This window comes from Flavobacterium rhamnosiphilum, from assembly GCF_004349195.1.
GTDB classification, from domain to species: Bacteria; Bacteroidota; Bacteroidia; order Flavobacteriales; family Flavobacteriaceae; genus Flavobacterium; species Flavobacterium rhamnosiphilum.
Genome location: NZ_SMLG01000016.1, coordinates 1 through 56,620, shown reverse-complemented (window position 1 = coordinate 56,620; position 56,620 = coordinate 1). Strand labels below are relative to the sequence as shown.

The 56,620-nt window shown below is 34.0% G+C and carries 59 protein-coding genes, 3 tRNA genes and 1 riboswitch (1 of these 63 cut by a window edge); of the genes, 28 read left to right on the top strand and 34 right to left on the bottom strand.

Annotation, left to right across the window (positions count from 1 at the left end; genetic code table 11):
- The 3 genes from E0I26_RS15765 to E0I26_RS15755 form a co-directional block, all read right to left on the bottom strand.
- Positions 1-552: the 5' portion of an alpha/beta hydrolase gene (locus E0I26_RS15765; RefSeq protein WP_131917402.1), read on the bottom strand. It extends 141 nt beyond the left edge of the window; 552 of the gene's 693 nt are visible here — the first part of the coding sequence; the start codon lies at positions 550-552; its stop codon lies beyond the left edge, outside the window.
- A 66-nt stretch (positions 553-618) separates the two neighbouring features.
- On the bottom strand, positions 619-1,194 hold the full coding sequence (locus tag E0I26_RS15760; RefSeq protein WP_131917401.1) for a Crp/Fnr family transcriptional regulator: 576 nt from the start codon (positions 1,192-1,194) through the stop codon (positions 619-621).
- A gap of 155 nt (positions 1,195-1,349) precedes the next feature.
- On the bottom strand, positions 1,350-2,243 hold the full coding sequence (locus tag E0I26_RS15755; RefSeq protein ID WP_131917400.1) for a dienelactone hydrolase family protein: 894 nt from the start codon (positions 2,241-2,243) through the stop codon (positions 1,350-1,352).
- A gap of 340 nt (positions 2,244-2,583) precedes the next feature.
- Here E0I26_RS15755 and E0I26_RS15750 point away from each other — a divergent pair, with 340 nt between their 5' ends.
- Complete coding sequence (locus E0I26_RS15750; protein ID WP_131917399.1) at positions 2,584-3,726, top strand: FIST signal transduction protein; 1,143 nt, start codon at positions 2,584-2,586, stop codon at positions 3,724-3,726.
- Between the two features lie 2 nt (positions 3,727-3,728).
- Positions 3,729-6,785 carry a PAS domain-containing hybrid sensor histidine kinase/response regulator gene (locus tag E0I26_RS15745; protein WP_131917398.1) on the top strand — a complete coding sequence of 1,019 codons (3,057 nt, stop codon included), beginning with the start codon at positions 3,729-3,731 and terminating at the stop codon, positions 6,783-6,785.
- 150 nt (positions 6,786-6,935) lie between these two features.
- Here E0I26_RS15745 and E0I26_RS15740 read toward each other — a convergent pair whose 3' ends face one another.
- Genes E0I26_RS15740 through E0I26_RS15730 form a run of 3 tightly spaced genes read right to left on the bottom strand, consistent with a single transcriptional unit; the run spans position 6,936 to position 8,732 of the window.
- Positions 6,936-7,373 (bottom strand): VOC family protein, encoded by a 438-nt coding sequence (locus tag E0I26_RS15740; RefSeq protein WP_131917397.1) that lies wholly within the window; start codon positions 7,371-7,373, stop codon positions 6,936-6,938.
- 19 nt (positions 7,374-7,392) lie between these two features.
- Positions 7,393-8,055: a dienelactone hydrolase family protein gene (locus E0I26_RS15735; RefSeq protein ID WP_131917396.1), complete on the bottom strand. Its 663-nt coding sequence runs from the start codon at positions 8,053-8,055 to the stop codon at positions 7,393-7,395.
- A gap of 41 nt (positions 8,056-8,096) precedes the next feature.
- Complete coding sequence (locus tag E0I26_RS15730; protein ID WP_131917395.1) at positions 8,097-8,732, bottom strand: phosphoribosyltransferase; 636 nt, start codon at positions 8,730-8,732, stop codon at positions 8,097-8,099.
- A gap of 293 nt (positions 8,733-9,025) precedes the next feature.
- On the opposite strand from E0I26_RS15730, the gene E0I26_RS15725 reads away from it, so the two are divergent.
- From E0I26_RS15725 to E0I26_RS15690, 8 genes are all read left to right on the top strand, one after another.
- Positions 9,026-9,979, top strand: a complete 954-nt coding sequence (locus tag E0I26_RS15725) for an ion channel (RefSeq protein WP_235831791.1) — start codon at positions 9,026-9,028, stop codon at positions 9,977-9,979.
- Positions 9,980-10,051: 72 nt separating this feature from the next.
- The gene (locus E0I26_RS15720) at positions 10,052-10,951 is read left to right on the top strand and encodes a MerR family transcriptional regulator (RefSeq protein WP_131917394.1); all 900 of its coding nucleotides are present in this window, start codon (positions 10,052-10,054) and stop codon (positions 10,949-10,951) included.
- 37 nt (positions 10,952-10,988) lie between these two features.
- Positions 10,989-12,458 (top strand): phytoene desaturase family protein, encoded by a 1,470-nt coding sequence (locus E0I26_RS15715; RefSeq protein ID WP_131917393.1) that lies wholly within the window; start codon positions 10,989-10,991, stop codon positions 12,456-12,458.
- A gap of 2 nt (positions 12,459-12,460) precedes the next feature.
- Positions 12,461-13,300: a phytoene/squalene synthase family protein gene (locus E0I26_RS15710; RefSeq protein ID WP_131917392.1), complete on the top strand. Its 840-nt coding sequence runs from the start codon at positions 12,461-12,463 to the stop codon at positions 13,298-13,300.
- A gap of 47 nt (positions 13,301-13,347) precedes the next feature.
- The gene (locus E0I26_RS15705; protein WP_131917391.1) at positions 13,348-13,788 is read left to right on the top strand and encodes a sterol desaturase family protein; all 441 of its coding nucleotides are present in this window, start codon (positions 13,348-13,350) and stop codon (positions 13,786-13,788) included.
- Positions 13,789-13,972: 184 nt separating this feature from the next.
- Complete coding sequence (locus E0I26_RS15700; protein ID WP_131917390.1) at positions 13,973-14,434, top strand: SRPBCC family protein; 462 nt, start codon at positions 13,973-13,975, stop codon at positions 14,432-14,434.
- Positions 14,434-15,729: a cryptochrome/photolyase family protein gene (locus tag E0I26_RS15695; protein ID WP_131917389.1), complete on the top strand. Its 1,296-nt coding sequence runs from the start codon at positions 14,434-14,436 to the stop codon at positions 15,727-15,729. Before E0I26_RS15700 ends, E0I26_RS15695 begins: the two co-directional genes overlap by 1 nt.
- A gap of 370 nt (positions 15,730-16,099) precedes the next feature.
- Positions 16,100-17,017, top strand: a complete 918-nt coding sequence (locus E0I26_RS15690; RefSeq protein ID WP_235831790.1) for a TIGR01777 family oxidoreductase — start codon at positions 16,100-16,102, stop codon at positions 17,015-17,017.
- A 2-nt stretch (positions 17,018-17,019) separates the two neighbouring features.
- Here E0I26_RS15690 and E0I26_RS15685 read toward each other — a convergent pair whose 3' ends face one another.
- From E0I26_RS15685 to rmuC, 4 genes are all read right to left on the bottom strand, one after another.
- Positions 17,020-17,559: a YceI family protein gene (locus E0I26_RS15685; RefSeq protein WP_131917388.1), complete on the bottom strand. Its 540-nt coding sequence runs from the start codon at positions 17,557-17,559 to the stop codon at positions 17,020-17,022.
- Positions 17,560-17,748: 189 nt separating this feature from the next.
- Positions 17,749-18,294 (bottom strand): acyl-CoA thioesterase, encoded by a 546-nt coding sequence (locus tag E0I26_RS15680; protein WP_131917387.1) that lies wholly within the window; start codon positions 18,292-18,294, stop codon positions 17,749-17,751.
- Positions 18,295-18,660 carry a 6-phosphogluconate dehydrogenase gene (locus tag E0I26_RS15675; protein ID WP_131917386.1) on the bottom strand — a complete coding sequence of 122 codons (366 nt, stop codon included), beginning with the start codon at positions 18,658-18,660 and terminating at the stop codon, positions 18,295-18,297.
- 7 nt (positions 18,661-18,667) lie between these two features.
- On the bottom strand, positions 18,668-20,038 hold the full coding sequence (gene rmuC / locus E0I26_RS15670) for a DNA recombination protein RmuC (protein ID WP_131917385.1): 1,371 nt from the start codon (positions 20,036-20,038) through the stop codon (positions 18,668-18,670).
- 136 nt (positions 20,039-20,174) lie between these two features.
- On the opposite strand from rmuC, the gene E0I26_RS15665 reads away from it, so the two are divergent.
- A complete protein-coding gene (locus tag E0I26_RS15665; protein WP_131917384.1) occupies positions 20,175-20,837 on the top strand; it encodes a Pr6Pr family membrane protein in 663 nt (220 codons plus the stop codon).
- A gap of 93 nt (positions 20,838-20,930) precedes the next feature.
- Here the strand turns inward: E0I26_RS15665 and E0I26_RS15660 are convergent, their stop codons facing one another.
- Positions 20,931-21,296 carry a hypothetical protein gene (locus tag E0I26_RS15660; protein WP_131917383.1) on the bottom strand — a complete coding sequence of 122 codons (366 nt, stop codon included), beginning with the start codon at positions 21,294-21,296 and terminating at the stop codon, positions 20,931-20,933.
- 170 nt (positions 21,297-21,466) lie between these two features.
- Between E0I26_RS15660 and E0I26_RS15655 the strand changes: the two genes are divergently transcribed.
- The 3 genes from E0I26_RS15655 (at position 21,467) to E0I26_RS15645 (ending at position 24,253) form a co-directional block, all read left to right on the top strand.
- Positions 21,467-22,051, top strand: a complete 585-nt coding sequence (locus E0I26_RS15655) for a pseudouridine synthase (protein WP_131917382.1) — start codon at positions 21,467-21,469, stop codon at positions 22,049-22,051.
- 24 nt (positions 22,052-22,075) lie between these two features.
- A complete protein-coding gene (locus E0I26_RS15650) occupies positions 22,076-22,531 on the top strand; it encodes a tRNA (cytidine(34)-2'-O)-methyltransferase (RefSeq protein ID WP_131917381.1) in 456 nt (151 codons plus the stop codon).
- Between the two features lie 114 nt (positions 22,532-22,645).
- The gene (locus E0I26_RS15645) at positions 22,646-24,253 is read left to right on the top strand and encodes a class I SAM-dependent methyltransferase (protein ID WP_131917380.1); all 1,608 of its coding nucleotides are present in this window, start codon (positions 22,646-22,648) and stop codon (positions 24,251-24,253) included.
- 78 nt (positions 24,254-24,331) lie between these two features.
- Here the strand turns inward: E0I26_RS15645 and E0I26_RS15640 are convergent, their stop codons facing one another.
- The 5 genes from E0I26_RS15640 to E0I26_RS15620 all read right to left on the bottom strand — a co-directional run bounded on the left by E0I26_RS15640 (position 24,332) and on the right by E0I26_RS15620 (position 29,064).
- Complete coding sequence (locus E0I26_RS15640; protein WP_131917379.1) at positions 24,332-25,198, bottom strand: DUF5602 domain-containing protein; 867 nt, start codon at positions 25,196-25,198, stop codon at positions 24,332-24,334.
- A gap of 332 nt (positions 25,199-25,530) precedes the next feature.
- Positions 25,531-26,307, bottom strand: coding sequence for an ABC transporter ATP-binding protein (locus E0I26_RS15635; RefSeq protein ID WP_165929463.1), 777 nt, complete (start codon positions 26,305-26,307; stop codon positions 25,531-25,533).
- A gap of 38 nt (positions 26,308-26,345) precedes the next feature.
- On the bottom strand, positions 26,346-26,690 hold the full coding sequence (locus E0I26_RS15630; protein WP_131917377.1) for a 5-carboxymethyl-2-hydroxymuconate Delta-isomerase: 345 nt from the start codon (positions 26,688-26,690) through the stop codon (positions 26,346-26,348).
- A gap of 75 nt (positions 26,691-26,765) precedes the next feature.
- Positions 26,766-27,797 carry an iron ABC transporter permease gene (locus E0I26_RS15625; protein WP_131917376.1) on the bottom strand — a complete coding sequence of 344 codons (1,032 nt, stop codon included), beginning with the start codon at positions 27,795-27,797 and terminating at the stop codon, positions 26,766-26,768.
- 124 nt (positions 27,798-27,921) lie between these two features.
- The gene (locus tag E0I26_RS15620; protein WP_131917375.1) at positions 27,922-29,064 is read right to left on the bottom strand and encodes an ABC transporter substrate-binding protein; all 1,143 of its coding nucleotides are present in this window, start codon (positions 29,062-29,064) and stop codon (positions 27,922-27,924) included.
- A gap of 97 nt (positions 29,065-29,161) precedes the next feature.
- Between E0I26_RS15620 and E0I26_RS15615 the strand changes: the two genes are divergently transcribed.
- From E0I26_RS15615 to E0I26_RS15580, 8 genes are all read left to right on the top strand, one after another.
- Positions 29,162-29,527 carry a DUF5522 domain-containing protein gene (locus tag E0I26_RS15615; RefSeq protein ID WP_131917374.1) on the top strand — a complete coding sequence of 122 codons (366 nt, stop codon included), beginning with the start codon at positions 29,162-29,164 and terminating at the stop codon, positions 29,525-29,527.
- A gap of 32 nt (positions 29,528-29,559) precedes the next feature.
- A complete protein-coding gene (locus E0I26_RS15610; RefSeq protein WP_131917373.1) occupies positions 29,560-29,925 on the top strand; it encodes a four helix bundle protein in 366 nt (121 codons plus the stop codon).
- Between the two features lie 59 nt (positions 29,926-29,984).
- A complete protein-coding gene (cobU, locus tag E0I26_RS15605; protein ID WP_131917372.1) occupies positions 29,985-30,500 on the top strand; it encodes a bifunctional adenosylcobinamide kinase/adenosylcobinamide-phosphate guanylyltransferase in 516 nt (171 codons plus the stop codon).
- On the top strand, positions 30,497-31,141 hold the full coding sequence (locus tag E0I26_RS15600; protein WP_131917371.1) for a Dph6-related ATP pyrophosphatase: 645 nt from the start codon (positions 30,497-30,499) through the stop codon (positions 31,139-31,141). The genes cobU and E0I26_RS15600 overlap by 4 nt, the downstream gene beginning before the upstream one ends.
- Before the next feature lie 183 nt (positions 31,142-31,324).
- On the top strand, positions 31,325-33,004 hold the full coding sequence (gene cobT, locus E0I26_RS15595) for a nicotinate-nucleotide--dimethylbenzimidazole phosphoribosyltransferase (protein WP_131917370.1): 1,680 nt from the start codon (positions 31,325-31,327) through the stop codon (positions 33,002-33,004).
- A gap of 39 nt (positions 33,005-33,043) precedes the next feature.
- Positions 33,044-33,847 (top strand): adenosylcobinamide-GDP ribazoletransferase, encoded by an 804-nt coding sequence (locus E0I26_RS15590; RefSeq protein ID WP_131917369.1) that lies wholly within the window; start codon positions 33,044-33,046, stop codon positions 33,845-33,847.
- Positions 33,832-34,368 (top strand): alpha-ribazole phosphatase, encoded by a 537-nt coding sequence (gene cobC / locus E0I26_RS15585; protein WP_131917368.1) that lies wholly within the window; start codon positions 33,832-33,834, stop codon positions 34,366-34,368. The genes E0I26_RS15590 and cobC overlap by 16 nt, the downstream gene beginning before the upstream one ends.
- Before the next feature lie 46 nt (positions 34,369-34,414).
- Positions 34,415-34,693: riboswitch (cobalamin riboswitch) on the top strand.
- A gap of 77 nt (positions 34,694-34,770) precedes the next feature.
- Entirely contained in the window at positions 34,771-36,678 is a 1,908-nt protein-coding gene (locus E0I26_RS15580) for a TonB-dependent receptor plug domain-containing protein (RefSeq protein ID WP_131917367.1), read from the top strand.
- Between the two features lie 91 nt (positions 36,679-36,769).
- On the opposite strand, the gene E0I26_RS15575 is transcribed toward E0I26_RS15580, so the two are convergent.
- Positions 36,770-38,260 carry a S41 family peptidase gene (locus E0I26_RS15575; RefSeq protein WP_131917366.1) on the bottom strand — a complete coding sequence of 497 codons (1,491 nt, stop codon included), beginning with the start codon at positions 38,258-38,260 and terminating at the stop codon, positions 36,770-36,772.
- A gap of 119 nt (positions 38,261-38,379) precedes the next feature.
- Here E0I26_RS15575 and E0I26_RS15570 point away from each other — a divergent pair, with 119 nt between their 5' ends.
- The 4 genes from E0I26_RS15570 (at position 38,380) to E0I26_RS15555 (ending at position 40,521) form a co-directional block, all read left to right on the top strand.
- Positions 38,380-38,889 carry an RNA polymerase sigma factor gene (locus E0I26_RS15570; RefSeq protein WP_131917365.1) on the top strand — a complete coding sequence of 170 codons (510 nt, stop codon included), beginning with the start codon at positions 38,380-38,382 and terminating at the stop codon, positions 38,887-38,889.
- Positions 38,876-39,349 carry a hypothetical protein gene (locus E0I26_RS15565; protein WP_131917364.1) on the top strand — a complete coding sequence of 158 codons (474 nt, stop codon included), beginning with the start codon at positions 38,876-38,878 and terminating at the stop codon, positions 39,347-39,349. Before E0I26_RS15570 ends, E0I26_RS15565 begins: the two co-directional genes overlap by 14 nt.
- A 61-nt stretch (positions 39,350-39,410) precedes the next feature.
- Positions 39,411-39,986: a DUF4252 domain-containing protein gene (locus E0I26_RS15560; protein WP_235831789.1), complete on the top strand. Its 576-nt coding sequence runs from the start codon at positions 39,411-39,413 to the stop codon at positions 39,984-39,986.
- A 1-nt stretch (position 39,987) separates the two neighbouring features.
- On the top strand, positions 39,988-40,521 hold the full coding sequence (locus E0I26_RS15555) for a DUF4252 domain-containing protein (protein ID WP_131917363.1): 534 nt from the start codon (positions 39,988-39,990) through the stop codon (positions 40,519-40,521).
- 741 nt (positions 40,522-41,262) lie between these two features.
- Here E0I26_RS15555 and E0I26_RS15550 read toward each other — a convergent pair.
- The 3 genes from E0I26_RS15550 to E0I26_RS15540 all read right to left on the bottom strand — a co-directional run bounded on the left by E0I26_RS15550 (position 41,263) and on the right by E0I26_RS15540 (position 41,571).
- A tRNA-Leu gene (locus E0I26_RS15550) sits at positions 41,263-41,345 on the bottom strand.
- A gap of 42 nt (positions 41,346-41,387) precedes the next feature.
- Positions 41,388-41,460, bottom strand: a tRNA-Lys gene (locus E0I26_RS15545).
- A gap of 38 nt (positions 41,461-41,498) precedes the next feature.
- A tRNA-Lys gene (locus E0I26_RS15540) sits at positions 41,499-41,571 on the bottom strand.
- A 127-nt stretch (positions 41,572-41,698) separates the two neighbouring features.
- Here E0I26_RS15540 and E0I26_RS15535 point away from each other — a divergent pair.
- A complete protein-coding gene (locus E0I26_RS15535; protein ID WP_131917362.1) occupies positions 41,699-42,217 on the top strand; it encodes a shikimate kinase in 519 nt (172 codons plus the stop codon).
- Here the strand turns inward: E0I26_RS15535 and E0I26_RS15530 are convergent.
- Both E0I26_RS15530 and E0I26_RS15525 read right to left on the bottom strand, forming a co-directional pair.
- Complete coding sequence (locus tag E0I26_RS15530; protein ID WP_131917361.1) at positions 42,209-42,709, bottom strand: phosphoribosyltransferase family protein; 501 nt, start codon at positions 42,707-42,709, stop codon at positions 42,209-42,211. The two genes, E0I26_RS15535 and E0I26_RS15530, sit on opposite strands and share 9 nt — an antisense overlap.
- Positions 42,710-43,047: 338 nt before the next feature.
- Positions 43,048-43,443, bottom strand: a complete 396-nt coding sequence (locus E0I26_RS15525; RefSeq protein WP_131917360.1) for an RNA-binding S4 domain-containing protein — start codon at positions 43,441-43,443, stop codon at positions 43,048-43,050.
- A 79-nt stretch (positions 43,444-43,522) separates the two neighbouring features.
- Between E0I26_RS15525 and E0I26_RS15520 the strand changes: the two genes are divergently transcribed.
- On the top strand, positions 43,523-44,548 hold the full coding sequence (locus tag E0I26_RS15520; protein WP_131917359.1) for an FKBP-type peptidyl-prolyl cis-trans isomerase: 1,026 nt from the start codon (positions 43,523-43,525) through the stop codon (positions 44,546-44,548).
- 68 nt (positions 44,549-44,616) lie between these two features.
- Here E0I26_RS15520 and E0I26_RS15515 read toward each other — a convergent pair whose 3' ends face one another.
- From E0I26_RS15515 to E0I26_RS15460, 12 genes are all read right to left on the bottom strand, one after another.
- Positions 44,617-45,570, bottom strand: a complete 954-nt coding sequence (locus E0I26_RS15515) for a transketolase family protein (protein WP_131917358.1) — start codon at positions 45,568-45,570, stop codon at positions 44,617-44,619.
- A gap of 83 nt (positions 45,571-45,653) precedes the next feature.
- Positions 45,654-46,508, bottom strand: coding sequence for a transketolase (locus tag E0I26_RS15510; protein WP_131917357.1), 855 nt, complete (start codon positions 46,506-46,508; stop codon positions 45,654-45,656).
- A gap of 216 nt (positions 46,509-46,724) precedes the next feature.
- Positions 46,725-47,288: a YciE/YciF ferroxidase family protein gene (locus E0I26_RS15505; RefSeq protein WP_131917356.1), complete on the bottom strand. Its 564-nt coding sequence runs from the start codon at positions 47,286-47,288 to the stop codon at positions 46,725-46,727.
- Between the two features lie 211 nt (positions 47,289-47,499).
- Positions 47,500-47,784, bottom strand: a complete 285-nt coding sequence (locus E0I26_RS15500; protein WP_131917355.1) for a rhodanese-like domain-containing protein — start codon at positions 47,782-47,784, stop codon at positions 47,500-47,502.
- 327 nt (positions 47,785-48,111) lie between these two features.
- Entirely contained in the window at positions 48,112-48,618 is a 507-nt protein-coding gene (locus tag E0I26_RS15495; RefSeq protein ID WP_131917354.1) for a MepB family protein, read from the bottom strand.
- 34 nt (positions 48,619-48,652) lie between these two features.
- On the bottom strand, positions 48,653-49,360 hold the full coding sequence (locus tag E0I26_RS15490) for a DUF4328 domain-containing protein (RefSeq protein ID WP_131917353.1): 708 nt from the start codon (positions 49,358-49,360) through the stop codon (positions 48,653-48,655).
- 387 nt (positions 49,361-49,747) lie between these two features.
- Positions 49,748-50,335: a hypothetical protein gene (locus E0I26_RS15485; RefSeq protein ID WP_131917352.1), complete on the bottom strand. Its 588-nt coding sequence runs from the start codon at positions 50,333-50,335 to the stop codon at positions 49,748-49,750.
- 421 nt (positions 50,336-50,756) lie between these two features.
- A complete protein-coding gene (locus E0I26_RS15480; RefSeq protein WP_131917351.1) occupies positions 50,757-51,134 on the bottom strand; it encodes a ribosomal maturation YjgA family protein in 378 nt (125 codons plus the stop codon).
- A 234-nt stretch (positions 51,135-51,368) separates the two neighbouring features.
- Entirely contained in the window at positions 51,369-52,889 is a 1,521-nt protein-coding gene (locus E0I26_RS15475) for an amidohydrolase family protein (protein WP_131917350.1), read from the bottom strand.
- 105 nt (positions 52,890-52,994) lie between these two features.
- Positions 52,995-53,735 (bottom strand): LytTR family DNA-binding domain-containing protein, encoded by a 741-nt coding sequence (locus tag E0I26_RS15470; RefSeq protein ID WP_131917349.1) that lies wholly within the window; start codon positions 53,733-53,735, stop codon positions 52,995-52,997.
- 218 nt (positions 53,736-53,953) lie between these two features.
- Positions 53,954-55,597, bottom strand: a complete 1,644-nt coding sequence (locus tag E0I26_RS15465; RefSeq protein ID WP_131917348.1) for a serine hydrolase domain-containing protein — start codon at positions 55,595-55,597, stop codon at positions 53,954-53,956.
- Between the two features lie 81 nt (positions 55,598-55,678).
- On the bottom strand, positions 55,679-56,488 hold the full coding sequence (locus tag E0I26_RS15460) for a helix-turn-helix domain-containing protein (RefSeq protein WP_131917347.1): 810 nt from the start codon (positions 56,486-56,488) through the stop codon (positions 55,679-55,681).
- Between the last annotated feature and the right edge of the window lie 132 nt (positions 56,489-56,620).

The window sequence follows — 56,620 nt, the reverse complement described above, 5'->3', positions numbered from 1 at the left end:
TATCATATTATCATTATCAGAAATTTGATACCAACTCGGTTTATTTTTCCAAGCAGGTTCACCTGCTTCATCTCCAAAACATTGACCATGGATCGGTCTTTGCGCTAAAGACATTACCAAGGTATCTTCCTCATTTAAGTCTTGGCAAAAACTTTTGTGGTATTCATCATACTTAATCCATAAAAAACCTTTGGAGTCTGGGTAAATACTGGCTCCACCTGAACCTGCCCTGCGTCCTAAAAGCGCACCTAAACTATCTCCTGCGTCTGGAGCAAATGCAGCAATGAATACCAAGCCGACAACTTTTTCGTGGTTTCCAGCTCCTGAAATTACAGCGCCACCATATGAATGTCCCACCAAAAGAACATTGCCTTCTTGTGCATCAATTAAATCGTTTGTTTTATTGATGTCGTCTTGCAAAGAAGTTAAAGGGTTTTGAACGCTACGCACTTTGTAGCCTTCTTTTACCAATGCAGGAATTACGTGTTGCCAATGGGAGCCATCGCCCCAAGCACCGTGGACCAAAATAATGGTCAAATCTTTTGTTGCCATAATTTTTTTTTTTAATTGTTGAAACACAAAGCTACCCACTTAAATTTCAATAGTTGTTAACTTAAGTTAATTAGTAGCAATTCGTTTTCTTATTCTGCTAAGAGATTGTGGTGTAATACCTAAATAGCTTGCAATGTGTTTTTGATGGATTTGTTGGAAAACCAATGGATTTTCTTTTAATAGATTCTTATATCGTTTTTCAGGGGTATAGTATAGTAAGTCTTCTATTCTTTTCTTCGCATCAAGATATAATTTTTCCGTCATTTTTCGACCGAACTCTTGCCAATAAGCTTCTTTGTTATATAATTTTTGTAAATCATCCTTATGTAATAGCAAAAGTTCTGATTTGTGAATTGCTTGTATGTTTAAATTTGATTTTTTGTCACACAATATGCTTTCATAATCGGTAAAGAACTGATTATTGAAATGGAAAATAAAACTTACGTCATTACCATTTTCATTGATATAGAAACTTCTCATCGAACCATTTTTCACAAAACCAATATACTGACATTTCTCTTCCTGTTGCAAAAAGAACTCTGATTTTTCAAGCGTAATACTTTTTAATAGAGAAAAAAACGTATCAAAATGTTCTTCATCTACTTGAAACAGGCTGCCATATTTTTGAAAGTTATCCGACATTTTTTATCGCTATTAAATGGAAATTAAAAATAGAACAATTTAGGGATAACTAAGTTATTGCTTTGTAGTTACCAAATATTTTCTTTAAAATATTAGGTAACTAAACATAAAAAAAATCCCCAATCACGGGATTTTTAAATAGTAACATTCTGTAATTATTTCTTCTTCAATTTCTCCTTGAAAAAATCAATGGTTCGTGTCCACGATAAAGTGGCGGCTTTTTCATCGTATCTGGGAGTCGTATTGTTATGAAAACCATGATTCACACCTTCATAGAAATAAGCGATATGTTCTACTTTATTCTTTTTTAGTATGGCTTCAAAAGCAGGCCAGCCCTCATTTACACGGGTGTCTAAACTGGCATACTGCGCCATGATGGGTGTTTTTATTTTTTCGGCTTCTTCAGCAGTGGGTTGTCCGCCGTAATACGGAACTGCTGCGCACAAATCTGGGATTTTGACCGCCATCATATTGGCAATCCAACCGCCAAAACAAAATCCTACCACACCAATATGTCCATTACAATCTTTGTGTGATTTCAGGTATTCGTAGGCTGCAATGAAGTCTTCGAGCATTTCTTCGCGGGTGCGTTTTTTTTGTAATTCCCTTCCCGCATCATCATTTCCGGGATAACCGCCTAGTGGCGATAAAGCATCCGGCGCCAAAGTGATGAATCCTTCCACAGCGGCTCTTCTTCCTACATCTTCAATATACGGATTCAGTCCGCGGTTTTCATGTACAACAATGATTCCCGGTAATTTCTTTTTGGTTGCCGTGGGTTGGGATAAAAGTCCCTTAATTTTTCCTCCGCCTTTGGGAGAATCGTAGGTGATATATTCTGATTTCAACCTTGGATCTCCGGGTTTTATCAAGACAGAATCGATATAATTGGGTGTCATAAAGCTAAGAAGTGACGGAAGCGTAAGCGTTCCTACCGCAAACAAGGATAGTTTCTCAACGAATTGTCTTCTTTCAATTTTGTTATAGGCGTAGTCATCGTATAAGTCAAATACTTCCTGACTGATATCTTCTTTGGTTAGTTTTTTCATAGCATTTATTTTGATTCAACTAATTTAGGAAAAAAAGCGATTGTTTTATCAAACTCCAAAAATCCCGATTTAAGGAATTTGCAATTATAAATTCACTTTTAAGTTTTTTCTTCCTTTTTTTTAAAAAATAATGATATTGATTTCTTTTTTTTACTATTTTAGTAAAGGATTAAGCTTGGGATTAAAACACAATAAATGTTCTTTAGATTCGCATTTTTTAAGGCTATTTTAAAAAAAAAATCTTTAAAATCGCATTAATAAATAATTGGCATATTGGAAAATATAGAGGTGTTATTCTTTTAAATGGTATTAACTCAGTCTTTCTAACATAATAATAGGTATGAAAATAGCGTCATTATTGTACAAAAACAATATTTTTTTCAAAGAAAGAAATAATGAGAATATGAATTTCAATGAAGCCCAATTAATAATTGGTTTCGGATCAAGGGAGTTACTGTTTCAAGACAATTCCTTTAATGAAATTAGAAATAAATTTCCAAATGCCCAAATTGCATTATGTTCCTCTGCCGGAGAAATTTTTGAAAATGAAGTTTTAGACAACACAATCTCATTGGTTGCTCTTCAATTCAAATCAACTTCTTTAGAAACTACACAAGTTCGTATCGATGATTATTCTTCCAGCTTTGAAGCGGGTAAAGCACTTATTCAAAATTTTACACAAGAAAATTTAAAACTCATTTTTGTGCTTTCTGATGGCGGAAAAGTAAACGGGAGCGAACTGGTAAAAGGAATGAATTTTTCTAAAAATAATGGGGTTTTGATAACAGGCGGCTTAGCCGGCGATGGAACAAAATTTGAAAAAACAGTTGTTGGGTTAAATCAAAGACCCGAATCAGGAAATATTATTGCGATAGGTTTTTATGGGGATAAATTGGTTTTGTCTCATGGTTCATCAGGGGGTTGGGAAACTTTTGGTATAGAAAGGACAATTACCAAAGCGAAGGCAAATGTTTTATTTGAAATAGATAATAAAAGTGCACTTGGCATATATAAAAACTATTTAGGCGAATATGCGGATGAGCTGCCAGAGTCAGCGCAGCATTTTCCGTTATCAATTAAATTAGAAGAAGATCAGGACCCTGTTGTTAGAGCTATTCTCTCCATTGATACCGAAAATCAAACGATGACTTTTGCTGGTGACATTCCGGAAGGAAGTAAAGTCCGGTTTGCGAAAGCAAATTTTGACCAATTAGTTGATGCCTCAACAGAGGCTGCAATTTCTTGTTTAGAAATGTCCAACGACAAGCCTAAATTAGCGATACTAATTAGTTGTATTGGCAGAAAAACAATTCTTGGAAATAGAATTGAAGAAGAAGTCGAGGCAGTGGCAGCCATTTTTGGAGACCATACCACACTTACCGGCTTTTATTCTTATGGAGAAATTTCGCCATTAAAACCATTGGAAAATTGTGAACTTCATAACCAGACCATGACCATCACTTGTATAAACGAAATAGACTAATTATGGGTTTTCATAAACTTTTGCAGAAACAAATAAAGAAACATTTGACTCTTGAATTTGCCGAAAATAATGAGTTTGAATCTTTTTTTAAGGCGATTAATGACTCTTATCTGACTTTTGAAAGAGATAGAAATCTGATGAACCACGCTTTTCAAGAAAGCGAAAAAGAATACCGCGAAGTTAATGAAGATTTAAAAAGCGAGGATAAATTAAAGGCACATACCATTAAAAATCTATATGAAAGCCTTCAGGAAGATGAAGAAAATTATGATACTTTTAATGAAGAAGAAAAGAACAATTCACTTTTTATTTCTAAATATATAAATGAACAAATTAGAAAAAGAAAAGAAACTGAAAATCGCCTTTCACGAACGGTTGAATTATTAACAACATTATTGGCCAATCTTCCGGCAGGGATTTTAATGGAAGATGAAAACCGAAAACTATTGTTCACCAATCAATCGTTTTGCGATGTATTTTCAATTCCAATGCTGCCCGAAACCATGATTGGAGTGGATTGCACCAACTCAGAAGAACAATACAGAAATTTGTTTAAGGAACCTGAGGCTTTTAGTTCCAGAATCAATACCATTTTAGCTAAAAGAAAGATTGTAACCCATGAACTTCTGGAGACGATTGACGGCCGTTTTTTAGAAAGAGACTATATCCCAATTTCTATAGGTAATGAATCTGAAGGTCATCTTTGGAGGTATGTAGATGTTACCCAAAGCATACAAAACAGGAATCTTTTGGAACAAAGTGAGAAACGGAGCCGACTGATTATGGATGCTTCGCTAAATGCGATTATAACGATAGACAGCAATGGAATTATTACTTTTTGGAACAGCCCTGCCGAAACTATTTTTGGTTGGGAGAAAGAGGAAGTATTAGGGAAAGATTTATCAGAAATAATCATTCCGGATCGTTATGTTGAAGCACATAACAGGGGAATGAAACATTATATGAAAACGGGTGACGGGCCTGTTTTAAACAGACATTTTGAAATTACGGCCATAAACAGAAACGGAAATGAATTTCCCGTAGAAATTTCTATAATTCCTATAAAACAGAATGGTGAAACATTTTTCTGTTCCTTTATTCAGGATATCTCGGAAAGGAAAAAAGCAGAAGAAAATCTAAAATATCAAGAAGAAAAATACCGAAATATTATTGCCAATATGAATCTTGGCTTAGTAGAAGTCGACAATAATGATATTATTCAATTTGCTAATCAGAGTTTTTCTGATATTTCCGGTTTTGAAATGGAAGAACTTCTGGGGAAAAGCACAACAGAACTTTTTGTTTCTCAAGAGAATTTGGATATGATGGAATCCAAAAGAGAATTGAGAGAAAGAGGCGTTTCGGATATTTATCAAATACAGGTCAAAAATAAAAGCGGAGAATTAAGATGGTGGGCAATAGGAGGAGCGCCAGAGTTTGACAGTGAGGGAAAACTAATTGGTTCTATTGGGGTTCATCTAGATATAACCGAACAAAAACAGTTGGAAATCGACCTTGAAAAGGAGAAAATAAAAGCTCAGGAAGCTTCGAAAGCTAAAGAAGCTTTTTTGGCTAATATGAGCCATGAAATAAGAACGCCGCTTAATGCAATCATTGGGTTTTTAAGAGAATTGGGAAAACAGGAACTTACGGAACTTCAAAAGAAATATATTGAAAACGGTTCCATTGCTTCGAAGCATTTATTGGCCATTATTAATAATATTTTAGATATTTCAAAAATTGAAGCAGGCGAGATGTCGCTTGATTATGAAGATTTTGTTTTTGAAAATGCTATAACTAACGTAATCAGCGTGCTTCAGTCTAAAGCAGAACAAAAAGGATTACATCTTACTGCGAATATTTCAAAAGTCATTCACCAAGTGTTAAATGGAGATGCCTTACGATTGGAACAAATATTGTTTAATCTTGTAGGTAACGCCTTAAAGTTTACACAAAAAGGAGAAATAGCTGTTAATTGTGAACTCATAAACGATACCGATACTTCCCAAGAAGTAAGTATTTCTATTTCGGATACAGGAATAGGAATGGATAAAAAATTTGTTGATACTATCTTTAATAAGTTTTCTCAAGAAGACAAAGCAATAACCAGAAGATATGGTGGTACGGGTTTAGGTATGGCTATAACTAAAGAGTTTGTTCAATTAATGAAAGGAAGAATTGATGTTGAAAGTGAAAAAAATAAAGGAACAACAATTCGAATTAATCTTAGTTTTAATAAAGGCAATGAAAAAATTATAAATAAGATACATGTTGATAAAGAGTCAATTCGAATAGACAATATATCAATACTTTTGGTAGAGGATAATGATCTAAATAGGATGGTAGCCCAAAATTCTTTACAATATTTCAATTGTAAAGTAACCGAAGCAGGAAACGGACTTGAAGCGCTCGAAATTTTGAGAAGACAAGATTTTGATGTTATTCTCATGGATATCCAGATGCCGGAAATGGATGGTATTGAAGCTACAAAAATTATAAGAAATGAATTTAAACTTACTACACCAATTATTGCCCTTACCGCAAATGTTTTTAAAGCTGAAATTGAAAAATGCAATGAAGCAGGGATGGATGACTATATAGCTAAGCCTTTTGATGAGAAAGTAATGATTGAAACTATTGCTAAGCATGTCAGGAATAATACGGCTTCATTGGCAGCGAATGCAAAAGAGATTGCTATTACCAATAAACTATACAATCTAAATTCAGTATATGATTTAAGTAGAGGTGATTTGAATTTTATAGATTCGATGATACGAGTTTTTGTAAAACAAACTACAATTATACTCGAGAAAGTAGCACTAAAAATTGCTAATAATGATTTTATGGAAGTGGGACAATTGATTCATGAAATAAAACCCAGTATAGAAATTTTCGGAATAATTTCCATTGTTGATGATGTAAAAGCTCTTGAAAAAATGATTAGGGAAACGCAAGACAAAGAGCAAATGGTAGCCCTTTTTGAATCAATAAATATAGTGCTGAAACAAGCTGTTGCTCAGATACAGGAAAATGAACTTTGTAATAAAGTATCAAGATAAGAGTATTAAGTATTAAGAAAAAAGCTTCTGGAAATCCTAGATTACAGACACAAATATTAGGCTTGATATTTAAACAAAAATTTCACAAATTTATACGAATTAATTCGGGTAAATTTGTGAAATTCGTGTTTGACTTTTTTCATGTGTGTTTCATTTCGCTTGGCTTTTATCAAAGTTTATCATCCAGTTCACGCCAAATTTATCGGTAAAAGTCCCAAAATAGCCGCCCCAAAATGCATCTTCCATCGGCATTCCCACTTTTCCGCCAGCGGAAAGCGCATTGAATAATTTATCGGCTTCTTCTTTGCTCTCTGCATTAATGGAAAGCGAAAAATTATTCCCGTAAACGGTTTTAGTTCCAAAGGATTCAAAGCTGTCACTTCCTGAAATAGCCGTTTCTTTACTAATAGGTAAGGATACATGCATTATTTTTTCTGCTTCTCCGGGAGGACAGGTTTTGCCGTCCATCGGAGGCATGTCCTTAAATTTCCCAAAATAAGAAAATTCACCACCAAATACTGATTTGTAAAAATTGAATGCTTCTTCGCATTTCCCATTATAGGTAATGTACGTGTTTACTGTTGCCATGATTGATTGTATTTAATTGTTAAACTTTTGTGTGTTGTTTTTCTTCGTTGTTTACCAAATGCCTTTTGTACCAAACAATTGCTAAATCAGCTACTTCAAGTAATTTTCCGGGTTCTTCAAAAAGGTGTGTTGCTCCGGAGATTATTTTTATTTCTTTTACGGATTCTAATTGATTGTATGCCATTTTATTCATGCCGATAACTGCAACATCAAGACCGCCTACAATCAGAAGAGTGGGAGCGGTTACTTGTGGCAATTCGGTAATGGCTAAGTCTGGACGTCCACCACGGGAAACCACCGCTTTTATTTTTTTCTTAAAATAAGCCGCCGCTCGCAATGCCGATGCAGCTCCTGTACTTGCACCAAAATAGCCTATGGGTAAATCTTTTGTGTTCTTATAGTCCATCAGCCATTGCGTCGTTTCTATCAATCGGTCACTCAGCAAATCAATATTGAATCGATTCTCATAAATTTCATCTTCTTCCTCGGTGAGCAAGTCAAAAAGGAATGTGCCGATGTTTTGTTTTTGGATCAACTCGGCTACCATTCTGTTTCGGGAACTGAATCTACTGCTGCCACTTCCGTGAGAAAAAATGATAATTCCTCTTGCATTTTCAGGAATTATCAAATCTCCTTTTAATGTTACAGATGATAAAGGGATATCTATATCTAATTTTTCCATCATTTCAAATTTTAAAAATAAAACCGCATCTTAAAATCATATTATTCAGTGCCAATGGGAAGACGTAACAATTGCATCACTTCCTCATCTTCCACTTGATTGAATTCTTCATAAAATCCGCCTACACCTCTAAAATATTTGGAAGCTATCAAATAGATAAACTCATCGGTATTTTTTTCAAATACAGGCACGGTGTCATAAGGTATTACAGGCGTGGCGACGATTATTTTTGCTGGATTTTTTTTTCGTAACATTGCGATACTGGCAAGCAAAGTATTTCCAGTTGCGATGCCATCATCTACCAAAATTATATTTTTTCCTTCTATATCCAGCGGTTTTCTGTTGCCCGCGTAGAGCTCATATTTCTCCTTCATTAATTTTCGCAGTCGGATAATTTCATCATCAATGTACTTTTGGGGAACATTAGGATGCTCATCAAGAATCATGGAGTCTGAGGAGACAGCACCAATCGCAAATTCTTTATTATTAGGATGTCCTATTTTTTTTGAGAGCACAATATCTAAAGGAAGATGTAAGCTTTTAGCAATTACATATCCCACAGGCACGCCGCCTCTGGGAACGGCAAGTATTATGGTGTTGCTATTCTGGTATTTTTTTAGTTTCTCCGAAAGCAATAAGCCGGCCTCAATTCTATCTTTTAAGATCTCGTTATACATAATAGGAAGTTTTATGTAAAAGAATAAAATTATGTATAAAGATATTGATTTTCAAATGATTGTGTTTCTTGTTTAGAGATATTTTAGCATTAAACTTCTAAATTAGAACAAAAAATAGTTCTTGAAAAAGAGTAATATTGACCAATTAAAAAAAATGTTTTTACACGTGAAAGAGTAGTGTTGTAAAAAAGGGTTGGACTAAGAAATGACTTATTTGAAAGATTAAATGACTTCTTTTTTATAAAGGGTTTTTTGCTATTTTTACTTCACAACAAATGGATAGAATAACTGGAATGAAAAATATAAATTCAAAAGCAAAGACAGACACGAATACAGGTTTTGGAACAAACGCCAATAATTATGGAGGGCGTTTTGTGAATAAAAATGGAACTGCTAATGTAGAGAAGCGAGGCATGCATCTTTTGCATCGCATTAGTTGGTATCACACCATGATTGATATGCCAAGATGGAAATTTATGTTTATTCTTTTAGGCTTTTACGTGGGTATGAATTTTGTCTTTGCCATTATATATTATGGGATTGGAATCGAACATTTGAACGGGATTGATACTACAGGTTCAAATTGGGTTCAATTTGGTCAGGCCTATTTTTTTAGTGCACAAACATTTACAACGGTAGGTTATGGGCACATCAGTCCTTCTGGATTTTTGACGAGTTCAGTTGCCGCGGCCGAAGCATTAATTGGATTGTTGAGTTTTGCAATTGCTACCGGTTTATTCTTTGGGCGTTTCAGTAAGCCCACCGCTTTTTTGAAGTTTTCACACAATGCCCTGATTGCTCCTTATGGTGAAACGAAGGGTTTAATGATTAGAATTACACCTTTTAAAAATACTAATTTTACTGATGCTGAAGCCAAAATGACTCTCGGAATGAGTGTGGAAGAGAATGGTGCAAAGACGAATAAATTTTATTCTTTAGCATTAGAATTGGAAAGAATAAATGCATTAACCTTAAGCTGGACCTTGGTACATCCCATAACGGAAAACAGCCCGCTGTATAATTTAACCAAAGAAGATTTTGATAGTATTCATGGCGAAATCCTTGTTTTTATAAAAACCTTTGATGATATGTTTAGTAATACTGTTGCCATTCGTACTTCGTATACTTTTGAAGAAGTTATTTATGGAGCAAAATTTGAACCTATGTACACTCGAAGCAATGATAATTCTAAAACAATCCTTGATTTAGACAAATTAAATGCTTTTACCAATGTCACTTTAGAATAATACAATAGTTTTCCAATTATTTCAAATTTTCAATAAAAATTTATTTTACATTTGTTTATTAAATTCAGGAAAATGGTAAACAATATAAAAAGTGTATTTAGTATAAAAGATCTTGAAAATCTTTCAGGAATCAAAGCGCACACTATACGAATCTGGGAGAAAAGATACAATATTCTTCAGCCGATGCGTACCGATACTAATATACGATTGTATGATTTGGCTAGTTTGCAAAAACTATTAAACATTACTTTACTTCATGATTACGGCTATAAAATTTCAAAAATAGCTACCTATCCGCAAGATAAAATCCCATCCCTTGTACGAGAAATAATTTCGAATAAAACGGCTAAAAGTCATGCTATTAGCGAGTTTAAGATGGCGATGATGAATTTTGACCAAGAATTGTTTTTTAATACATACAATTGGCTTATTGCAGAAAAATCATTTAAGGAAATATTTCTTCAAGTCTTTATTCCTTTGATGAACGAGCTGGGATTATTATGGCAATCGGATACGATAACACCGGCCCACGAGCATTTTATCAGCTATTTAATCAAACAAAAATTATTAATAAATACCGAAAAACTCCAAGTTTTAAAACAAACTAAAAAGGATAAAGTTTTTGTGCTTTCACTTCCTATGAATGAAATTCATGAACTGGGTTTGATGTATCTGAATTATGAAATTCTATTGCTGGGCTACAAAACCATCTACTTGGGTGAAAGTATGCCTATCAGTAATTTGAAAGATATAAAAAGGCATTTCAATTCTATTATTTTTGTTTCGTATCTCACGGTGCAGCCTGAAAGAGATATGTTAGATGGATATATTCAAAAAATGGCAGAGGAGTTATTGGATGAAAATACGGAGTTATGGTATACTGGACGTTTGGTGGAGTTTATAAATAAAGAAGGACTTTCAGACAAAATTTCTATTTTCAATTCCATTTCTGAATTAGTGGATGGGATTTAATTGTTTTGTTTAAACTTTTTGTATATTTGCTAAACAAATGAAAAAAACAATTACAATTATAGGTTCTGGATTTGCAGCTATGGCTGCTTCATGCTATTTGGCTAAAAGTGGTCATGAGGTTACTGTTTACGAGAAAAATGATAGTATTGGAGGCAGAGCCAGACAGTTAAAAAGAGATGGTTTTACTTTTGATATGGGACCAAGCTGGTATTGGATGCCGGATGTATTTGATCGTTTTTTTGCTGATTTTGGTAAAACAACAGCCGATTATTATGAGCTTGTAAAACTTTCTCCCGCGTATAGCGTTTATTTTGGAGTAAACGAATTTATTGCCATTGCTGATAATTTAGCTGAAATCGAAGCGACCTTTGAGGCAATCGAAAAAGGAAGCGGAGCAGTTTTAAATAATTTTATTTCTGAAGCCAAAAGTAATTATGACATTGCCATAAAAGATTTAGTGTACCGTCCCGGAGTTTCTCCTCTTGAATTGGTGACACCTGAGACGGCAATGAAAGTTGGACAATTTTTTAGTACTATTAGCCGCGATGTCCGCAAGAAATTCAAGAATGAACGATTAATTCAAATTTTGGAGTTTCCGGTATTGTTTCTCGGTGCAAAACCATCGGACACGCCATCGTTTTATAGTTTTATGAATTATGCCGATTTTGGTTTGGGAACTTGGCATCCAAAAACTGGAATGTTTGATGTCGTTCGCGCCATGGAAAGTTTAGCTTTAGAATTAGGCGTTACATTCAAAACAAATTCTAATATCGAAAAGATACTTGTTGAAAACAAAACAGCTAAGTCAATAGTGGTAAATGGAGAAACCATTGCTTCTGATTTGATTTTGAGTGGAGCTGATTACCATCATACGGAAACTTTATTGGATCAGGAGCATCGGGCGTATTCTGAAAAATATTGGGACAGCCGAGTTTTTGCACCTTCGTCATTATTGTTTTACGTAGGTTTTAATAAAAAAATAGAAAATATCTCGCATCATGCCTTGTTTTTTGATGTTGATTTTTATCAGCATGCCAAAGACATTTATGATGAACCGCAATGGCCAAAAGAACCATTGTTTTATGCAAATTTCCCTTCTTTGACTGATAAAACCGCAGCACCGGAAGGAATGGAATCTGGTTTCTTTTTAATTCCGCTGGCTCCTGGGATCCAGGATACTTCGGTATTGAGGGAAGAATATTTTAATAAAATAATAGACCGTTTTGAGACTTTAACGCAACAAAGTGTAAAAAATAATATCCTATTTAAACAGTCATTCTGTAAAAATGACTTTGTTTCAGCATACAATTCGTATAAAGGGAATGCCTACGGAATGGCAAACACTTTATTGCAAACCGCTTTCTTGAGACCAAAACTGAAAAGTAAAAAAGTAAAAAATTTATATTTCACGGGGCAATTAACCGTTCCTGGACCAGGCGTTCCACCAGCATTAATCTCAGGAAAATTAGTGTCAGATTTAATAAACAAGCAATTTTCAGATCAATAAATATGAAGCAATTATTTGATGATGTATCTTTCAAATGCAGTAAACTGGTGACTAAAAGCTATAGTACTTCATTTTCATTGGCGGTATATATGCTTTCCCCAAGCATCCGAGATGCTATTTACAGTATTTACGGTTTTGTGCGTTTTGCCGATGAAATTGTGGATTCATTTCACGGTTTCGATAAGGAAGAATTGATTAATGATTTCGAAAAAGAATATTATAAATCGTTTAATATGGGAATAAGTCTGAATCCTATTTTAAACTCTTTTCAGCAAACTGTAAAGCAATATAATATTTCCGATGACTTGATTCAGGCTTTTTTGAAAAGTATGAAATTGGATTTAGTGAAATCAGATTACGATAGTAAAGCGGAATATGATGAATATATTTATGGTTCTGCTGACGTGGTCGGACTCATGTGTCTCAAGGTTTTTGTTGCCGGAAAAGACCATAAATATGAGGAATTAAAATCCGAAGCCATGCGATTGGGTTCTGCTTTTCAAAAAGTCAATTTCTTGCGCGATTTGAAAGATGATACTTTAGTTTTGAACCGAAATTATTTTCCGGGAGTCGATTTAAATTCTTTTGATGAAAAGGCTAAAACTGCAATCGTTAAAGAAATTCAGGAAGATTTTGATGTTGCTTATCAAGGGATTTTAAAATTGCCTATTGAAGCGAAGTTTGGAGTTTACACGGCTTTTGTTTATTATAAAAAGCTTTTAAATAAATTAGAAAACATGCCTTGTCACGAAATTGGAACGGCAAGAATTCGTGTTTCTAATTATACTAAAGCAGGACTTTTGGCCAAATCCTTCGTGTCTTATAAACTGAAATTAGTTTAAATCAGGAACGTATTTAGAAGCGTTTATTTTAATTAAATAAAAAAACAATGATTTCCTTTTTAATATTTTTAGGCGTTTTTCTTTTCATGGAATGTGTGACCTGGCTGACACATAAGTATATTATGCACGGTTTGATGTGGTATTTTCATGCCGATCATCATCAACCCAAATATGCCAACGTTTTTGAACGAAATGACATCTTCTTTGTGATTTTTGCGATACCCAGTATTGTACTTTTTTACTATGGAGTAGAAGGTGGGATGAACTATCTTTTTTTCCTAGGACTGGGAATCACATTTTATGGATTCTGTTATTTCATGATTCACGATGTCTTAATTCACCAACGATTCAAGTGGTTCAAAAACACCAATAACAAGTATTTGATTGGATTGCGAAAAGCACACAAAGTGCATCACAAGCATTTGGGTAAGGAACATGGCGAGTGTTTCGGGATGTTGTTCGTGCCTTTCAAGTATTATAAAATATAACAATTCCATTTGGGCGTGACCCGCTGAAAAATCGGGTCGGGCTGTACGTTCCCGCTTTTTTTTTGACTACCCTGTCAGGGTTCAAAACCCTGACAGGGTAGTCAAAAAAAAGAGCTCCACTGCCATCCCTCACGCAACCCGCAGTTCGATACAATTTTCGATTAAAAAATAATAATTACCACAAATGAAACTTTATAAAAAAGAAAGCGTTCAACAGGTTAATGCAAGTTTAGAAGAATGTTGGGCTTTTTTTTCCAGTCCAAGAAACCTTCAGAAAATCACACCCGAAACAATGGGTTTCGAAATCACCGATTTCGATAATAAATCGATGTACGCGGGGCAAATTATACAGTACAGAATAACGCCACTTTTAGGGTTAAAATTGCCTTGGGTAACCGAAATTACTTTCGTAAAAGAGAACAGTTATTTTATCGATGAACAACGTTTTGGACCTTATGCGTTGTGGCATCACAAACATTTTTTTGAAGCTACTGAAAACGGAGTAAAAATGACCGATTTGGTTCATTATGCGTTGCCTTTGGGTTTCATTGGCCGAATCATGAATGCATTGGTGGTGAAAAATAAGTTGAAAACCATTTTTGATCACAGACGCGTTATGGTAGATCAACTGTTTAATGCTAAATAATGGTGAAACAAGAAGTATCCTTTTTTTGGTTCAGACGCGATTTACGTTTAGAAGATAACGTTGGATTATTCCATGCTTTGAAATCTAAAAATACTGTTATTCCATTGTTTATTTTTGATGATTCCATTTTGGATAGTTTACCAAAAAATGATCCCAGAGTAGGATTCATCCACGAATCACTTTCTAAAATAAATGCCCAATTACAAAAAATAGGAAGTTCCCTTTTGGTAAAAAAAGGAAAAACCCTTGATGTGTGGCAATCGCTTTTAGAAGAATTTGAGGTAAAGGAAGTCTTCTTCAACAAAGATTATGAACCGTACGCGATAAAACGAGATACAGTTATTTCTGAAGTATTGGAATCAAATAAAATAACTCCGCATTCTTTTAAAGACCAAGTCATTTTTGAAGAAAAAGAAATCACAAAAGCCGATGGATTGCCGTACACCGTTTATACACCTTATAAAAATAAATGGGTGGAAAAATACAAATCAATGGCTCCGGTTCAAGAATATGATACTTTCGATACATTTTCTAATTTTTATAAAAGTGACTTTGTTTTTCCATCTTTGAAACAAATCGGTTTCGAAGAAAATTCAATAAAAGTAAAGCCGCACAACTTAAAATTCATTGCAAATTATCAAGATATAAGAGATTTTCCAGCCTTGGATAAAACCTCCTATCTTTCACCACATTTGCGTTTTGGAACAGTAAGCATTCGGAAATTAGTCAATTGGGCATTTCACAAAAATGATGTTTTTTTGAGTGAACTGATTTGGAGAGAATTCTTCATGCAAATTTTATTCAGTTTTCCAAAAGTTGTTACCCAAAACTTCAAATCAGCGTATGATGGCATTCAATGGCGCAATAACGAAGATGATTTCAAACGCTGGTGTTCGGGAACTACGGGTTATCCTATGGTGGATGCCGGAATGCGTCAACTCAATGAAACCGGATACATGCACAACAGAGTCCGAATGGTGGTAGCGAGTTTTCTCTGCAAGCATTTATTGATTCAGTGGCAATGGGGAGAGGCTTATTTTGCCGAAAAATTATTGGATTACGAATTGTCTGCTAATGTTGGAAACTGGCAATGGGCAGCAGGAACCGGTTGCGATGCAGCGCCTTATTTCAGAGTTTTCAATCCGGAAATCCAACAAAAAAAATTCGACGAGAAAGGAATCTACATCCGTAAATGGATAAAAGAATTTGATTTAGGATACGGAAAACCAATGGTGGATCATGCTTTTGCCAGAGACAGAGCGATTGCCACGTACAAAGCCGGAATTCTGAAGTAAAACTATTATTGATTAGTATTTCTATTATTATTAACCCGTTGGGTGTAATTCAAAAAATATTTCTTTTTACCACATAGAAACATAGAAATGAAACTTATAATTAAAGGAATAATAGAAAACAGCACTATTTTTTGCATAGTTTGACTATGTGAAAAGTAAAACATCTATCAAACTCTTTTTAAATACTATAATTTCTATGTGGTAAAAATCAATTGCACCTAACGGGTTTTATTATTATTATTATTATTATAATGGGTTGCCACATTTTTGTCCTTCCTCGGAATGACAAATTCTATCTAACTATATAGTTAGAATGTTAAACAAAATTTAATGTATTTTTTAGACAGCTATAAATCATTAGCTTTACATTATGATGAAAAAAAATGTATTAATCAGCGGAGGTTCAGGATTTATCGGAAGCCATTTAACAGGCTTGTTGATAGCGAAAGGGTACTCAGTTTCCATCTTGAGTAGAAGTGAAAAACAAAACAAAGGTGACATTTTCTATTACAAATGGGATGTTATAAATCAGACTATCGAGGAAGAAGCGGTTTTAAAAGCTGATTATATAATTCACTTAGCAGGTGAAAATATTGCCGAGAAAAGATGGACAGCCAAACGAAAAGCAGCTATTATAGACAGTCGGGAAAAATCTACTCAGTTGTTGTATTCCGTTTTAAAAAAGAACAATAAAAAACTGGAAGCTTTTATTTCAGCTTCGGCCGTAGGTATTTACGGTGCCGTAAATGGCGAAGAGATTTGTTCAGAAGACACACCTCCTGCAAATGATTTCCTGGGATATACATGCCAGAGATGGGAAGGCGCTTTGGATTTTATTGAAAACTTAAACATTCGCACCGTAAAAATCCGTACCGGATTAGTATTAGGGAAAAATGATGGTTTTTTGAAGCGACTGGTTCCTTTATTCAAGTTTAGATTGGGTTCTGCATTGGGTTCCGGCAAGCAATACATGCCATGGATTCATGTTGATGATTTATGTAACATCTATTTTCAGGCAATTGTTGATTCAAATATGGAAGGACCTTATAACGGAGCAATGAATGACAATACCACCAATACTATTTTTTCTAAAACATTGGCACGTATTTTTGGATATTCTATTTGGTTGCCCAATATTCCTGCTTTTGTATTAAAATTTGCAATGGGCGAAATGGCAATAATTGTCTTAACCGGAAGAAGGGTGTCATCTGATAAGATTGAACAAACAGGTTTTCAATTTAAATTTAAAAATCTAGAAGCGGCATTAAGGGATTGTTTAGCAAAATAGATTTATTCTAAAACACAAATGAGTTGAGTGTTTACACTTTTAGATATTTTGCTGCGAACAATAAAAGGAATTTCAATCATAAAATCATCGGTGTTTAAGGGAAATTCAGCGTTAATTTCAATTCGTTTATCCACTTTTTTCAAGGTGCCACTAATACTTATTTTTCTAGTTCTGCCATGAATGGTAATTTTTCCATTTATTTTACATTCCTTAGCGACAGAATTGATGTTTTTTAAATCGAATTTATCGATTTTACCTTTAAAAACTGCTTTGGGATATCGTTTGCTTTCCATGTAGTTTTCATTAAAATGTTCTTCCATCAGATTTCTTTCAAATTTGAAATCTTTGATGTTCATCCAACAAGCAATCTGTCCCGTTTTAGTTATCAAAATACAGGTTGTTTTTTCATTCATTGCTTTCACTTCTTCAAATAATGGAATTGAAGCTTCAAAATGTATGATACCTCCATATGTCACCATTTTTTCTTGAGCAATAGTTCTAAAAGCAATAATGAGTAATACTATTAGAGTAATTTTTTTCATAGTGGTTTATGAATTAAATTACTTAAAGTTACGAAATAAATAGAAGAAATAAAAGTATTGAGCCGTTGAAAAATTACTAAATCAGTTAATTTTTCAAGGATTTTTTAATCAGAAATTAGATCGTAATTCTAAATGTAATATTCGTAGAAAGGTAGTTTTTACGAATGAGACAGTTAATGGTTAGCGTAATTATAGTGCTAACTTAATGTTGTATTTTTTTAAGCTCTCAAATGATTCTTTTGAGGTGTAATCAAACTCTTCTTCGTGTAGGTCTTTTTCCTTTTTTAGGGCTATTTGTTTGATGCAATTGCAAAAGCGACGTACTTCATTAAGATTGGACAGAATTAATCCGGGAACAACCATGCTCTTGCCTTCTTTGTCTTTGGCGACCATAGTAAAATAGGATGAGTTACAGTGTTTGATTTTTCCCGTTTGAATGTTCTCGGCTTCTACACGAATACCAATAATCATCGAACTGTTACCTACATAATTGACACTTGCTTTCATTGTAACGAGTTCGCCTACTTCTATTGGTTTTAAGAAATTTACGGTATCTACTGAAGCGGTAACACAATAATTTCCCGAAAATTTTGAAGCGCAGGCAAAAGCGATTTGATCCAATAAAGACAAAATATAACCTCCGTGTATCTTTCCGCTAAAATTAGTGTGTGACGGCAACATCAATTCTGAAATGCTGATATTAGAAGATGCGACAGTTTTAAAGGTACGGTTCATTTATTTTATTTTAAAAGGAGAGTTTACCATTTTTACGTCTGTGATAAAATAGCGCGTATCGCCCCACCAAGGAAATGTTCTATAGCGTTCCACATAAGTTACCTGAACATATTTACCTTCCATATCTTTCAAATCAGTAATCACTTTTTCCTCACTGTCCATCACCGAAAAAGAGAAAATCTGTGCTCCGGAAATTCCTTGGCTTATTTCACCTTCCCAAGTTTTGAAAGCAACTCCTTTGCGGCTCACTTTTATTAATTCGCCAGAACGTACACCTTCGCTATACGTGGCATTGTATAAAAAAGCGAAATAACCGGCAACTGATATTACAAGTATTGCGGTAATAATCATTAAAAATTTCCTCATTTTTTGTTTAGTTTAAAAGTTGATTTTCGTCTTTTTCTGCTCGATTTAATATGCTTTCCGGAAGTGCTTTCTTCGCTTTGGCTCCCATTTTTTTTAATTTTTCTACACTCACAATCAGGTTTCCTTTTCCTTCCACCAATTTGTTCATGGCACCGCTGTATTCAATTTTGCTTTCGTCTATTTTTTTACCAATTTTGATTAAATCACCTACAAAACCTTCAAATTTATCATACAAAGCACCTGCTTGTCGTGCAATTTCCAAAGCGTTTTCCTGTTGCTTTTGGTTGGTCCACATGCTGTCAATCGTTCGTAAAGTAGCTAATAAAGTAGCTGGCGTAACAATGACAATGTTTTTCTCGAATGCTTTGTTGTACAAACTTGTATCCTCATTGAGCGCCATGGCAAAAGCAGGTTCAATTGGGATAAAAAGCAAAACGAAATCAGGACTTTCTATTTGATATAAATCGTGGTAATTTTTATTGCCCAATTGTTCTACGTGGCGTTTGATGGAATTGACATGTTCTTTTAAAAATCCAATTTTCATATCGTCATCTTCCTCATTGATGTATTTTTCATAAGCAGTCAAAGAAACTTTAGAATCAACAATCATCTTTTTGCCGTCTGGCAGATTGATGACAACGTCAGGGAAAACGCGATTTCCATCTTCGGTAGTGAAAGCTTGTTGCACTTCGTATTCACGGCCTTTCTCTAATCCTGATTTTTCAAGAACGCGTTCCAAAACCAATTCGCCCCAATTTCCCTGCATCTTGCTGTCGCCTTTCAAAGCTTTTGTCAAGTTGATGGTTTCCTTGCTCATTTGGATATTCATTTCTCGTAAGCCTAGAATTTGTTGGCGCAAAGCCGCATGATAATCAATACTTTCTTTGTGAGTATCTTCGACTTTCTTTTCGAACAAATGAATTTTATCCTGTAAAGGCGTCAAGATATTTTTCATATTTTCCTTGTTCTGTTCCGTAAATTTAGTGGACTTTTCTTCTAATATTTTATTGGCGAGATTCTCAAATTCCTTGGTGAATTTTTCCTGTAATTTCTCCACTTCTTCTTTTTGTTCTTTGTTGCGTTCCCAAAGATTTTCAAAATCAACTTCCTTTTTAGAAAGCTGGATTGCCAGACTGTCTTTTTCGTTTCGAATGCTTTCTTTCTCAGTATTGGTGCTTTCTAATTGCTTTTCAAAAGTTGTTTTGTCAACAATAATCTGCTCTTTCAGTTGATTGAATTGAGAAGAAAATGCAATTAGTTTTTCCTCTAAACTAATTTTTTCCAACTGGAATCGGGCAGAAAAAATGAGTTTGCCAATGAAAATACCAATGGCGAGCGCAACGATGAAAATCAATAAAAACGGAAGCATATTTGACATAGAATTTCTTTTTGTAAGTTTGTAAAAATAAACAAAAGTTTGCTGGTTTCCTTTCGGAAATCAAAATAGTATCTCAAGTTTTAGCATTCGTGGATTTGTAAATGTAGTTGTTAATTAATTTTATACTTTAAAAAATATGCAGGATAAATCTTTAAAATTGAATTCTCGTTTTTTTGCAATTATAGCTATTGTCGGTTGGTTTGCTGTTGTATTGCAATTGTATCTTATCATTATCAATCGTGTGGCTTCGCTTCCGGAAACAATTGTTCGGTTTTTTAGTTTTTTCACCATTCAAACGAATATTTTGGTGGCAATATGTTTTACTTTTCTTTGGCTGAAGCCAAAATCCAAATGGGGTTTGTTTTTTTTGAAACCTAAAAATACAACAGCAATTACATTATATATCACCATTGTAGGACTTGTTTACAATGCGATTCTACGATTTTTATGGGCTCCAACGGGTTCTCAAAAAGTAGTGGATGAATTGTTGCATTTGGTTATTCCACTATTGGTTTTGATATATTGGATTCTATTTGTTCCTAAAAAAACATTGGAATTCAAAGACATTTTTCCGTGGTTGATTTTTCCTTCGGTGTATTTGGTTTACACGTTAATTCGGGGTGCTTTTTTTAGTTTTTACCCGTATCCGTTTGTCGATGTGATTCTTTTGGGCTACAATACAGTATTGCTGAATAGCTTTTTTATGCTATTGGCTTTTCTTTTTTTTGGAACTTTACTGATTGGGATTGGGAAAATGAAACGAGTAAATTCAGAATCAAACGTTTCTACTGATAGTTGATTTTTTGAAATTAAATTAGTTTTAATCACGCCATAAAAAAAAGCCAGATTTCGTTGCTGAAATCTGGTTTTTTTTATGAAAAAAAATCAATTTTTATTCATCCAGTTTTATATTCCCTCGGTCTTCTTTATTATCAGGATGCTCATTCGGATAACGGTTAGGAATGATATCCGAGTTGTGATCTTTATTTTCTACCATTTTTTTAGCTTGTTCTTCGGAAACATTCGCGGTATCAGAACTTAAATTTTTAGGAGTACTATCCTCATTCTGTTTCAAAGTTCCGTCTATATTGCGTGCTCTTTGAACAATTTTTTGATTTCCATGTGCATCAGTTTCTACTTCTGTTTTCAAATGTGATACGTCGGAATTATAATCTTCAGGTAAGTTTTTACCGCTAAATCCTTCATTTGTATTTTGCTTATTGTTCGTTTTTTTTGAACTTAAATCGTTATTTTCCATGATGTTTAATTTTAATGATATAACATTAGCTATTATAATATTACGTCTTTTAAACGAGGTAATTTAATCATTTAACTTAGCTTTTGGTTTACACCAATAAATGTATCGCAATACTATTTTAAATCCAGCGAAAACAAAACTATCTTTGCACGCACAAATAATACAATAAAATGTCTCATTCTCACTTCATCATTCATAAACCTTACGGGTATTTGAGCCAGTTTATTTACGAATTAAAAAGAAAAAAGAAACTGTTGGGTGAATTATATGATTTCCCCAAAGGAACGATGGCTATAGGTCGTCTTGACGAAGATTCCGAAGGATTGTTGCTATTGACCACGGATGGAATGATGAGCGAAATCATTCGAAGTAAAAAAGTCGACAAGGAATATTATGTCCAAGTTGATGGCGTTATCAATCAGGAAGCGATCGAGCAATTGCAAAAAGGGGTCGAAATAGGTTTTAATGGCACGAAATACATCACTAAACCCTGCAAAGCTTTTTTAATTCATGAAATTCCTGCTTTTGGCGCAAGAGGAAAAAAGATACGCGATGAACGTCACGGTCCAACTTCCTGGGCTTCGATTACAGTCAATGAAGGAAAGTTTCGCCAAGTCCGTAAAATGACGGCAGCGGTTGGTTTTCCTACGTTGCGATTGGTTCGTGTTCGAATAGGAAACGTACATCTTAATGATTTACAGGCGGGAGAAGTTCTGGAAGTGTCTGATTTTACAGTCGATTCGAATGAAAAATAACAATAAAAAATAACAATAATTGCAATGTTAAACATCGTTTTAGTAGAACCTGAAATCCCAAATAATACCGGAAATATTGGCCGATTGTGCGTAGGTACCGAAAGCCGTTTACACTTAATTCATCCTTTTGGATTTGTAATCAATGATAAAAATTTGAAACGTTCCGGATTGGATTATTGGGTGCATCTTGATGTAACAGAATACCAGGATGTAGCCGAATGGAAAGCACAAATTCCTGATTTGTCTCGTGTTTTCCTGATGAGTTCCCATGCCGAAAAATCGTATTTGGAGAATGATTTTCAGGATGGTGACTGGTTGGTTTTTGGGAAAGAGAGTAAAGGCTTGAGTGAAGCAGTTTTAAACGAATTTCCCAATCACCTGACAATTCCGATGTCATCACTAATTAGAAGTTTTAATATCGCTAATTCTGTCGCTTTTGTTATTGGCGAAGCGAAGAGACAAATAACTAGTAAACTGTAAATTAGAAATAATAAGTTGTAAAAAAGTAAGGCGTTATTGTGGTTGAAATTTCATATATTTGAGTAGGTCATTCTGGATTGAATTGTGTTTTTTCTCCATTAAAACGTACTTTTTATGATTGATAAAATTACTCTTAGAAGCACCATTTTTAAGCATTTAGATGGTTTGGTTACTGCTCCCGTAGCGTATGTTTTGCATGAAAAAGGAGTGCTGTCCTATATTCTTGACAAAAAAGAAGTAACGCTTACGGAACTTACGGAACAGTTTAAAGCTAATGAAGGCTATCTCAATGTGGGGTTGCGTGTTTTATGTTCTCAAGGATTCCTGGATTATCATATCAATACCACTACGGACCAAATAAAATTCAGCATAAACGATAAAAGTGCGATTGCATTTTCAATGTTCTATCTGTATGAAGATGTGCTTGATTTACTGCATTTCTCGATGCAATTTCGCACGCGATTATTAGACGATTTTCCATTTGTCAGATTGGGTTTAATTTTCGATTTGTACGCAACTAATTATGGAATTTCATTTTCGAATGATACGCTGACCAATGAAATTCAACATCAGATTTTAATGCATATTGAAGGTTCTTTGGTTGGACCAATATTAGTGCGGTTGGGCATGAGCGGAATGTTTCATAAGTATTTTATGGAAATTTCCTTCCGTCCCGAAGAATTTCATAAGTCCCCCGAAAATTTCAAAATCATATTGGATTTCTTTGTTGATTTAGGTTGGTTTACCAAAAAAAAAGGCAATTATCAGTTTACGGAAAAAGGGTTGTTTTTCGCAAAAAGAGCAGCAGCTTACGGGGTGACGGTTTCCTATTTGCCTACATTTAGTAAAATGGAGGATTTGCTTTTTGGTAACCCAAATATCCTTCGAACGGTTGCCGAAGGTGAAGATGAAATTCATGTGGATCGCGAAATGAATGTTTGGGGAAGCGGAGGTGCACACGACACATATTTTAAAGTCGTGGATGAAATTATTATCAAATTATTTAACTTACCAATAGCAGATCAGCCCAAAGGAATTCTTGACATGGGTTGCGGCAATGGAGCGTTTCTGGAACATATTTTTGATGTTATTGAAAGACAAACGCTGCGTGGCAAAATGCTGGATGATTATCCTTTATTCCTTGTGGGTGCCGATTATAATCAGGCGGCATTGAAAGTAACCCGAGCCAATTTAATCAAAGCCGATATTTGGGCCAAAGTAATTTGGGGTGATATTGGTCGTCCTGATTTGTTAGCTGACGATTTATTGGAAAATTACAATATTGATTTGAAAGATTTGTTGAATGTGAGAACCTTTCTCGATCATAACCGAATTTGGGAAATGCCGAAACAGATCACCAAAGACAGAGTGAGTCATTCAACAGGAGCATTTGCACACAGAGGAGAGCGAATCAGTAATAGTTTGGTTGAAGATAATCTATTGGAACATTTTAATAAATGGTCTCCGTATGTTCGAAAATTTGGATTATTAATGATTGAATTGCATACGATTGCTCCAAATTTGACGGCTGCTAATTTGGGAAAAACAGCTGCAACGGCTTATGATGCCACACACGGTTTTTCGGATCAATATATAGTCGAGATTTCTGTTTTGCACAAAATAGCTGCTGAAGCGGGATTGTACCCGGATACTAATTTTTTCAGGAGATTTCCGGATGCTGCTATTGCAACTGTAAGTGTTAATTTGTTGAAAGGAGTTTGATAGGACGATTTTGTAGAATAAAAAAAATGAGGAAGCATCCAACTTCCTCATTTTGTATTAATTTATAGCTGTCAAGTTTTACAAGGATGGTGTAGGTGGTGTAGCATCTTGATGCACAAAATGGCTTAAAGTAATATTGATGTTTCCTGTTTCTTCATGACGCATATTATACATTGTAGGATAATTTCCTTCTTTTTCGAATATTGTTGGTTGGTTATATGCACTACTAAAGTACTTGGTTTCATCTTGCAAGAAGTTTAATGTTATCATTGGTTCCACAAAAATAATTTTTCCATCATAGGTGCCGTAAATCATAACATTAGTGAACGGTATATAATTGGGCGGTACTGGCAACCAGTGTTTTCCCATTTGACCTTCACCCGCTCCAATAGGAGTTCCGTAGTTTAAAGGCATATAACCACCAGTAGTAATAGTCATAGGAGGAATAGTAAGGGTGGTAGTAGGAGGAAAATTGTTAAATGCAGCATGAGTGGTTGCAGAATAGTTTGGAATTGCTAGTCGCTCTTCATTTGAAATCATATAGAAATGAAAATCGAAATGGGGTACTGTAAAAGAACCAGGAGGTCCGCCAGGATGACCGTGGTTCTGCCAGTTAAGCCCTATGTGCTGAAAAGGGGTTAATTGTCTGGCTTTAAGATGTAACGGAAGCACAGTTGTTGGTCCAGGACCTTCTATGTCAGGGAGTCCCTCTAATGCTCCGGGAGTCATTTCAATACCAATTTCAACCGGCTTTCCGCTAAGTTGATTCACACTAATCCAAGAACGTACAATACCGTTTCCGATTTCAACTTCGGGCCCTTTAAATACGAGAAGTTTGTCGGCACTAATTTTCGCGCTAAGAGATTTGGATGTGGTTTTCAGTGAATCATTGTTTAGCGGCTCATCTTGGGAGCAAGAAAAAAACAGCAGCAATGATCCAATCAAAATTAACTTTTTTGACGTGTAAAATAGATTTTCCATAATTAAATTTTTTAAAAATTGTTCTTAATGTTGAGGTTAAGAAAAGATTTGGGAAAATCTAAATTAAAGGAGAATAAAATTACTAAAATATATTTAAAACGCTGATAATCAGCGGGTATTTTTTTTAGTTAAAGATTTGTTAAAATTATTGTAATAATCTATGCCGTTTGTATTGTGATTGGTCTTGAAATTACCATAAATTTCGTAATAGTAATTTCTGTTAAAATTTGTTAAAAGGAAATTAGACTAGTGTTCAGTCCATAACCCATAACTTTTAACTCACAACTTCTAACTCCTCAACGAATAAGAAACTTCCCCTTTTCGCTATCAAAAACAATATGTTCATCTTTGAATAAGGTATTAAAACTTCCTTTACTGATCAAATTGCACGGCTCGTCTTGCACTACTGTTTCTGGCGTCATGATAATCATTTCGTCACTCAATTGTATCGCCATATCGATATCATGAGTAGAAAAAAGGATGCATTTTCCAGTTTCATGCGTCAGTTTTTTGAGTAATTTGAAAAGTGCCACTTTGTGTAACAAATCCAAATGGGTTGTGGGTTCATCTAGAATAATTAACGGAGTATCTTGTGCCAAAGCACGTGCAATAAGGACTTTTTGCAATTGTCCGTCACTTATTTCATAATGTTTTTTAGTAGCTAAATGACTGATTTGAGTGAGTTCTAAAGCGATATTCACTTTCTCGATATCATCAGCAGACAAAGTTCCAATCCAGTTTGTATACGGTTGACGACCCAAAGCCACTAACTCAAAAACGGTTAGATTGCTTGGTGGTAATTTTTCGGTAAGAACAATACTTAAATTTTGGGCTAATTCTAAAGGCTCGTAGGAAGAGATTTTTTTACCATTCAAAAAAGCATCACCGTGTAGCGGTTTTTGAATTCCGGTAATCGTTCGCAATAATGTTGATTTCCCAATTCCATTAGCACCAATCAAAGCAATAAGTTTTCCTTCTTGTAAATTCAAGTTGAGGTTTTCGGCAATGGTTACTGTCGATTTTTTGGTTTTATAGCCAATGCTTAAATTAGAAGTGGTAAGGATGTTATTCATTTTTATGGGTTGTAAGTGGTATGGAATATTTTCAAAAATTACACCATCGATTTATTACAATACGTTGCTTTTTCAAAATCCCTAATGTTTATTGATAGTATTGGAACATCTGGAAACATTAATTTCAGTTGACCAACTATTTTTTTTGAAAGATTACTTTTCTGTTCCGTTGTTCTACCTTCCATTATATTGGCAAAAATATGGATGAAATCATCTTGAGTGTTTCCTATATTATAATATTTAAAAGGATTAATTCTGACTTTTATGTCCCCGATATCAAAAAGGTTTGTCGATTCAGCGGTATCGTAAACCGCTTGGATAATTTCCTCCGGTGATTTCAAATTCAAAATATTTTCTGAACAATCAATTATAAAATGTGGCATAATGTTATATATTTTTAAATAGCTTGAATGTATTCCGGTATTTACAAAGATGATATTGAACACTGAATACTAAAATCATCCCATCATTTTCCTCTTTCGTACTAAAAGCCAAACCACGATGGGAGCACCAAATATAGAAGTTACAGCATTGATAGGCAAAGTAATTTCCATGCCTGGCATTTGTGAAATAGCATCACAAATAAGCATTATTGCAGCTCCTAAAAGTAATGTACTCCAATACAATACGGAATGGTCACTGGTTTTAAATATCAATTTTGCTATATGAGGAACTGCCAAACCAACAAAGGCAATTGGACCTACATAAGCGGTAATGCTGCCTGCTAAAATACTCGTTGCAAAAATGATAATCAGGCGTGCTTTTTTGAAATTCAGACCTAAACTGCGGGCATAGTTTTCGCCCAAAAGTAAAGCATTCAATGATTTGATACTAAAAATGCTCAAAAACAAACCAATTCCCACGCAAACGGATAAAATGAGGATCGATGTCCAAGACAAATTCCCAAGGTTTCCCAAAGACCAAAAAGTGAATTTCTGTAATTGTTCCGCTGAGCTGAAATAGGTTAATACACCCACAATCGCACTGGTAAAACTGCCAAACATCAAGCCCACAATTAATATGGCCATTGTATCACGCAAACGCTGCGAAACTAATAAAACCAATAACAAAACAGCAGTACTTCCTAATGTAGATGCCAGAACTATTCCGTAGGAAGATAACAAAATTGTACTTAAAAATGACGGTAACAAACTAGCGCTCAATATAACAAATGCAACGCCCAAACTTGCCCCAGAACTCAGTCCTAAAACGTCAGGCCCTGCCAATGGGTTTCTAAACAAGGTTTGCATTAATAAACCACTTATCGATAATCCCATTCCTACTAAAACAGCAGTGATAGCCTTAGGTAAACGGTAGTTGATAATGATATATTCCCAAGTGGATTTACTCGCCTGACCACCCGTTAAACTGGTGTAGATTTCTTTAAAAGGAATCGTAATGGAACCAAGACTAATGTTTACAAAAAACAAAAAAATAAGCCCTAAAGTAAGCAATAAAAATAGAATCGTATTTCGTTTTTGGTGAGGCAATTTGTTCTTATTTAGCTATTAATGATTGTTATTTAGAAGTTTGTTTAAGGTAACTTCAGTTACTTGCAAAAAGTACACAAACAGATTCGGTTTCAGCTCCCTCTCTTCAGGAGGAGAGCGGAATTTAATTTAGTTTTTGTGCAAAAGTAAAAGTATAGTTTGGAAGCAATTCAGGATGGAAGATTTTAATATAATCCTTCAAAACCAAATCCGGTCGGCTTGGTGCTAACTCATAATAAATGGTACCGCCTTTTGCCCCTAATTTACTTTCAAAAGTATAAACATTTTTGCTTGTAAAAGCATCAAATTGTCTGTAATGTGGGTTGCTGTCCCCTAATTCGGATATTGTTTTAAACGGACCTGAAGCAATCCAGTAATCAGCATTTTTAGCTTTGTCTAATATGTTTTCAAACGACAAGCCCAGACTTCCGGTTCCTTCAACATTAGACCAAAGATAATTGGCTTTTGCATCTTTCATAAATTGTGCTACCCAGCTATTTCCTTTGGCAACAAACCATTGATCCTGATACATCGAACCATATAATACAGTTGATTTAGATTTTTCATTTGAAACTAATTTTAAGGCCTCATTGTAGTTCTTTACAATGGTATCAAAAAGTATTTTGGCTTCTTTTTCTTTACCAAATAATGCACCGTACAGTTTCAACCATTCTGCTTTTCCAAGAGGGGATTGTTCCATCCAATCGCCCTGGATCATTACTTTTAAGCCGCTTTTTTCTAAATTTTTGATCATTGGGTTGTTATTGTCTACGCCAAAAGTCACAATAAGGTCAGGAGCCAATTCGATGAGTTGTTCCATGTTTAATTTTTCATTTTGACCCACGTTTTTAACGGAACCCACATCAATTAATTGTCGTGTTTTCTCTGAAGATACATAATCGGTATGTGGAAAACCAACCAACGATTTTTCGACGCCTAGCATCTCCAGAAAAGGAATATTTGTAGTTGAAGTAACCACAATCGATTGCAGGGGAACTTGAACGGTAGTGTATTTTTGCAGACTGTCCGGAACGATACTGTTTTTTTCTTTCAGTATATAAGTAAAGTTTTTATTGGCATCAGGCCAAGGATTAATCACCTTTACAACTGAATACCCATCGTACTTATAAATAGAAAGTCCCGAGGCATATTCGATTGCATTTTTTGAATTAGTACTTTCTTTTACGTTTAGGTTTTCGCTTTTTTTACATCCGACGAAAGTTGAAAAAGAGAAAACAAAAAGGATTAATTTAAAAGAGAATTTCATGATTTAATTTTTTGATAGCAACAAAGGTATACCAAATTTATAAAATTTCTTGTTTATTTTTAGTGGTAAAAAATTGAACAAATACTATCTTTACGAAATGAATAGCATTAAAGTCAAAAACTGTTCTACTTGCGGAACTCCTTTTAATTGTGGGGACACACCTGAAGGAAGTAAATGCTGGTGCAACAATTTTCCGCCCATTTTTACTCCATCAGAAGTGGTGGATTGTCTCTGTTCCAGTTGCTTTACAACTGCTTGTTCCATTAAAATTGACGAGTACGTAGCTACACTATCTTCTGAAACTGCAATGGATAATAAAGCCAAAGATTTACCCAAAACGACTAATCTCGTGGAAGGAATCGATTATTATTTGGAGAACGGGAATTATGTTTTTAAAGCTTGGTTTCATCTTAAAAGAGGGCATTGTTGTACTAATGGATGTAGACATTGTCCGTATAAATAATTGTTTGAATTGTTAATTATAAATTATTGATTATGAAGGAGAACATTATAAAAAGCAAGAGTTTTGATTTTGCAATTCGCATAGTTAAATTGTACCAATATTTATGTTTCGATAAAAAAGAATTTATATTATCAAAACAGTTGTTAAGATCTGGAACAAGTATTGGAGCGATGATTCGTGAAGCGGAACATGCAGAAAGCAGGCAAGACTTTGTTCATAAGCTTTCCATTGCTCAGAAAGAGGCTAATGAAGTTGTTTATTGGTTAGAATTATTAAAAGCTACTGATTATTTGAATGAAAAAGAATTTGAAAATATAAATAACGATGCAATATCAATATTAAAACTTATAACAAGTATTATTAAAACGACTAAAGCAAAAGTTGATATCAAGAAATAAGTTATTCAATTAGCATAAAAGATGCGATTACAATTTACAATTAATAATTTACAATTACAATGATATATTTAATAACAGGCGGAGAACGCTCCGGGAAAAGCAGTTATGCCGAAAATTTAGCAAAAGGATTATCGGATAAACCAATGTATGTGGCTACAGCCAGAAAATGGGATGATGATTTCCAAAAGAGAATCGATCGCCATCAAAAAGATCGTGACGAAAGATGGATTAATATCGAAAAAGAAAAACACTTGAGCGAAATTGATTTTTCGGGAAAAGTAGCCATTGTCGATTGCGTTACACTTTGGTTAACAAACTTTTTTATAGATACTAAAAATGATGTTGGCTTGTGCTTGGAACAAGCTAAAGCCGAATTTGACGCTATTGTCAAACAGGAAAATGCAACAATTATTATTGTAACCAATGAAATAGGGATGGGCATTCATGCCGAAACGCATATTGGTAGAAAATTCACCGAACTGCAAGGCTGGATGAACCAATATTTAGCTAAAAATGCCGATACCGTTGTGCTTATGGTTTCTGGAATTCCTGTAACGATAAAAGAGAAAAAATGAATTTTGTAACTTCTTGGAGTGGCGGAAAAGACAGCTGTTATGCAATGATGCAAGCAGTTCAGCAAGGATTTATTCCTAAAGTGCTACTCAATATGATGAATGAAAACGGTAAAGTGTCTCGTTCTCACGGATTGCCGTTGTCTATTTTGAATCAGCAAGCACAAAAAATGGGATTGCCTTTGGAAGGAATTCCGGCGACTTGGGGTGATTATGAAGTCAAATTTATTGCTGTTTTGAAAATGCTAAAAGCCAAGTATGATTTGGAAGCAGCCGTTTTTGGGGACATTGATTTGCAACCGCATAAAGATTGGGAGGACAAAGTGTGCGAGGCGGCTTCGCTAAAAGCAATTTTGCCTTTGTGGCAACAAGACCGAATCGTTTTGGTGAACCAAATGATTGAAAACGGCATCAAAACCATGATTGTTTCTTGCAATACGCAAATGGGCGAAAGTTATTTAGGTAAAATTTTAACCAAAGAATTAGCACAGGAATTGCTTAAAAAAGGGATTGATCCTTGTGGTGAAAACGGAGAGTTTCATACGTTGGTAATTAATTGTCCGTTGTTTTCGGAAGCGATTGAATTACCTGAATTTGCAACCAAAACCTATAACGAGTATTGTTTCGTTGTTTGGGAAGAATAACTTTTCAATAACAAAAAAAAAGCAATGTCAATTTCAATGGCAAAAATCAATTTCAAAGCAATGTTTTTTAAATTGATTTTTGCCATTGCCATTGAATTTTGCCATTGAAATTGATATTGCCATTGCTATTGAAATTGATATTGACTTTTGCCATTGAAATTGAAAATTTTTTAATTTAAAAATATGACTCATTTAGATGATATTATAAAATCCCGTCGCGACACCCGTCATTTTACGAATGATGAAGTGCCTGATGCGGTTATTCAAAAAGCATTACAAGCGGGACATTGGGCACCTTCTGTGGGTTTGACTGATGCTACAAAATACTATCTGATCAAGTCGACTGAAATCAAAAAGGCGATCAAGAAGTTGTTTTTAGATTACGATAAAAAAGCGGCTAAACTTACTGATAATGAACAACAAAAGACACAATACCAAGCCCTAAAACTCGAAGCAATTGAGGAAGCGCCACTCGGATTAGTGATTTGTTATGATCGTTCGGTATTGAATAGTTTTACCATTGGAACAGTTGGTAGTAATGAGGCAATAAAATTCAGTTCGGTTTGTGCAGCACAAAATATTTGGCTTTCGCTTACAGAGCAAGGCTATTCTATGGGTTGGGTTTCCATTTTGAATTATTATCAGTTCAAACAATTATTGGGTTTACCCGAAAATATCGAGCCTTTGGGTTATTTCTGTGTCGGCAAACCCGCTAGCAATTACGATAACCAACCGATGTTACAACAATTGAATTGGAAACAAAAACAGGACGTTCCTTTTATAGAAGAAATAACCGTTTTACACGAAAGTAAAATCGAAAATATAAATTTTGAAAATCAAGATAAAATAGGTTTTTCTTCCGATTTATCTGAAGCATTGCAATACAAAATCGATAATAAAACCAAGCCGACTGGTTCTTTAGGGATATTAGAAGTTTTAGCCAAGCAAATAGGCGAGGTGTTTCAAACTTTGGAACCGAAAATAATTCAGCCCAATATTGTTGTTTTTGCTGCCGATCACGGAATTGCGAATCACGGCGTAAGTGCCTATCCGCAGGATGTAACTCGGCAGATGGTAACCAATTTTCTTGAAGGAGGTGCCGCAATCAATGTGTTTTGTAAACAAAATAACATCCAATTATCAATTGTAGATGCCGGTGTGAATTATGATTTTCCCATGAATGCCAGTTTGATTTCGGCTAAAATAGGGAAAGGAACACACTCTTTTTTGCATGGTGCCGCAATGAGTAAAACGGAATTGGAATTGTGTTTTGTAAAAGGAAATGAAATAGTTGCAACCGTTGCAAAAACAGGAAGTAATTGTATTGGTTTTGGCGAAATGGGTATCGGGAATACATCTACAGCTTCTGTTTTAATGAGTGTTATTTTGGAATTACCAATAGAAGATTGCGTAGGAAAAGGAACAGGTGTAAATGATGAAAAGTTGCAATTCAAAATCGAAATTTTAAGAAAATCGATTGAAGATTATAAAGGTGATACCGATTTGGACAGTAAATTAGCTTATTTTGGGGGATTCGAAATCATGCAAATGGCAGGTGGAATGTTGCAAGCCAAAGAAAAAAATATGCTTGTCCTTGTTGATGGATTTATTTGCAGTGTCGCTTTTTTGATTGCGTATAAAAAAAATCCGTCCATTATCACAAACGCTATTTTTTGCCATAGCTCGGCAGAACAAGGACATCAAAAAATAATAGATTATCTAAAAGTTCGTACTGTATTACAACTCGATTTGCGATTGGGAGAAGGAACGGGTTGTGCTGTGGCATTTCCTATTATCCAATCGGCAGTGGCATTCTTGAATGATATGGCGAGTTTTGAATCTGCCGGGGTTAGTGGTCGATAAACGGCAGAGACGAGAAAAAAATCAAAAAATAATATAAAAATGAAAAAAGAACTCCATATATTTTTTACTGCATTGATGTTTTATACCCGAATTCCATGTCCTGCAACTATCGACCACAATCCTGATTATTTAAACAAAGCAACTCGCTATTTTCCAATTATCGGTTGGATTGTAGGCAGTGTGGCGTTTGGAGTATATTGTGTTTTTAATTATTTAGTTGCTTCTGAAATTGCCATAATCTTCTCTATGATTGCTTCGGTTTTAGTGACGGGAGCTTTTCATGAAGATGGTTTTGCTGATGTTTGTGATGGTTTTGGAGGTGGCTGGACCAAAGAAAAAATCCTGATGATTATGAAAGACAGCGCCATTGGTGCTTATGGAGCGATTGGTTTAGTGCTGTTGTTTTTACTTAAATGTCAAGGGTTGGTTCAATTAATTGACGTCTCGGATACTAAATTTATAATTTATAATTCACAATTTATACTTCTATTATTGCTTGTTTCAGCGCATTCCATAAGTCGATTAGCGGCAATTTCAATTGTTTTTACGCATCAATATTCTCGTGAAGATGCTTCAAGTAAAAGCAAACCCATTGCACAAAGCTATTCTTGGCGAGAAGTGGTTGGTGCTTTCTTTTTTGGATTGGTACCGCTTGTCGTGTTATCCTATTTTCAATGGCAAATACTTTTGGTTTTACTGCCTGTTTTTTTGACTCGATTTTTTTTGGCACGTTATTTTCAAAAATGGATTGACGGTTATACGGGAGATTGCCTGGGTGCCACACAACAAGTTTGCGAAGTGGTTTTTTATATATCAGTTATTGCATTATGGAAGTTTATTTAGTACGCCACACAGAAACGGTTTGTGAAAAAGGAATTTGTTACGGACAATCGGATGTGGGATTGCAGCAACCCTATGATGTTGTTTTTGAAACCATTCTAAAACAATTACCCGAAGATGCGATTCTTTATTCCAGTCCTTTGCAGCGTTGTGTTCTTTTGGCGAAGTATATTAAAGAAAATTCAAAAATCAATTCGATTCAAGAAGATTCCCGTTTGCTGGAAATGCATTTTGGCGATTGGGAAATGAAAAATTGGGATGTGATTCCGCCGGATGATTTTACGCCTTGGATGAATGATTTTGTAAATGTTCGCGTACCCAATGGAGAATCATTTACTGATTTACATGATCGAGTAATTGATTTTATGAATAATGAACTTCAAACAATCAATTCAAAACCAGTAATCATTGTGGCACATGCAGGAGTGATACGAAGTATATTGTGTAGAATTTCCAATCTACCACTAAAAGATGCGTTCCAAAATAAAGTAGATTTTGGCGCTGTAATTAAAATTGAATTATAAAATTCGCAATTATTTAGGTTATTAACTTAATATAATTTTATCTTTGCGCCCGTATTGAGGTTGAGGTTTGTTTTTTTCGAACCACATTAAAAGGGAAGAGAGTGATTGAAGATTGATGATTAACGATTTTTGATTTCAGATTTAAAATCCGAAATCATTATTCAAAATTCAAAATTCAAAAATCTAGCGCTGTACCCGCAACTGTAAGCTATTAAGCTTGTTGTTATCTACAAAACCACTGAGTTAGCTGAATTTATTTCAGTTTCTTGGGAAGGTAAACAACAAGACGCAAGCCAGGAGACCTGCCTATTACATCGAGTATCAAACTTTCGGGAAAAAAGGTTTGGGTATGGGTCATTCTATGCTTTTCTCCCAACAATTATTAAAATTTACATTTTTAAAATGAACAAAAAATTCATTCGCTTTAGTGCGATTGCATTGTTATTTGCAATGAACACGTATGCACAAGACCAAGAGCCAAAACAACTTGATGAAGTTGTTGTTTCCGATTCAAAATTTGCATTGCCAAAAGAAAAATCAGGAAAAGTTATTGTAAAAATTACTGCCGAAGATTTAAAGAAAAAAGCAGGACAATCAGTTGCTTCAATTTTAAGTACGGTAGCTGGTGTTGAAATCAATGGAAACCAAAGTAGAAATGGTAAAGATTTGGGACTTTACATTCGTGGAGGAAGAAATCATCAGGTTTTAATCTTGATTGATGGCGTTCCGGTAACTGATGCTTCTGGAATTAGCTTATCGTATGATTTGAGATTGCTTCCAGTGGAGCAAATTGAAAGTATCGAAATCATGAAAGGGGCTTCCAGTACCTTATACGGAACAGGAGCAGCGACCGGAGTTATTAATATTACACTAAAAAAAGCCGGCAAAAAAGCTATTGCAGGGAATGCATATGTGAATATGGGCACGCAAACGGTGGCTAAAAATGATAATTACGACATAAAAGATTTCACCCAAGGATTTGCTTTAAACGGAAGTGCTGAAAAATTTAATTATTTTGCGTCTTTGAACAGCACGGAAACAAGCGGAATTTCAGATGCGAAATCAGCAAATGACGCTGTTGTATTTGAAGATGATCGTTTCTCAAGGGTGAATTCGATAGTGAAACTTGGATTTACACCGACCAAAAAATTAACGTTGGATTTTCTTGCCAATTATGATAGAATGAGAAATGAATTTGACGGCGGTGCTTTTGCAGATGATAAAACGAATCACAGCATTTCAGAACAGTACAGAATAGGATTTTCGCCAAAGTTTAAATACAATAAAGGAGAATTGGTCCTAAATGCAGGGGCAAGTAAAATAGACAGAAACTTCGATATTTATTCCTCTTGGACAAAAACAGTAGATAAATCACTATATCAATCTAGAAATGTCAATGCAGATTTATTCAATAAATATCAAATTATACCTGAATTATTCATTGTGACTGGAGGTCAATTTCAATTTTTTGAAATGGTTAATCTAACACCGTTTGGCGATATACAAAAAGAAAAAGCTAAATTTAGTATTTTAGATCCATACGCTACGGTGGTCTATAATTCAGATTTTGGATTAAATGTAAATACTGGAGCGAGATTGAATATTCATAGTAAATACGGAAATAATTTTGTGTTTAATGTAAATCCTTCTTATACATTTTCTAATGTTCCTTTGAAAATCATTTCTTCTTTTAGTACGGCATATATTACTCCAAGTTTGTACCAATTGTATTCTCCTTATGGGAACGTTGATTTGTCTCCTGAGAAAGATGCCACTGTCGAGGCTGGGGTAGAAGTTGAATTAGCAAATAAAAAAATAACTTTTAATGTGGTTGCTTTCCATAGAGAAGAAAATGAAGCTATTGATTATAGTTTTGTTACCAATAAATATTATAATATTTTTGGAAAAAATATTGTTAGAGGTATTGAAACTATGTTGAATTATTCTTTTACTGAAAAGTTAAAATTTCAAGGAAACTATACATTCTCTGATTTAGACAGATCAACAAAAGTGTTAAATCCGAAACATAAAGTAAATGCGTCTTTAGATTTTCAGGCAACTACAAGATTAGCCATTAGCGCTGCTTATCAGTTTGTGTCAGATAGAGAAGATTTATTCGGATGGCCTTCCAAAGTAGTTGTACTAAAAGATTACCAATTGGTAAATGCGAATGTCCGTTATGAATTAATCAAAAACAGACTAAGTATTTTTGTAGCTGCCGACAATATTTTAGATAAAGATTTTGTTGAGAAAAATGGTTTCAGCACCAGAGGCAGAAACATTAAAGCAGGTTTGAATATCTTGTTCTAAAAAAATAAAATTGCATAGGTTGAAATGAAAAAATCCCGCTTCAAAAACTTGAAGCGGGATTTTTCGTTTACAGTATAGATTTAGAATCTTCTTATTTCAAAGGATTTCTAAAACCTTCGGGTAATTTGTCAATATGCATTTGATTTTGCCCATTCATGGATTTTGAATCTGTAAAATAGATAAAATCTTTGCCTGAGACAGATTGGCTTGTTCTATTTGTAGACGTAGTTCTTCCGGTTATTTTAGCAAAAGCCATGTCTAATAGGGGTTCATTAGATATTAATTCTTCTTTCGAATTTATCATTTTGATTTCTGAGTTTCCAAGAATACCAAAAGTTCTTATAGTTTCTTTTACAAGAAAATCAGGTTCCAATCCACCTAGATAGTCTCCGAAACCATCTGAATTCACGGTGTTGGCGACAATAGGCTGCATAGCATAGCGATGATGTGGATTTCTGTTGGCTGCTCCAAAACTAGGAGAATCGTATAAGGTGATAGAGGCCACATTTTTCCCATAGGTTAGGTCGCCTATTTGTACGACGGGTATATAGGGTTTCAGTCCGTTTATAATTAGCTCACTCGCTGATGCGGTACTTTTTGAAGTCAAGATATAAACCTTGGTCATCTTAAGGACGTTGATTGGTGTAGCATCTATTTTATCAGGGAACAGGTAATTAGTGTTGTTGTCACTGTTTTTTCCATTCCATTCTAGTTTAGCAAATACTTGTCCTGTGAATGTGCCAGTTATCATACTTGCTAATCGTGTAGAAGTAAGAACTGAGCCTCCTCCGTTATAACGTAAATCAAGAACTAAGTCAGTTATTCCTTCTGCTTTTAGGTAACCAAAAGCGTCATTCAATTGGTTGTCATAATTTGAGTAAAAGCCATTGTACATCAAATACCCTATTTTATGAGTCCCATTGACTATTACTTTATTTATAAAAATTGGATTTTCGTCTAAAATTGTTTTGGTCAATGAAACTGATTTTCCGTTAGGGGTAAATATTGGGGCATTATTTGAATCATAAGTAAGATTAGCAAAATTTAAGGTGTAACTTTCGGCTGCTCCATATAATAGGCTTTGGTAATTACTCACCGTAAGTTGTGTTCCATTTACACCATAAAAAACATCTCCACGTTTGATGTCTTTTGGAAAAGCATCTGATCCTGGAAGAATATAGCGTACATAACCAACTACTTCATTGCTGTTGTCTGATTTACGTCTTAGCTCAAAATCAACTCCATTATTTTTGGATGTTCCTTGAAGCGATTTTTCCAATTCTAGATAATCGTCTACGATCCAACTGAATCTATCTTTCGGTTTAAACAGTAAAGCATCAAATAAATTTTCGGGTGCAGGGTATCCGGATAAAAACGTATTTAATTCGGTTTGGTCTGCAAATAGATTTTCATCTAAATTAGGTACTTTGTCTTGCCATAAATAGTATTGGTTGAGTCCTTTCCATATAAAATCTTGGATTTCTAAGCTGGCTGGTGGTGCAATATCATCATTGTCTTGACAGCTTTGGAAAGTGAAAATTGCTATAAATAATAAAAGTGTAAATTTGAAACTTGTTCTCATATGTTGATTTTAATATAATTAACGTAAAAATACTAACTTTAGTTTTATTTTATGTTTTTTGTTGCAAAAATAAAAATGAATCGTCTTCACTATATAACCAGTTTAAAACCTATTTTTTTATGAACCAAAATGAGTTTGTGCTACTCGTGACTCCTTTTAAAGACAAAGTTTTTAGGCTGGCTAAGCGATTGCTCGTAAGTACAGAGGAAGCCGAAGACGCTACTCAGGAAGTTTTGGTGAAATTATGGAGTAAAAATGGAAATTTATCGGGGTACAGCAGCGTAGAAGCATTTGCAATGACAATGACAAAAAATTATTGTTTGGACCAGCTAAAATCGAAAAGAACCGGAAATCTCAAAATTGTTCATACAAATTATGTAGATAAAGAACCGGGTCTGGAGAAGAAAATGGAAGATCTGGACAGTTTGAATTGGGTTGGGAAAATAATGGATAAATTACCTGTTCAACAAAGATTGATAATTCAAATGCGGGATATTGAACAATATGAATTTGAAGAAATCGCAAAAATACTAGATATGAATGAGAGCGCGATTCGGGTGGCGCTTTCAAGAGCAAGGAAAACGATACGGGATTATATGACAGAAACACACAATTATGGAATCAGTTAAGATAGAAAATTTATTAGAAAAATACTTTCAGGGAGAAACCAGTATTGCTGAAGAAAATGAATTACGTAATTATTTTTCTTCACTGGATGTTGCGCAGCATTTAGAACAATACAAACCCATATTTGGGTATTTCTCTCTTGCGGCAGCGCATCAGTTTACGCCAAAAATTCCACCACAATCTAAAAAACGTAATGTTGCGTGGATATCAATTGCGGCTTCGGTTGTTGTTTTGCTGGGAATAGGAACCTATGCTTATTATAGTGCTGATGTAGTGAATAAAAGTCAAGATTTAGGAACGTATGACGATCCTGAAGAAGCTTTCAGAGCAACCCAAAAAGCATTATCATTATTATCAGATAATGTAAATGTTGGCATAGAAAGTGTACAGTATATTCAAGAATATCAAACCACAAAAGACAAAATATTCATTAATGCTAAAAAACAGTCCGGTGGTTCTTAATTGCCTTGAGTAAACAGTAAAAAACAAAAAAAATAATTTTAAACCATAACAATTTAAAAAAATGAAATCAACAATCAATAACAACAAAATGAACAATAATTTCAATAAGAGTAAAAAAATCATACTCACATTAGTATTTGCATTAGTTTCAAGTACATTTTTTGCACAGGCGACTTTTGATAAATTCGACGGGCAAGAAGGCGTAACATCAATCATTGTCAATAAAAAAATGTTTGACTTGATGAGTAAAGTAAAAATGGATACTTCTGATAGAGAAACACAACAATATTTGAGTTTGATAAAAAAACTGGATGATTTGAAAGTATTTACTACTAAAAGTGCCAGAATAGAAGGCGAAATGAAAGCTGTAGCCGATAAATACATAAAAACGGCAGGATTAGAAGAACTGATGCGTGTGAATGAGAACGGCAGAAGCGTTAAAATTTTAGTAAAATCAGGGGCAAGTGATTCTCAAATAAGAGAGTTGTTTATGTTTATTGAAGGTGCTAAAAATGACGACACGGTTTTAATGTCTTTGAAGGGTAATTTCGATTTGAATGAAATTTCAGTTCTTACCAATAAGATGAAAATTCCTGGTGGGGAAGATTTGAAGAAAGCAACTAAAGGAAAAAAGTAAGATGAAAACAGTTTATGGATTAGCACTGCTATTGAGTTTGTTTCTAATGAGTTGTAACTCGGAACCGACCTTGCAAAAGTATTTTGTGGAAAATACCGAAAACAAAAATTTCATCGCTCTTGATGTGTCACCTAATATTCTGAATGTTGATAAAACAAAACTATCAATGGCGCAGAGTGATGCTTTGAAGTCGTTTGACAAGATGAATGTTTTGGCTTTCAAATTAAATGATAAAAATAAAGCGGAATTTGAAATTGAACGTGCCAAAGTTAATTTGATTTTAAAAGACAAAAAGTACCAACAGCTTATGAAGTTTGGTTCTGGAAAAGAAGGTGCTTCGGTGAGCTTCGTAGGGACTGATGAGCATATTGAAGAGTTTGTGTTCTTTGCTAATAAAAAGGAAAATGGTTTTGCTGTTGTTCGAATTTTGGGCAAGGATATGAATCCTACTAATATTATGACTATGATGAGCGTTTTACAGCAATCTAATATTGATTTAGAGCAGTTGAAGCCTTTGCAGCAGTTAATGAAATAAACGTATTCTTAAATAGTGAAAAAGCGTCTTGATATTTTGTCAAGACGCTTTTTTATTGCTATTGATTTTATAATGAGTATAGAAATGCAATTACTTGCAAAACATTTTTATGTTTTTAATGTCACATTTGCTTCCCTATTCTATAGCTTTAATAAAATTCTGGGTAAGCCAGCTTTTTGACTTCAATTAGGAACGTTGAACAATCATCAATGACGCTTTGTTATCCTTCACTTTGTTGTTTATATTGGCTCTGATGATGCAGACATCTCCTTTTTTTGGTTTAAAGTATTGTTTTTTTAGCTTATCCGCCCGTTTATTATTAAATGAAATATCACCAAAAGTGGGTATTGTGAAAACAGTTTTTTGAATGTTATTTTGCAATAGACATACTCTCAATTTGTTATGTTTTGGGAGTTTATATTGCATTAAAATTTAAAGAAATGGTTAGTACCGTGGAGAAGGGAATAATAAAACATGAGAAAAGAAAACAAAAACAATAAGAGATTCCTCTATGTAGGGACATTTTTTTTTATTACTGGGAGTTTATCGATGGGTTTTTTGATAATAATATTTTTTTTTGATTAAACTAGAATGAGCTTTGTAATACCACGCCGACCTAATAATACAAGATTGAAGTTATAAATCGATAGTTGTCGTGTGTATTGTCGTTTAGATATTTAGTATAAAAAAACGCAACTCCTTTGTTTATTGGGGTTGCGTTAGTTTTTTTAATTCCTGATGTGACCACGGTGGGATTTGAACCCACACGCCCTTGCGAGCACCAGCCCCTCAAGCTGGCAAGTCTACCGTTTCTCCACGTGGCCTTAAAAAAGAAAAGGTCAAGTAATAAATTACTCGACCTTTTGTGACCCGACTGGGGCTCGAACCCAGGACCCCATCATTAAAAGTGATGTGCTCTACCAACTGAGCTATCGAGTCAATGCTTCAAGGAAATTATGTGTTGATCACTAAAATTGTGACCCGACTGGGGCTCGAACCCAGGACCCCATCATTAAAAGTGATGTGCTCTACCAACTGAGCTATCGAGTCATATTCTTTCCTTGAATGCGGGTGCAAATATAAGGACTTTATTTGAAGTTTTGCAAGCATTTTTATTATAAATTTGTCTTTTTTTAACAAAAATACTCAACACCTTAATTTGTAAGGTTTTATTAAGATGAAAAAAATTATATTATTAGGTTATATGGGTTGTGGGAAGTCCACAATTGCAAATAAGTTGTCGAAAATTATCGAAATCCCATTTGTGGATTTGGATAAAAAGATAGAAGAGAAAGTAAATTTATCCATAAATGCCATTTTTGAAAAGCACGGAGAAATTTATTTTAGGAAGTTAGAACATGAAGTTTTTGTCGAATTATTGAATTCGCCGGAGCAATTGATCATCGGTTTAGGTGGAGGAACTCCATGCTATGCCAATAATCATGAATTATTAAAAGGCGATAATGTAGTATCTGTTTATCTCAAAGCTTCAATAGATACTTTGTTCAATAGATTGAGTTATGGTAAAAGTAAGCGTCCCCTTATTGCAAATAAAAGTGACGCTGAGATGAAAGAATTTATTGCTAAACATCTTTTTGACAGAAGTTTTTATTACAATCAAGCGCAATATAAGGTGATTGTTGATGATAAGACAATAGACCAGACTGTAGTCGACATTGTTGCAATTTTAGCTTAAATAAGCATAATTGTCGTCGTTTTCGTCAAAAACTACTTGTACGTGTTCGAGTAAAGAAGTAGAAAGTGATATTCCTTTAAAATCAGCTTTTACAGGGTATTTTTTGTGGTTTCGGTCAACAAGGACCGCCGTTTTAAACTTTTTTAAAGGTACATCTATAAAATGCCTCACCGCATAGATTAATGTGGTGCCTGAATTTAGCACATCGTCTACAAGAATTAAGCCTTTATTAGCATACTGTTCTTTTGATAAAGAAGTGTGAATTGGTAATTCGGGATTTTGTTTATTGATTTGTACTTCGCAAAGCGAAACTTTAAGAGGAGAAATGGTTTCTAGAACCAAGGCTATTTTTTTTGCAAATGTAAAACCGTTAGCCGCAATTCCTGCGATTACAATTTCTTCTTCATCTACAAATGTTTCGTAGATTTGGTAAGCAATCCTTTTTATTTTATGCTCAATTTCCTGATTCGTTAAAATGATATTTTTGCTCATTGTTTAAAAATTTTATATTCCCCTCCCCAGCCCTCCCCGAAGGGGAGGGAGCCAGGTTCGGCAAAGGTTATTCGATATTTTCTTGATTGTTATTAAATACTTGTTCGTAATATTATCTAAAAAGTTTTTTTTGCTACGAATTATAATAAATTTTGAATAAAATAATCAAATAAATCTGTGCTAATCCGTATGCTGTTTTTTGTTGTTAGGTAATATTGTGGGCAAATATATTGTTTATTTTAATTTTAAGACTCGTCTCCCCAGAGCAAACGCATCATAATAAAAATTAGCCTCGGGACGTGGCGAAAAATAGATGTTTATTTTTTCATGCGTTTGTCCTACTCGTCTCCCTCCCCTTCGGGGAGGGTTGGGGAGGGGATAAATCCATCAATATCTCTTCTGTCTTTTTTGGTAGGTCTTCCCGTACCATTTTTTCGGTAATGTTCTTTGGATAATTTCAGTAATTCTAAATGTTGATAGGCTTCTGCCGGAGTATCATTTCGTCGGTAAATATCAACTAGTTTAGCCCCAACACGATTCTCGGGTATATCCAAGACGGTGATTATTTGTGTAATTTGGTCTTTTCTGAACGTAATTTTATCAGTAGGGAAAACCTCTTTTGATGGCTTGGCTACAAGACCATTTACAGTCACATGATTCTTTTTACAGGCTTCGGTAACCATATTTCTGGTTTTGTAATACCGCATGCACCATAAATATTTATCTATTCTCATAAATTTTCTAAAATCGGAGTTAAATAGTTTACAAAAATCAATCAATATTGTATCTTGCGCACTTAAAAAATTAGCTATAATGAACAAATTTAAGTATTATTTTATTTTATCAATTACAACTTTCTCTTTATTTTCATGTTCAAAAGATAATGATGCCGCAGAAATCACGCCACCTAGAGATTACGCAGTGCAATATGCAACTGATTTAGCTGATATTGAAGAATATTTAAAAACCTATTATATAGAAGATGTTTCACCTGATGTTGATACTAAAATTGTTAAAATTCCAACAGGAGGAAACCAGCCATCAATCTGGTCTTATAAAGACAATGCAGTTCAGGGAGGGACAACTTTTCCTCAACTTTGGAGTAGAGAGGTAAAGCTTCACAACATAACCTATAAATTATATTATTTAGTGCTTAGAGAAGGAATAGGAGAGTCACCTTCAAATGTTGATGGTATGTTGGTATCCTATAGAGGGGATTATTTAACGAGTAAAACCGAAGCTAATGTTATTACGCTTACTACAACTCAGTTTACAGATGTTAAATATCCAAACGGTTTTGTAGATCTATATGGCTATTTAAGGGGTTGGAAAGAAATAATTCCTCAATTCAAAAGTGGAACTTATGATTCAAATGTAGACGGTACAATTTCTTACAAAGATTTCGGAGCAGGTGTGATGTTTATTCCTTCTGGATTAGCTTATTTTTCTTCGGGACAAGGTACTATACCAGCTTACGCTCCCTTAGTTTTTAATTTCAAGTTATATGAAATACAAAGATTAGATCATGAATTTGTATTTAGTGGTCAGTCAATTGTTCCTATTCCTGATGGTGTTAAGTCGTTTCAGGAAGATTTAGATGGAGATGGATATATGTGGACAAAAGCTGAATTACCTGATGGTGTAATAAATCCTGATGATTCAGATGGTGATGGTATCCCTAATTTCTTGGATGTTGATGATGATGGTGATGGTGTTAGTACAAAAAAAGAAATTACAGGTGCTAATGGCATTTTAATTCCTTTTGCAGATATTCCTAGTTGTGATGGAAATACCACTGATCCAGCGAGAGTAAAAAGACATTTAGTGAAGTGTAATTAAAAAAATACAATTCAAAAAAAATCCAGTTCAATTGAACTGGATTTTTTTTTGGTATAAAAATAAAAAGATTATTTTCTTTTCATTACTCTTTCTACAGCTTCAACAATTGCTTGATTGTTCAATTTGTATTTTTCCATCAATTGTTCTGGTGTTCCTGATTCTCCAAAACTGTCATTAACCGCTACAAACTCTTGTGGAGCCGGACTATTTAACGCTAATACTCTGGAAACGCTTTCGCCAAGACCACCAAGGATGTTGTGTTCTTCGGCAGTAACGATACATTTTGTTTTTGCCAATGATTTCAAAATCGCTTCTTCATCCAATGGTTTGATAGTATGAATATTGATTACTTCAGCAGAAATACCTTTTGCCTCTAAAGCTTCAGCTGCGATTAAAGCTTCCCAAACTAAATGCCCTGTAGCAACAATTGTTACATCAGTACCTTCACTTAAAAGAATCGCTTTTCCTATTACGAAAGGCTCGTCAGCTGGCATGAAATTAGGAACAACCGGACGACCAAAACGCAAGTAAGCTGGACCATGGTGATCTGCTAATGCTAAAGTAGCCGCTTTAGTCTGATTGTAATCACACGTATTGATCACAGTCATTCCTGGTAACATTTTCATTAATCCAATGTCTTCAAGAATTTGGTGTGTTGCACCGTCTTCACCTAATGTTAATCCAGCATGTGAAGCACAAATTTTTACGTTTTTCTCAGAATAGGCTACTGATTGACGAATTTGATCATACACTCTTCCTGTAGAAAAGTTAGCGAAAGTTCCTGTAAAAGGAATTTTACCACCAACTGTTAAACCCGCTGCAATTCCAATCATATTCGCTTCAGCAATTCCAATTTGGAAAAAACGTTCCGGATGATTTTTCTTGAAATCGTCAAATTTTAAAGAACCAATTAAATCCGCACAAAGTGCTACCACATTTTCATTCTTTTGACCTAATTCAGTCATTCCCGCTCCAAAACCCGAACGAGTATCTTTACTTCCTGTATTTGTATATTTTTTCATTTTTCTTTTAAAATTGAAAGATTAAAAAATTGAAAGATTAAAAAAATCTGGAATCAGAAATCGTTAATCAGCAATCTTAATTCTTAGTAGTCGCTTTCGCCTCCAGTATTATAGTTTTGTGCTAGAGCATTCTCCAGTTGAGCATCATTAGGCGCTTTTCCGTGCCATGCATGAGTATTCATCATAAAATCTACACCATTACCCATTTCAGTATGCAACAACACACAAACCGGTTTTCCTTTTCCTGTTCTTGATTTTGCGTCATTCATTCCAGCAATGATAGCTTCGATATCATTCCCTTTTTCAATTTCTAAAACATCCCAATCAAAAGCTTCAAATTTAGCGCGGATACTTCCCATTGCTAAAACTTCATCAGTTGTACCGTCAATTTGTTTTCCGTTTAAATCGATCGTAGCGATAAGATTGTCTACTTTTTTTGCAGAAGCATACATGATAGCTTCCCAGTTTTGACCTTCTTGTAATTCACCATCTCCGTGAAGCGTGTAAATAATATGGTTGTCACCATTTAATTTTTTAGCTTGAGCGGCACCAATTCCTACTGATAATCCTTGTCCCAAAGAACCTGATGCAATACGTACTCCAGGTAAACTGTCATGAGTTGTTGGGTGACCTTGTAGTCTTGAATTGATCAAACGGAAAGTAGCCAGTTCTGATACCGGAAAATAACCGCTTCTCGCTAAAACGCTGTAGAAAACAGGAGAAATATGTCCGTTTGAAAGGAAAAAAAGATCTTCTCCAATACCGTCCATATCAAAACCTTCTTTGCGTTCCATCAAGTTTTGGTATAAGGTTACCAGAAATTCAGTACAACCTAGAGAACCACCTGGGTGACCTGAATTGACAGCGTGTACCATTCGAAGAATATCTCTTCTGACTTGGATTGTTAAATCGTTTAATTGTTGTGTGTTAGGCTTCATTTTGTGTGTAAAAGTTAAACTGCTGCAAATGTAATTTTTATTTAGGGTTACCGCAAAAGTTTTTATGAATATTTAATGTATGATTCCGTTAGAATTTATGTGGAATAAAATTACCGGTATGACTTTGTATAATTCACAAAAAAGCCCACATTTTGTGGGCTTTTTTGTGAGTGGAGAAATAAAAAAGAAGGGTAGATTCTCCAACTGTAATTATATTTAAGTATTCGTAATTGCATCAGCCCTGTGCGCTTGACTGTTGATGGCATTTAAAGCAATTCCGGTTAATGCAGCATCTGTTCTTTTTTCTTCATCAAGACTCATGGCCAATAAACTAGCTACTTTGTCTTCCCCTAAGGTTTTAGCAAAAGCATGCAGCGTACCATAAGTAGCAATTTCATAATGTTTTACCTTTTGATCTGCTGCAATAATTCCGGCATCTCGCACTACGCCAATATCAGTTTGTCTTATCAAGCTATTGGTTTCTTTCAATATGCCTCCCATAGCTTCGCATTTTATAGCAGTCGCTTCAACGCCAGTTACTTCAAATATTTTTTCCAAACGCGAAACGTGTTCTTTTGTTTCACTCAATTGGTTTTTTAAAGAGTTAACTAATTCTGGTGATGATGCATTTTTCATCATTTTTGGCAACGTTTTAGTTAATACTTTCTCTGCCCAATAAATATCTTTCAATCCAACTTCAAATAAATCTCTCAATCCATGTGTTGCATTTGCTTGTACAGCTCCTTTGCTATTTTCGTTTTTACTAATTTGAGTTCTCATAACAGTAGTTTTTAAGATTAATTTTTTATGAGGAATACTAAATAGGGTATTCTCTCAAACAAACTCATTACTTAATTTTTTAAGTACGATAAAATTAAACATATTAAAATGGAATAAACTGTTAATTAACTAATTGTAAATACGAAATATATGATTTTTAAAGAAATTAACTTTCTGCTTTTAGTTTTGAATTGTTCTTGGGAATACCTTTTTAACTGATTTGAGATTGATAATAATTAACATCCAGCCATGAACCGCCGTTGTAACATTCAATTCCGTGTTGTGTCAAAAAATGTTGCGCTTGTCCACTTCTATTTCCCGATGCGCAACAAAGGATTAACGGAGCTTTAAGCTCTTGTATTTCCTGCATTCTATGTGGTATTTCATTCAAAGGAGTATTTATGGAGCCAGCAACATGACCGCCCATAAATTCATCATAGGAACGCACATCGACTATAGTTCCCAGTTTTTCTTTAATTATTTTTGCTACTTCCATTTTGTTATTTTTTAAAGATTATTCAGCCTTTTATGTAAATTTTAGCGTTGCAAAATTACGATTACACAGCTGATTTTTTGGTGTCATTTGTTACATAACAAAAAAAATATTGAGTTTTTTATTAAAAGGGGTCAACGAATAAAGTAAGACTTTTAGAAAGAATTGCTCTATTACATTTTTAAAGCAAGGTTTGTGTAACTGAATCTTGAAATCGTAGGTTTGACATAAAAAAGGAACAGCTCAATAGATTTTTTGTTTCTTGTTACAATTCAAAAAGAGCGTGTTTTATTTAGCGATTGCAATTAAGGAATTTTTTTACAGCGATTATTAATCTATTATAGCATAAAGCTGTTTCGCTCTTTCTAAATTTATGGGTTGATTCAAAGGAATTTCTAAAAAATATTCCAGTTGCCATTTTTGGGTTTTTTGTGCTTGTTTGTTGACTGTCAAATCCCAAGGTGGATACACACGGATTCCTCGTTTTCCTTCTTTTAAATTGGCAGTTATAATACCTTGTTGGCAAAGCACAGATTTTGGAAATATAAATTGACCAAATTGATTGTCACTTTTAGTGTTTATAATAAAAAAATCAATCTCGTCTGAAATAGCATAAGGCTCGATTGGCCCTTTTCCAATTCTTTTCCAAAAAGTGACAAATTGCCCAATCTTTGTTGGGGTAATTTTGGCAACACGAAAGAGTATTTTAACTATATCAAGATCAAATTTACTGGCGCCATATTCAGTACTTTCTTTTTCTATTTCAAGATTTCGGAGTTCAAAACCACATTTGTCAAATACAAGCTCTTTAGTCTCAATTAGGTTTTCTGGAATCATTAGTGTTGTTGTTTGGGCTTTTTTAGAAGAGAAACTAATTTTCTAAAGGCTGTAAGTCAGTATCAGGTAAGATTTTTTCTTCTTCTCCATCCTTCAATTCATAAAGTAAAGGTTCAATTTCAGAATAATCTTTAATCACTTTTACAGTAATTATGGCTAAAGGAATACCAATTATTGAAGCAATAATACTTGCAACTGTGGTCACGGTCAATTCATCAATTGTCTCAGCCTTCAAGGAATATCTAAAAATGAATTGGCCTAATAATGAAGAAATAATCCATAACGCCCACCACCATCCAATGGAATGCGTTGTTAGATTTTGAGCATAATTTTCATTCTTTTTAGAGAGCAAACTTTGTGTTTCCTGATACAATTCTTTCATGATTTGGTTGGGTCTATAAAGACATATGATTGGTACAAACCAGCAACCAGCAGCCCATCCTTCGGTGAATGATAAACTTTCTGCTTTTAGATGAAGATTGTAATAGGCTCTCCTAAACCATCGTATAAAAGTAATCCCTGAAATTATAAAGACTGCCAAATAAATTATTGCTATAATTCGTTGTCTTAAATCATTATCTGTAGCTGTTTCAGTTGAGATTTGTCCGCCATTTGCAACAGTTTGTAATAAATCATATTGTAAATAATCAGATAGCAATGAAATTATTTCGACTGTAAGCACAATCCATAGTAGCATAATGGCAATTTTTGCTCTTTGGCCATTGGGTTTTAAATTTTCCATTTATGATTCCTCATTTTATAATTTGTACAATTTTAAAGCGTCTATTCATTCCAGTTTAATCGGAGTAAATGTATACGATTTAACTGACTAAAACTACTTTTAAAAAGAAATATATTCGTTTAAAAGGACTTAAATAAGGTTGCTTTTCTTACGATTGTATTTTTTATTTAAATTTTGAAAAGAGTTGTTACCGTAGGATTAGTCTTTACTTTATGTTTTTTAGTAGTCTGCAAAAAGTATTGTTTGGTATTAGTTACGGATAGTCCTGTTTTTTTATGAATTATGGAATTCTTTTTACAGGCACGGAAAATATTTTCGCATTATCAAATCCGCTAGATCGGGTTAATTTATCCGATTTTAAACCTTTAGCAGCACTCATTAATTGTGTCATCTGTCCTTCTTGTGTTGATTCGAAGAGACTATATTTACGAGTGCTGATGTCACATATGATACGGTTGGTCGAACACCTAAATAGAGTACGACACCTATTAACGCTATTATAGATCCTACTCCAGTTGGAAGCACTGCGCCAAAAGTGACCGTCATACCAATCACAAAGCCTAGAATGCATTCTGCCCGATAAATTGGAAAAAATAGTGCCAGTATAAAAACCCCAATAAGCATGTAGCCGGGTATTTCAGAATAACCAAAGGTGAAAAAGGCAGAAAGTAGCATTCCAAAAAATAGAGCACCAACGAATCCATAAAGTATATTTATAGGAAATGTTGCTGCTTGTGATTTTTCATCATTGTTATTAATTAATCTCTTTTGAATCCGATAGAGTAGAAACCAGGTAAGTAAAGGAATTAAAAGACCTCCCCACCAATTTGAAATTTCAGGCAAGTCTTCCCGTGCCAATATATGATGACTTGGTACACCTCCATGATAATGGTTCCAAGTTAATAGTGACCAAATAGCAATTGTTACTATTCCAGTAAAGTACAGACGGGTCTTAAAAAACATTTTTTCGCTCATCTAATCTGATTTTAAAATATTTGTTCATTCATTGTCGGCATTTAGTTTGACTATTACCTCCCGTGGTTTTGCGTCTGTTACGGGATTTGGAACAGAGTATTTTCTGATACCAAAAACGAAGTTATGGAAAAAATGGATACAATTTTCTACAAACGAGCAATGGCAAGGTCAAACGCATTAAAAATTGAACCACATAGAAATATAGAATTTAACTTTTGATTTAAATGGGTTCCGAACAGTCGAAATTTAGGTGACATAGAAAAAAAGCCAATGCTTTTTTTTCTATTGTAAACTCTTATCTCCGTCAAAATTTATTTTTACAGGAATAAACACTATGTTTCTATGTGGTTTAAACTTTAATTTTAATGCGTTTGACGTGAGCAATGGCGTCAAGCTACAGTAGTGCGAAGCCATTTGCATTTTATTCTCTCGTTTTAAAGTGAATTTTTTCAATGCTGATTACAGTCAAAATTCCAAGAATATAGGCAAGCAAATCAATCCAGGCAAATGAATTTCCAAGAACGGCTTTGGCAATTTCTGAATGCTGTAAACCCAGTTTTTCAACCGCATTAAAATATTGTGCGATTTCGATAGCAAAGGAAAAGACCAACACAATACATGCGGCAACCCAAACCGACACGTTTAGAAACGATTTTAGAAAACAATAGAGTAGAATGACCACTAAAAAATCTCCAAAATAGGGTCTGATAAAGTTATCATGAACAAACAAAGCAATTGCAATTTCTATGAGAAAAAGTAAGACTGTAATCGCAAAATATTTTGGGTTGAATTGTAACATATTGGTTGTCTAAAGTTTTATTATTTGCATTTTATGACTGTCCGTTATACATCTTATGAATAAAATTTAGCTGTTTTGTCATTTCGACGAAGGAGAAATCACATAACGAGAGCAACTAATGTGATTTCTCCTTCGTCGAAATGACAAAATTAAATACATAGGTATTAGTAACGGACAGTCATATTACATTTTTATTCCATTCGTTTTTGATGTTCACTTATTTTTATTGTTTTTTCAATTTAAGTATTCGTCAATTTTTATACTTCTGTTTTCATTATTTGCCGCTTCTATGGCTTTCAAAATAGTGGCGATTTGGGTTTTATCAATCCTATATTTATCAAAAAAAACATATTCAATAGTCTTTGTGTTTTTAATATCTTCTAATGGGTTTTTTGAAAGTAGCACTAAATCGGAATTATAGCCGATTTTAATTTTTCCTGTGTTGCTTTTCATCCAACTACTTGGTGCAACGGTTGCCGAATAGAGTGCTTGTGAATTAGTCATTCCGGATTTAGACAAAGATTCTAATTCATTATGAAGTGAAAATCCTGGGACAACAGTTGCTACATTGGCATCAGTTCCAGCCATAATTGTAACTTTATTATCAACCAATGCTTTTGTCATAATATGAATAGCTTCTACATAAGTATTCCAAAAAACTAATGATATTCTTCTTGCCTCGGGTTCATCTTTTCCATCATACTCATATCCATTTTTACTTGGTAACCAGCCTAATTTATAAAGTGGAGTTCCTTCAATAATTTTAGGATTGGCATATCTTAATTCTATTTCTTTAAGTTTAGATTTTAAGGCAAATCTTTGTTTTGGAAGACTTTCAATTAACGAAATAGTTGAAGTAACACTAATGTTATTCTCCTTTAGCTTTTTTGCAATTTGGTCTGCATGTGCTTTTAAAAAATTGAGGTATTCTTCTGGATTTTTAGAAATTGATTTCCCGAAATCATCCATGTTTTTTACGGTTAGTTCTTCAATGTGAGCAATCTCTTTTTGACCTGATTGATAAAAAGTTTTTAAATTAACTAATGGGATATGACCAATGACAGGAATATTGTTCTCTTTGGCAATCTCTATTGTAGTTTTAAACATTTCCGGAGTAACAAAACCGTACATTTTAACGGCATCATAGCCTTGTTCTTTTATTCTCTTTATCTCCTTTTGTGCGTCATTTTTAGTTGAATAATTGATGGACTGTCTGGTCCAACTATAATAATAACCTGTTAATCCACTTTCACTATATATTGGAGGAGATGCGATAAACATTCGTGGCCCAATGCCATTTTTTTGTATTGATTTTCTCCATTCTAAAGCTATAGGCCTTCCAGCCATTTCTCTAACATAGGTTACGCCATTAACTAAATATAAAAATAAATCATTTTTACTTTCTTTTAAATGAACGTGACTGTCCACAAGGCCTGGAATCAGGTATTTGTTTGTACCATCAATGATAGTAGCTGTGCTATCCATAAGTTGATTTTCGCCTAAACGAATTATCTTTCCGTTTTTAATAATTACATCTTGATTTTTTAAAAAATAAGTACAATCTTCTGAAAGTACGTTGGCGTTTTTTATTTGAATTATTTTGGATGGTTTAACAATTGAAGAAATAGTTATAACTTCAGTTGATTTGCCCAAAACCTTATTTAATTCATTATCTGCCCAGATAAAAACGCCAATAAAAACGACTAACAATATCATAGCGGCGTATAGTAATCTCCTAAACCATAGTTTTTTCATAATTTATTTTATTTTGATTTGAGAGGCAAAAATAAACTGAAACACATCGTAATATACGGTGTAATGAGGGGTTAGGTATGAAATATGCCATTTTAGGTACGAAAATTATAAGGACAATAAATGCTCCTTGTAATTTTTAGAAACAGGCAGTTCAATTTGAGTGAGAGAAATGGTATCCTGATTTTTCCAAGCCTTAAAATGTGTTGGATTTATTAAATGGGAACGATGCACTTGAACTAAAAAGTCGAAATCATGCTGAACTTTTTTAAGCGTACTTCGAATTAATTTTGTTTTTAGTTGGCTCTCCTCTATAAAGAAAATCTCAACATAATTTTGCGAATTAGAAACGCAGACCAAGTCCTGTTTTCTTATTTTTAAAATATCTAATTTATTTTCTCCCCTTATCGCGATATACTCTTCTTTTATGGGAATTAGCTTAACCGAGTATCCTCGTGCCAATAGTATTATCGGAGTTGAAATCAAAGCTGATTTCAGAATTATGATCCGTAAAAATTCAAAAAAATCATATCCTCCATTTAGAACGGGGCTTTTGTAATAGCTATAGGTACTCACTAAAAAAAGCAGCTGAAAAAAAACAAGGCTAACGATTTCAAAACCAACATTCCATTTTGACACTTTTTGATAAACACTTTTTTGAATTATAGCCAGTAATCCGTAGCATAGAAATGCAATTAGGCTAAATCCAACACTTATAAGAAGCCACATTTTAAAGCTTATTGTTCCATCGTCAAATGGTTTTATGAAAAAAGCGAAAATGAAAAGCCAAATACTGATGAAGATTCCTATTAGTAAATGATGCTTGATTGATGGGTTTAATTTTTTCATTTTAATAAAAAGGGACTATTCTATAATGGGATATTTGTTTTTGAAATTTATCTCAAAAGTTATGCTGGCAAAAAGTCACGTCGTTTGGTCGCTTGACGATGTGGCGGATTAAGGAAGCCTAATTTTTCGGTTACTGACTATTTTACAAGTACAAAACCAACTTCAAATTAAGCCCAAACCCGTCATATTGCCAAACGCTGTGGTATGCCTTTTTCTTGTTATTTTGTTATTGCTGATATTAAATATTCCTGCATAATCTTTTCAACTTGTTTGTGTCCGTATGCCGTATTATATGCTGTCGAAGTAATTACAATTACAATAGGCTGATCTTTAAAAATGAAAATTCTATTGCCACCATTACCGCTTGAATAATAAACTTCATAATCCACGCCATTTACTTTGTACGTTTTATTCCAAAATAGATAACCATAATACTCGTTTTCTGATATTGTCATTTGGTGTGATAAACTTTTTGCTATCCATTCTTGCGAAAGAATTTGTTCACCATTCCAAGCACCTTTATTTTGGTATAATTGCCCAAATTTAGCAAAATCCAACGAACGTAATTGAATACCACCTGCTGTATTAGCCACTTTTTGAGGTGTAAATTCCCATCTGTAATTAGTAATTCCAAGTGGTTTGAATAAATTTTTGTCGGCATATTTCTCTAAACCATTTGGTACAGATTTATGAATTATGTCGCCTATAACTATACAGCCAGCCGTAAAGTAATCCCACTGCTTGTCTACTACTTTTGTTTTGTCAATAGGAAGGTTTAATGTAAAGTCAACCCAATTTTTTGTAGGATACATATTTTCTTCGTTACCAATTGATTCAGAATTCATATCGGAACCTTCAAAATTGGAACTCATTGTCAGCAAACTTTTTAAAGTAACACTATCTTTTGATGTGGAATAGTTTTGAAAGGATTTTAGATCGTAAAACTCTTTTAGTGTTTGCGTTTCACTTTTTATGTAACCTTCTTTGATGGCAATTCCCAAAATAGTTGAAGCAAATGATTTGCCAACAGACCTTGTGTCGTGAAGTGTATTTCGGTTCACATCATTAAAATACTCTTCAATTAATAATTTGCCTTCTTTAATTACAACAATACTTGTAATATTTTTGAATGTTTGGTTGGCTATTTTTCTATTTAATTCTTCAATTTTGGATTTATCAAAATTATCTTTTGAAATTTGCCAATCTTTTAATGGCTTTATCGATTGAAAACGAACCATTTTTTCATTAACCTTAATTTCAGGAATAATAATTTTTATTTGTCCTTCGGCAATTATATTTCCAGATATTACCTCGGTTAATTTTAGATAAGGTCTGATTTCAATTTTAAGAAGATGTTCGCCATTTGTAAATGCTTCTTGTCCGCCATTAGTTAAAAATCTATTCCAAAGAAATCTACCCCAAGAATCTTCATTGGTTGAACTTATTAAAGGAACTCTTAAAATTGTCTTCTGATTTTTGCTATCAGCACTTCCTGCTCCAACATTTAGATTTTCAACATAAATTTTTTTTTTGTCAACTATAAATGTAAATTGATAATTCCCATTTTTTGTAAGTTCATCTGCGGTTAGTTTTGGCGAAAGCAAGTGAAGGTAATTTGTCAAAGAGTTTCCTAAAAACACTCGGATATTAAAATCAGTTTTTTCTTTGAGTTCAAATGATTCTAAGAAATCCGTTTCTTTGAAATTTTCTATAGGTACAATTTGTCCCATAAAGGCAATTTTTCCAATGTTCGCTTTGTGAATAGGATAAATGATGCTGTCACTTTTTACAAAGTTACTTGTTTGGCTGAAAGTGATTAGCCAAAATAGATTGGCAAAAGCCAGGATTAAAATCCTTTTCATGTTATTTAGTTTTAAAATTCGACTTCAAAATTATTGCTAAAATTAATTTAAAAATAGAATAAGATTAACATTTGAAGAAAATTAACCAAAAAGGATTTTTCTATATTCTGAGGGATTGATTCCATTAATTTCTTTGAAACAACGTGTAAAATGACTTTGGTCAGAAAAGCCACACTCAAATGCTATTGCTGTCAAATCTAACTTTTTTTGAGAAATTAACTCTAATGATTTTTCTACTTTTAATTTTCTAATGTATTCACCAAAACTAGAATTAAAATATTTTGAAAAATCTCTTGACAAATGAACAGGATGAATGTTTAAAGTTTTTGACAAATATTCTAAAGAAAGATTATCTGAAAATTGGTCATTCAGTATCATATTTATTTCACTAACCCAATTGGGTTTTTTATTAGATTTAGATTGATTATTTTGTAGCATTTTTGCTAAAGTTTCTAGCAATAGCATTTGAATTGAAAGTTGAGATTGGTTATCATCAACTTTTGTTTCTCTAAAAATTTTATACATTAAAAACTTCAAATCAGAATTCGATATATTGATGCTTCCTTGTAAATCCTTTGTGTCAAAATCTAAATCATCAAACCAGTTTTTCTCTATTTCAATATGAAAACCTCTTGTAAATCCTTCGGGTTTGATATTATAATGTGGATCTTGCCAATTATGAAATAATAAACTACCGGCAGAACAATTGTAGATTTCTTTTTTATTACCTTCTATTAAGTTTCCTTGAAGGATAAAAGTAAAATATGCGTTTTCGTGATAATGCCAATCTACTTTATCATGAGTATAAACCGTATCGGTCAAAGTAATTCCTTCTAAATTAATAGTTTTATTCGTTTGTCCGTAAAATTCTCCTTTTAGTGATTGTTTCATTTGGTTAGCATTTTGTTTCTCGAAAACATCAAACAACGTTCCCGCGCTACAAGCAGTTTGGGGTTAAATCAGCGTTATTTTTCGGATTTGCCAAATCATTCCAAATACAAAACCAACTTTGCATTAAGCCTA

What these genes read in the sequence shown, in the direction of transcription:
- E0I26_RS15635 (WP_165929463.1), bottom strand. Translation starts at nt 26,307, where the DNA reads ATGAATAACATCCTTACCACTTCTAATTTAAGCATTGGCTATAAAACC.
- E0I26_RS15705 (WP_131917391.1), top strand. Translation starts at nt 13,348, where the DNA reads ATGATTTCCTTTTTAATATTTTTAGGCGTTTTTCTTTTCATGGAATGT.
- E0I26_RS15580 (WP_131917367.1), top strand. Translation starts at nt 34,771, where the DNA reads ATGAACAAAAAATTCATTCGCTTTAGTGCGATTGCATTGTTATTTGCA.
- E0I26_RS15730 (WP_131917395.1), bottom strand. Translation starts at nt 8,732, where the DNA reads ATGTATAACGAGATCTTAAAAGATAGAATTGAGGCCGGCTTATTGCTT.
- E0I26_RS15715 (WP_131917393.1), top strand. Translation starts at nt 10,989, where the DNA reads ATGAAAAAAACAATTACAATTATAGGTTCTGGATTTGCAGCTATGGCT.
- E0I26_RS15685 (WP_131917388.1), bottom strand. Translation starts at nt 17,559, where the DNA reads ATGAAAAAAATTACTCTAATAGTATTACTCATTATTGCTTTTAGAACT.
- E0I26_RS15460 (WP_131917347.1), bottom strand. Translation starts at nt 56,488, where the DNA reads ATGAAACAATCACTAAAAGGAGAATTTTACGGACAAACGAATAAAACT.
- rmuC (WP_131917385.1), bottom strand. Translation starts at nt 20,038, where the DNA reads ATGTCAAATATGCTTCCGTTTTTATTGATTTTCATCGTTGCGCTCGCC.
- E0I26_RS15520 (WP_131917359.1), top strand. Translation starts at nt 43,523, where the DNA reads ATGAACAAATTTAAGTATTATTTTATTTTATCAATTACAACTTTCTCT.
- E0I26_RS15480 (WP_131917351.1), bottom strand. Translation starts at nt 51,134, where the DNA reads ATGTTACAATTCAACCCAAAATATTTTGCGATTACAGTCTTACTTTTT.
- E0I26_RS15615 (WP_131917374.1), top strand. Translation starts at nt 29,162, where the DNA reads ATGAATAGCATTAAAGTCAAAAACTGTTCTACTTGCGGAACTCCTTTT.
- E0I26_RS15510 (WP_131917357.1), bottom strand. Translation starts at nt 46,508, where the DNA reads ATGAAGCCTAACACACAACAATTAAACGATTTAACAATCCAAGTCAGA.
- E0I26_RS15675 (WP_131917386.1), bottom strand. Translation starts at nt 18,660, where the DNA reads ATGAGGAAATTTTTAATGATTATTACCGCAATACTTGTAATATCAGTT.
- E0I26_RS15660 (WP_131917383.1), bottom strand. Translation starts at nt 21,296, where the DNA reads ATGGAAAATAACGATTTAAGTTCAAAAAAAACGAACAATAAGCAAAAT.
- E0I26_RS15650 (WP_131917381.1), top strand. Translation starts at nt 22,076, where the DNA reads ATGTTAAACATCGTTTTAGTAGAACCTGAAATCCCAAATAATACCGGA.
- E0I26_RS15565 (WP_131917364.1), top strand. Translation starts at nt 38,876, where the DNA reads ATGGAATCAGTTAAGATAGAAAATTTATTAGAAAAATACTTTCAGGGA.
- cobC (WP_131917368.1), top strand. Translation starts at nt 33,832, where the DNA reads ATGGAAGTTTATTTAGTACGCCACACAGAAACGGTTTGTGAAAAAGGA.
- E0I26_RS15665 (WP_131917384.1), top strand. Translation starts at nt 20,175, where the DNA reads ATGCAGGATAAATCTTTAAAATTGAATTCTCGTTTTTTTGCAATTATA.
- E0I26_RS15680 (WP_131917387.1), bottom strand. Translation starts at nt 18,294, where the DNA reads ATGAACCGTACCTTTAAAACTGTCGCATCTTCTAATATCAGCATTTCA.
- E0I26_RS15725 (WP_235831791.1), top strand. Translation starts at nt 9,026, where the DNA reads ATGAAAAATATAAATTCAAAAGCAAAGACAGACACGAATACAGGTTTT.
- E0I26_RS15530 (WP_131917361.1), bottom strand. Translation starts at nt 42,709, where the DNA reads ATGAGCAAAAATATCATTTTAACGAATCAGGAAATTGAGCATAAAATA.
- E0I26_RS15600 (WP_131917371.1), top strand. Translation starts at nt 30,497, where the DNA reads ATGAATTTTGTAACTTCTTGGAGTGGCGGAAAAGACAGCTGTTATGCA.
- E0I26_RS15710 (WP_131917392.1), top strand. Translation starts at nt 12,461, where the DNA reads ATGAAGCAATTATTTGATGATGTATCTTTCAAATGCAGTAAACTGGTG.
- E0I26_RS15690 (WP_235831790.1), top strand. Translation starts at nt 16,100, where the DNA reads ATGATGAAAAAAAATGTATTAATCAGCGGAGGTTCAGGATTTATCGGA.
- cobT (WP_131917370.1), top strand. Translation starts at nt 31,325, where the DNA reads ATGACTCATTTAGATGATATTATAAAATCCCGTCGCGACACCCGTCAT.
- E0I26_RS15610 (WP_131917373.1), top strand. Translation starts at nt 29,560, where the DNA reads ATGAAGGAGAACATTATAAAAAGCAAGAGTTTTGATTTTGCAATTCGC.
- E0I26_RS15700 (WP_131917390.1), top strand. Translation starts at nt 13,973, where the DNA reads ATGAAACTTTATAAAAAAGAAAGCGTTCAACAGGTTAATGCAAGTTTA.
- cobU (WP_131917372.1), top strand. Translation starts at nt 29,985, where the DNA reads ATGATATATTTAATAACAGGCGGAGAACGCTCCGGGAAAAGCAGTTAT.
- E0I26_RS15525 (WP_131917360.1), bottom strand. Translation starts at nt 43,443, where the DNA reads ATGAGAATAGATAAATATTTATGGTGCATGCGGTATTACAAAACCAGA.
- E0I26_RS15495 (WP_131917354.1), bottom strand. Translation starts at nt 48,618, where the DNA reads ATGATTCCAGAAAACCTAATTGAGACTAAAGAGCTTGTATTTGACAAA.
- E0I26_RS15750 (WP_131917399.1), top strand. Translation starts at nt 2,584, where the DNA reads ATGAAAATAGCGTCATTATTGTACAAAAACAATATTTTTTTCAAAGAA.
- E0I26_RS15695 (WP_131917389.1), top strand. Translation starts at nt 14,434, where the DNA reads ATGGTGAAACAAGAAGTATCCTTTTTTTGGTTCAGACGCGATTTACGT.
- E0I26_RS15745 (WP_131917398.1), top strand. Translation starts at nt 3,729, where the DNA reads ATGGGTTTTCATAAACTTTTGCAGAAACAAATAAAGAAACATTTGACT.
- E0I26_RS15620 (WP_131917375.1), bottom strand. Translation starts at nt 29,064, where the DNA reads ATGAAATTCTCTTTTAAATTAATCCTTTTTGTTTTCTCTTTTTCAACT.
- E0I26_RS15570 (WP_131917365.1), top strand. Translation starts at nt 38,380, where the DNA reads ATGAACCAAAATGAGTTTGTGCTACTCGTGACTCCTTTTAAAGACAAA.
- E0I26_RS15555 (WP_131917363.1), top strand. Translation starts at nt 39,988, where the DNA reads ATGAAAACAGTTTATGGATTAGCACTGCTATTGAGTTTGTTTCTAATG.
- E0I26_RS15470 (WP_131917349.1), bottom strand. Translation starts at nt 53,735, where the DNA reads ATGAAAAAATTAAACCCATCAATCAAGCATCATTTACTAATAGGAATC.
- E0I26_RS15755 (WP_131917400.1), bottom strand. Translation starts at nt 2,243, where the DNA reads ATGAAAAAACTAACCAAAGAAGATATCAGTCAGGAAGTATTTGACTTA.
- E0I26_RS15735 (WP_131917396.1), bottom strand. Translation starts at nt 8,055, where the DNA reads ATGGAAAAATTAGATATAGATATCCCTTTATCATCTGTAACATTAAAA.
- E0I26_RS15720 (WP_131917394.1), top strand. Translation starts at nt 10,052, where the DNA reads ATGGTAAACAATATAAAAAGTGTATTTAGTATAAAAGATCTTGAAAAT.
- E0I26_RS15655 (WP_131917382.1), top strand. Translation starts at nt 21,467, where the DNA reads ATGTCTCATTCTCACTTCATCATTCATAAACCTTACGGGTATTTGAGC.
- E0I26_RS15515 (WP_131917358.1), bottom strand. Translation starts at nt 45,570, where the DNA reads ATGAAAAAATATACAAATACAGGAAGTAAAGATACTCGTTCGGGTTTT.
- E0I26_RS15740 (WP_131917397.1), bottom strand. Translation starts at nt 7,373, where the DNA reads ATGGCAACAGTAAACACGTACATTACCTATAATGGGAAATGCGAAGAA.
- E0I26_RS15575 (WP_131917366.1), bottom strand. Translation starts at nt 38,260, where the DNA reads ATGAGAACAAGTTTCAAATTTACACTTTTATTATTTATAGCAATTTTC.
- E0I26_RS15590 (WP_131917369.1), top strand. Translation starts at nt 33,044, where the DNA reads ATGAAAAAAGAACTCCATATATTTTTTACTGCATTGATGTTTTATACC.
- E0I26_RS15645 (WP_131917380.1), top strand. Translation starts at nt 22,646, where the DNA reads ATGATTGATAAAATTACTCTTAGAAGCACCATTTTTAAGCATTTAGAT.
- E0I26_RS15465 (WP_131917348.1), bottom strand. Translation starts at nt 55,597, where the DNA reads ATGAAAAGGATTTTAATCCTGGCTTTTGCCAATCTATTTTGGCTAATC.
- E0I26_RS15535 (WP_131917362.1), top strand. Translation starts at nt 41,699, where the DNA reads ATGAAAAAAATTATATTATTAGGTTATATGGGTTGTGGGAAGTCCACA.
- E0I26_RS15485 (WP_131917352.1), bottom strand. Translation starts at nt 50,335, where the DNA reads ATGAGCGAAAAAATGTTTTTTAAGACCCGTCTGTACTTTACTGGAATA.
- E0I26_RS15760 (WP_131917401.1), bottom strand. Translation starts at nt 1,194, where the DNA reads ATGTCGGATAACTTTCAAAAATATGGCAGCCTGTTTCAAGTAGATGAA.
- E0I26_RS15475 (WP_131917350.1), bottom strand. Translation starts at nt 52,889, where the DNA reads ATGAAAAAACTATGGTTTAGGAGATTACTATACGCCGCTATGATATTG.
- E0I26_RS15490 (WP_131917353.1), bottom strand. Translation starts at nt 49,360, where the DNA reads ATGGAAAATTTAAAACCCAATGGCCAAAGAGCAAAAATTGCCATTATG.
- E0I26_RS15500 (WP_131917355.1), bottom strand. Translation starts at nt 47,784, where the DNA reads ATGGAAGTAGCAAAAATAATTAAAGAAAAACTGGGAACTATAGTCGAT.
- E0I26_RS15560 (WP_235831789.1), top strand. Translation starts at nt 39,411, where the DNA reads ATGAAATCAACAATCAATAACAACAAAATGAACAATAATTTCAATAAG.
- E0I26_RS15630 (WP_131917377.1), bottom strand. Translation starts at nt 26,690, where the DNA reads ATGCCACATTTTATAATTGATTGTTCAGAAAATATTTTGAATTTGAAA.
- E0I26_RS15505 (WP_131917356.1), bottom strand. Translation starts at nt 47,288, where the DNA reads ATGAGAACTCAAATTAGTAAAAACGAAAATAGCAAAGGAGCTGTACAA.